The sequence below is a fragment of the Sphingomonas sp. BL-S-29 genome (genome assembly GCF_055521495.1).
On record NZ_CM145482.1, the window covers coordinates 2,446,115 to 2,501,523 of the forward strand.

Here is a 55,409-nt window from a genome sequence, read left to right on the forward strand (position 1 = left end):
GTCTGCGGAAAATCTCGAACTATTCGATGATTTTTGCCAGCCGACGTCGACCCCGAATTTTTTTTGTGTTTCTTCGGGCCTGCAAGAAAATCGGCGAGGATCGGAATCTGCCTTGGCACGGGGACTGTCTGGACGTGGCGAAAGGCGATTCAGCGTACTGAAGGGGTATTCGCCTTTTACTTCCAGAATTATGAGAATGGGTCGTAGTTTCTTCACGCTTTCTCGCCCGTTGAATCGAGTAGTTCGGTGCCCGAACGAGGTGGCGTGCGGGCGGTTCCGGGAGATTTGAGCACAGGGGCGCGGCGGGTTGAATCGGGGATGGTCGGGGGTGGATCCACTATCGGCGTCCGTCCGGGCTGGCCTGATTTGGTTCACGCGAAGACGCGGAGGCGCGAAGGGAGATTGGGCAGGGCGCGGACGGGATCGAGCGGTCGCTTTCGCGGAAGGCCGGCGGCAGGGCGATCGCTCTATGCTCTGCGTCTTCTGCTTCGCGTCTTCGCGGCTTCGCGTGAAACCTCTTCCGCGCCGCAAGGAGCGAAGCCCGACCGAGTGCCATCGAGCCTCTCGAAGACGCTTGCGACAGGCTAGGTCTCCAGTCGACTGGAACGGGTGCCAGGGGCGGCGGCGCGGGCCTCAGTCCCCGTTTACGCTTTCGGCAGGCAAGGGGCCTTTGCCTTGCTGAAGCGGATGCAGTCCCACTCCGTGTCGTCCCGGCCGATCGCATTGTGCGTGTAGCGTACCGCGAGGGTCGCGTTTTGCGGGTCGGTGAGGGGCTCAGCCCGCGCGGCGGCGGCGGGGTCCGTCCAGCCATAGATGGTGCAGGCCTGCCGGCCTTCGCACTGCTTGCGGAACGCGGCCTCGGTTTTGGCGAGGTCGGCATTCGGCGCGATCACGACGGTGAAGACGTCTCCGCCGATCGGGGTGAACGCCGTCTCCGCCGTGCCGCCGGCCTTGTCGCCATCACCGCCGCGACCGCAGCCCGTGAGGAGCAGCGGGGCGGCGAGCAGCAGGGCGGCGGCCAGCGTTGCGGCGCGCGGTGTCGCGGTCGGCAGTCGCACGGGCATCAGCGCGCGCCGAGATAGTCCAGCTTGCCGATCGGCACGCCCTTGTGGCGCAGCAGGGCGTAGGCGGTCGTGATGTGGAAATAGAAGTTCGGCAGGGCGAAATTGGTCACATAGGAACGGCCGGTGAAGTCGATCGAGCCGCCGGGCGTGGTGAGGGTGACGGTGGTCTCCTCCTTGCCGTCGATCGCCTCGCGCGGGACGGCCTGGAGGAAGGCGACCGTCTTCGCGATGCGCGCCTGCAGGTCGGCGAAGCTGGTTTCCTCATCGGCCATGGGAAGGTTCTCGACCCCGCCGAGGCGGACTGCGGCGAGCTTCGCCGTGTCGCTGGCGCGCTGAATCTGGCCGGTGAGCGGCGCCATATCCTCGATCAGCCGGGCGGTGAGCAGCGCCGTTGGATCCAGCCCCTTCTCGGCGGCGAAGGCCTCCCCCTTGGCGAGGAAGGTGGACATTGCGTGGAAGCCCCGGAGGAAGATCGGGACGGTGAGATCGTAGAGCTGAGTCGTCATGGCGCGCGGTGTAGCGAGGTGGGGGCGGGGCGTCGATGCCGCCAAGGACGGCAGGGCTCGAAAAGCGATAGGCCGAGGATAACGCGGAACGCACTCCGGCCGTTGTCCACGTCGCCTAGTCAGCCAAAATCTTGACGCAGTGCGCGCACAGCCCGGCAAGCTCGACGAAATATCGTGGGTCCTTAAGCCCAGCCGCCATCACGAGGTTTTCGAGTCCGTCGAATGCCTCGGCGCAATGAATTTCGTTGAATTCGCCGCATTCGGAACACCAAAGCACCGCTACCCGTTTTTCACCGACCAGCGCATAGCCCCCAGCGACGAAGATTTTGCGGGCCACCCCATGATCGATCAACCGCCTGATCTCCCGAAAGATCATGCTGAGAGGAACCACATTTCCTCGGTCGCCTAGCTGTTCGGCCAATTCCCGTCCGCTCAGTGGACGGCGCTGTTCCCGCAAGATTTGCATGACAGCTTCGTGCACGTAGCGCGACCGTCGCCTGGACTCAGCCATGCCGATGCCGGCGATGGCGCAGCCGCCAATTCGAGAGATGGGCGAAGATCAGGCAGGCGCTGCCAATGATGGTCGCGGGCGTCTCCCAGCGATTGCCGGACACGAACACTGCGCCGACCGCCAGGAGGGCGAGGCCTACACCCCCTATAATTGCGGGGGAGTATGCGCGATGTCCCCGATGTCCCAGGAGCAACGCCGCGCCCGAGGTTGGGAGCGCAAAACCCAGAACCCAGACATGAAAGCTCTCAGGCAATGCGATCAGCCTGGAGAGAGCAGGCAATGCCGCGAGGAGTAGCGGGAGCCCAATGCAGTGGATCAGGCACAGCATCGAGGCGCCGACCGCTGCCCGCTCGAACCAATCGGCAACCGGGGGGCAGGCGGCCCGTTGTCCGCAGGTCATGATGTTTCTCCAGATCCGTGCCGGCCGAAACCGTGCCGCCGCGGGAAGACCCGCAGCGGCGCGTGGGGCTTAGAAAGACGCTGCCCGGAGGACGAAACGGATGGTGCGGCCTGGCATCACGACATCTTCCTTGTTGAACGCGGAGGCGTTGCGGATGATGTCGTCGGTCAAATTCTGTCCGACCACCGCCAGTTCGATCCCCGGATGATTCCTGAACGGGCGCACGGCGAGATTCGCGCTGAGCGTGTTGTACCCGTCGGTTTCGGTGTCGAAATCGCCGAACTTGTCCTGCCTGCCGACATGCATCAGCAGGAAGCCTGCGTCGACGCGCGGGCTGGTCCAGTCCAGTCCGCCGCCGATCCGGTAGGGCGGGATGCGGGGCACGTTGCTGCCATCGTCAAGTTTCGCCCGGGTATAGTCGCCGAGTGCCTTGACCTCGAGGCCGCCGACCTCCGTCTTCAACAGTCGATAGTGCGCCGCGGCTTCCAGACCCGAGAAGCGTGCGCCTTGCTGGCCATAATCGAGTTCCTTCAACTCCCCGCCGTCGCCGACTGCGCACATGCCGTCATCGTCGCAGGTGCGGCCGGTCAACTGGCCGAAGATATAGTTATGGAACCAGGTGGCGTAGACGCTACCTTCGAAGCGGAACGGTCCCGAATTTACCCTGAGCGTGCCCTCGAGCGAATTGGCGCGCTCAATCCTGAGCATCGGGTCACCGGTTTCGAAGGTCTGCGGGCCGTCATGTCCGCCGCGGGCAAACAATTCGGTGATCGCGGGCGCACGACCAGTGCTCGCAAAGGTCGCGCCCAGCTTGACGGCCGGGCTCAGGTCGAGCAGCGCGCCAATAGCACCGCTCACTGGCGTGAAGTCGCGGCGCGTGAGGACGTCCGACGCGGGCGTGCCCTCGACATGGACGTCTTCGAGCCGCCCACTGGCCTGGAGGTGGAGCGCGGTGCCCACCGGCACCTCAGTGAACAGATAGGCCGCGGCGCTCCGCGAGGTGGCCGGCTGGAGATAGGCGCTGTCCTCACCGATCGCGGAGAAATCGCGGTGGCCGGCCTGGATGCCTAGCGCCGTCCTGGAGAAAAAGCCGATCGGACCGAGCAGCAATTCTGCATGGCTGTCGAACTCCTTGTTCTTGAAGGTCGTGTTGATCGAGCCGTCGGGGTTTTTCTCGTCATGGCTATAATCGCCATAGCTGCCGTCGATCGACAGCGACTGGAGCGTGCCGTCGCCGAGCGTAAACAGCGAACGCCCGATCACCTTGGTCTGCCGCATATCGATCCAGGCAGTGTCGGCCGGAATGCCGTACTGCGCGGCATAGTGGATCACCGTCGCGCCGACATGGCTGCCATTGTCGGGCCCGAAAAAATAGGAGCCACCGAGCGCGCCGCCCCATCCGCGCAGGAACGAATTCGACTGGGTGCCGAGCGGGGTGTCGTAATCACCGGCATGACGATAAAAGCCATCGGCGTGCAGCGCGAGGTTGCCGACCTTCGCATCGGCAAGCGCCGAACCCTGCCACGTATCGGCATTGGTCGCGTAGCTGCCGCTCGCCTCGCCCGAAAGGTCGCGCGTCGGCAGATCGGTCGGCACGCGATTGTTGATCACGTTGACCACGCCGCCGATCGCCTGGCTGCCATAGCGCAGCGTCGCTGCCCCGCGCACGACCTCGATTCGCTGAGCGGAGAGTGGATCGATCGGTACGCCATGGTCCGGGCCGATGTCCGACACGTCGGAGGCGCTACTGCCGTCTTCGAGCATGCGCACGCGCGTTGCGTCCATGCCACGGATGATCGGCCGGCTCGCACCCGAGGCGAAGCCCGTGCCGGCGATGCCGGGCACCTCGTTCAGCGCGTCGGCGATGTTGCCACCGCCCGCCTTCACGATCTGGTCGCGATCCACGGTGGCCACGATCGTCGCGGTTTCCGACCCTAGTGGCGATCCGGTGACGATAATGTCACCGTTGCGGGATTGATCAGTCGTATCCGGATCGATCTTGTCCGGGCCCGTCGAGGGCGCCTCGGTCGGGACGGTGGTTGGGTCTTCGGCGGCGGCGGCATGGGGCAGCAGCGCCGCGGTCGCAGCGCCCAGCAAGAGCAGATATCGCATAATGAAACTCCAGAACCTTGGCGGCGAATTCCTTCGAGGAATCCGTCGAGACGCGACGAGGCGATCGACTCGCCTTCGTTCGTATTGGTGATTTTCAGGCTTGGAGTTGGTACGGCGGCGCCCGGCTTTGCCAGGTATGCGAGCGCTGCCGAGGTGCAATCGTCTGAGCGGGAATGACGATGTGCCAGGAGACGATGTCGTTGGGCAGATGGAATGCGGGCGGGCTCGGCAGCAGATAACTGCCGGAATGGGCCATCTCCTGGCACATCGGACAAGGAGTCGGCACATCCGGTGCTGGATGCCCGGTCTCCGGCCGGGCCGGACTGGCGGCATTTCCGGTCAGACCCGTCACGCCACCATCCGGCCATGCGTGAACGTGCGTCTGGAGGGTGAGGCTCTGCCAAGTCAGTGCCAGCAGCGCAACGAACAGCGTTGAGATCCATAGCGAGCGCAAACGCTTGCCGGGCAAGCGCAGGCGAGCGTCAGCGCGCCGGGCGTCGGCCCGAGCTCCCATCGCTGCTCGCCTCTTGTTCACTCTATACGATTCCAACCAGCAACGGATTCACAACACAGGTGAGTGTGATATGGTGTATTATCACATTGGTCAATTCTCCTGCCGCCGAGACGCTAGAGTAGCTTGCATTAAATCAGAGCCACCACCACCCGTTCGTCCTGAGTAGCCATCGAGTAGCCGCGCAGCGGCGTATCGAGAGGGCGTATCGAAGGACAGGTTCCGCGCGACAACCTGTCCTTCGATACGGGCTCTCGATACGCCTTCGGCTACTCGATCCCTACTCAGGACGAACGGATCAGATTTAACGCTCGCCGCTCTAGATCGACAACGAAGGTCGGGGGAGGGGGCAGGCGCGGTTTCCGCCCGGTCGCTTGTTGTCCACGCTCCCGCCCATGCCCTGCACCGGATGGCTTCATGCTCTGCCACCGCCTTTCCGCTGGCGCCGCCGCGTCTTCGCCTGGGCCTGTAAAGAGTTCTTGACAATCCGACGCCTGTCTGTAAAGAGCTCTTTACAGGCTTGGAGGGTCGTCTTGAAAAACAACCTGAAGGCGATGCGTGAGGGGCGGGGATGGAGCCAGGGCGAGCTTGCCCGGCGGCTCGGGGTTTCGCGCCAGACGATCAACGCGGTCGAGACCGACAAATACGATCCCAGCCTGCCGCTGGCACTGCGCATGGCGAAGCTGTTCGGCGTCGCCGTGCCCGAGCTCTTCATCGATCATTGGGAACCGGAGGACGAATGATGGCCATCGCGAGCAACCAACCCGTGTCGGCATGGCGCGATTTTGTGGCGTGGAGCGCCGTGGCGGCGATTCCCTACATCCTCGCCATGGGCGCGGCGCTCTTGCTGATGCACCGGGACGGGCTCCGCGCGATAGTCCAGCCGGGCGTCGCTCCGGTGCTGGGCCTGAGCCTGGTCGCCGCGATGGCGGTGGTCGGTCTCAGCCGGCGGAAGCGGCCGGTCACGCCGCGGAATCTCCGCAACTTCCTGGTCGCCGATTCGGTGGCGGTTAGCCTGTTCCTGCTCGCCGCCTGGTCCTTCAGGTCGATCGGCGCGGCCCGCGCGATGGGCGTCTCGGAGGCGGTCGCCGCTTTTACGGGCCTGGTTCTCCTCATCTGCGCCATGACGGGCATGCTGTTCACGGCGAGCGCGCGGACGGGCGCCGATCTTATCGGCGACGAGGATGCGGCCGAGGAAATGCGCGATCGCAGCCTGCTTTATTTCTACAGCTTCATCTGGATGGGCATGTACGGCCTGTTGCTGATCGGGCTGAGCCTCGCCGGGCGCGGAGACCCGCTGCCGCCCGTCCCCGCGCTGGCGGGCGCCCTGGCGCTGGTCCTCGCCCTGGCCGCGCTGGGGATCGCGGTATGGCGGATGTCGGACGAGCTTGGGCGCACGCTGTCGCACGAGACCGGCAACATGGCCTTCTACCTGATCCTGGCGCTGGGCGGCGGCTGGGCGATACTGGCCCATCTCGGCTTCGTGGCGGCGCCCGCGCCGCTCGACTGGCTGACGCTGTTCACCGTGCTGCTGTTCGCGGCGAGTTTCATCGTCCTGGGGCGGCGGAAACTGCTGACGCGGTGAGCGCAAGCAAGGGACGACCTTGCCAAAAAGCGGCCGGGTGGCCAGAGGGGGAGGACCTCGGGCGAGTGGCGTCGGCCCCGGCGGGTCATCGTAACGGCCGTTCTCGAGGGACCAGGCAGCTGACCATGACTCCGCGCCTTCGCCACGGCATCGATCTCCTGCGCGCCGGCCTGCCCGTGCTGCCGATGGTCCTCATCGCCATGCTGCTGTTCCTCTGGGCCTATCATCCGGCGATGCTCGATCCCACTCAGCTTGGCTGGGTGCTGCGCGGCGGCGACAATGGCGAGAATGCGCTGGGCATGCATGCCTTTCTGCACCGGGCCGACGGGCCGTTGCACACGCCGTTGCTCAACGCGCCGGAAGGCGCCTCCCTGTTGTTCACGGACAGCAATCCGCTGCTGGGCATTGCGTTATGGGTGGTCGCGCCGCTGCTGCCGGCCGAGGCGCAGTTCGTCGGCCCGTGGATGTTGCTGTGCCTGTTCCTGCACCTCTTCTTCAGCTGGAAGCTGCTGCGGCCCTATGCGCCAGGTATGATCCCGCTCTGGGCCGGCGTCGTGCTGATGACCCTGCTGCCGACGCTGTTCAACCGCTACGTCCATGTGAATTTGATGGCGCACTGGCTGATCCTGTGGGCGCTGTGGCTGTTCGTCCATGCGCGGCGCGCGCGCAACCTGCTGGCCTGGGCGCCGGTGATGGTCGCGGCGGTGCTGGTCCATAGCTATCTGTTCGTGATGGTGGCGGCGATATGGGGCAGCGCGATGCTCGAGCGGTTCGCCGCAGCGCCGGACTGGCGGGAGCGCGGGCGGCTGGTGCTGGGCTCAGCGCTGATCCTCGCGGCAACCGGGTCGATCGCGATGATGCTCGGCGCCGGCGGGGAGTTCGTGCGGCCCTGGGGCTATGGCAAGTTCGCGATGTCGCTCGATGGCCTGTGGAACCCGAATTTTCCGGGCTTTTCGACGATCCTGCCGGCGACCCCGCCGAGCGGCCTGCGGCCCTATGAGAGCTTCCAGTATCTCGGCGTCGGCCTGCTGCTCCTGGCGGTCATCGGGCTGGCGGCCGGCTTGGCGGCGCCGCGCCGCCCGGTCGAGGACGGGCTTTATCGCCGGCTGCTCTGGCTGCTGCCCGCGCTGCTGGTGCTGACCCTGGTTGCGATCAGCAACGAGCTGGAATTCGGCGGGGTGGCGCTGGTCAGCCTGCCGCTGCCCGCGTTCGTCACCCCGGTCACCGATGCTCTGCGGGCCTCGGGCCGCCTGTTCTGGCCGTGCAGCTATAGCCTGGTGTTCGCCGCGATCGTCGCCGTCTACCGCCTCAGGCCCTGGCAGAGCGAGGCGGTGCTTGCCGCGCTGGTCGTCGTGCAGCTGGTCGACATCTCCGGGATGATGAGCATCATCCGCGCCTATCACTATACCGAGATGACGATGCCGTTCCAGAATTTCACGCGCAGCGCGCGCTGGGACGAACTGATCGCCTCGTCGCGCGACATCTCGTTCGACGCCCCCGACGTGACGCGCGATCTCGGCCGGTTCCAGGAGATTGCGTGGCGCGCGGTGAATCACGGCGTGCCGGTGCGCCAGGCCTATGTCGCGCGCTGGTCGACCGTCACGATGGAGCGCTATCGCCAGGAAAGCATTGCCTTCCAGGCCGGGGAGCGCGTGCCGGGCCGGCTCTATGTGGTGCTGGCGGGAACGACGCCGCCGGCCGGTGCGGATACCGAGATAATCGATGGGGTGACGGTGGTGCGACCGGCAAAGCCACTGGCCGGATCGGCGCGGTAAACGACGGCGCCGGATGAACCCGATAAGGGAAGGCCGGGCGCGGTATCCCGCGCCCGGCCTCCCATCACGCTACCTTGTCGCTCAGAGCCCGAACGAAATCCGCGCATAGCCGAACTGCCCCGGCACGTCGTAGGTGGTCGGATCGAAGTTCGCGCTGTCGCAGGTGAAGCAGGCCGGGGGATCCCGGTCGAACACATTGTTCACCCCGAGCGTCAGCCGCACACGGTGGTCCATCCAGGCGGGCGAGACATAGAGCTGTACGTCGCCATAGAGCACCCGGCCCATGGTGTGCACGCCGTCGCGTTCCGCGACCTTGCTGATGTAGCGGCCGGTGAAGGACGCGCCGAACATCGGGCCTGACCAGTCGATCGTCGCGTTGGCCTTGAAGCGGGGATAGGCCTGGTCGGGGCTGCCGCGTTCCGTGCCGGCGAATTCGAGCGTCGGGGCGCCGAGATCGGCGGGCGGCAGGACATTGTATTTCAGCAGCCAGGCGGCGTTGACCGACAGGCCCGCGGTGCCCCCCGCGATGTCGCGCGAGCGGAAGTTGAACGAGGCGTCGATCCCGTCGGTCTCGATCGCGTTGAGGTTGAGCAGCCGGGCATTGATGCTCGCCACCGCGCCGCTGCCGGTGCGGCGGACCGCCGCGCAGCTGATCGGATCCGCATTGAACGCGCAGCGCGTGAGCGTGAGCGTGGCGGGGACCGAGTCGATCGCGTTCTTCAGGCTGATCTTGTACCAGTTGACCTCCAGGCTGAGCGCGCTCGAGAAGCCGCGCGCCCAGCTCGGGCTGTACACGCCGCCCGCCGTCCAGGTCTTGGCCGTTTCCGGCTTCAGCGCGGTGTTGCCCTGGGAGAAGACCCCGAGCTGTCCGCCGACCGGTTCCGCATAGCTGCCATTGGCGGGGACGCCGTTGGCGATGCAGTTGGCGCGGACGGTCGCGTTGGTCTGGAAGAAGCCGCCGGCCGCGCTGGTGCAGGGATCGTCGATCGTCGCGTCGAAGCGCGAGGGACCGGCATAGAGCTCACCGATGCTCGGGGCGCGCAGGCTCTCGGCATAGCCGCCACGCAGCAGCAGGTCAGTCACCGGCTTCCACAGGCCGGACGCGGTGTAGGTCGTGTTGCTGCCGAACGACGAATAATTGGAATGGCGGACGGCACCGTCGAGTTCCAGCTTTTCGAAGAAGGGCGTGCCGCTGAGCAGGGGCACGCGGATTTCGCCGTAGAATTCGTCGACGTTGAAACCGCCGCGCGCCGGGCTGGTCGGCACGTCGGCGCCGAGGCCGGCGACGATCAGCGGATCGGGATCGTAGCTCGCCTGCTGATCGCGGTGCTCATAGCCGATCGCGACGCCGACCGGGCCGGCGGGCAGATCGAACAGGTCGCCCGACAGGTTGGCGGTGAAATCGGCGAGGCGCTGGTTGCTCTTGTCGCGTTCGTCGAAGGTCACATAGTTCAGCATCGGCTGCGTGATCGAGCCGACGCCGCCGAAGATGTTGAAGGGCACGCACTCGCCGGTGCAGGCCGAGACCGGGCCGAGCGCGCGGGCGAGCTTCGCCGCGTTGAGGTTGCCGGTGAACAGCTGATGCGCGTCGTTGTTGCCGTAGACGCCGTTCACGTCCCAGTACCAGCGGTGATCGCCGATGTGGAAGGAGCCGTCGAAGGTGACGGTGGCCGACATGGTGTCGACATTCTGGGTGAAGGTGCGCTGCCCGCCCTCGACGAAGCGGCGGCGGATGGTGGAGTAGTTGGCGGGGGTGCCGTCCGCGCCGGAGGAGAGGGTGACGCCGAACGGGTTGTAGGGGTTGGTGGCATCGACCGAGATGGTGTCGAGCAGATTGCCGTTGCCGGCGTCAGGCCCGAGGAACAGCGGGAGGAATGCCGCCTGGGTGGTCGAATGACGGTGGTTGTAGACCAGCTTCACCCGCATGTTGATGTTGTCGGTCAGCTCCTGCTTGAAGTTGAAGAAGGCGCCGTAGCGTTCCGACGGGGTGAGCAGATAGTTATAGGGTGCGAAGTTGAAGCTGTCGGTCGCCGAAACATAGTTGCGGAAATCGGCCGGGAAGCTCGGGCGGCCGACGACCGGCGCGCGCAGGGTGAGGCTCTGACCGAGCACGTCGAAGCGCCCATTGGGGATCGCGCTGGAGCAGCCGCCCGCGGCGCAGTTGGTGGCGCCGGGAGTGGGGAATTGCGAGATCGCGCGGTCGCGGGTGCTGACCGCTTCCTGCTTCGCATAGCTGCCGCCGAACACGACCGAGGTGCCGGTGTTCGGGGACTGGATGCCGTAGCTTGCCTCGAGATTCCAGGTGTGGCCGTCGCCCGCGCGGTAGGTGCCGAATTGCGCGGACGCCTTGAGCCCGACTTGCGCCTGTTTGGTGATGATGTTGACGACGCCGGCGACTGCGTCCGACCCGTAGAGCGGGGAAGCGCCGGATTGCAGCACCTCGACGCGCTCGATCATGTTGGTGGGCAGCTCGTTGAGGTCGACCGAGGCGGGGATACCGCCCGCCGCCGAGCCGTTGACGAAGCGCAGCCCGTCGACCAGCACCAGCGTCCGCTTGGCGGCGAGATAGCGCAGGTCGATCTCGGCCGAGCCCGAGCTGACGCCGGTGCCGTCCGGCGGGCCGCCGATATTGCCGGCATTGTTGACCTTGGTGTTAAGGCCGCCCGCGGCGCTGGGCAGGCGTTGCAGCACGTCGCCGATGGAGGTGAGGCCGGTGCGCGCGATGGCGTTCTCGTCGACGGTGACGACGGGCTTGTCCTGGTCGAGCGGGCTGCGCCGGATGCGCGAGCCGGTGACGACGATGTCGTCGCTGCCGGCGGCGGTGTCGGCCGGCGTCTCCTGGGCCTGGGCCGGTATGGCCGACAGCCCCGCGATGAGCGCCAGCGACGCTATACCGATGAGTTTCCCCGATTTAAATGTGCGCATGATATCATCTCCTGAACCACGCCCCCCGCGACATCCCCCCTTTTTTTCTGCCCTGTCACAAAGGTGAAACGGTGCGGGGGATGCTGGCAAGCGGAGATGCGCACACGTACGACTTCGTTGCTCGTTTGTTGCCGGAGCGTGCTTTGCGGGAGACACATCGAACGCGTTTCGGTTGATTTTTCAGGGCGGTCGTCCGGCGGCGGCGGGACCGCGTACCCATAGTGAGCGCATGGATGGTGCCAAAAGGTCCGAAATGGCATAAAGGCGCCGCCCGCGCGGTCTCACCGAGTCTGCGACGCGCCCGTGTCCGAGGAGCCTGCCCCCAATGCCGTCGACTGCGAGACGCAGTTCCCAGCTCGCCCGATGGGTGGTGGGCGTGGCGATCATCGGCATTCCGCTGATCCTGCTGATCCTGACGGTGACGATCGACCGGGGGTTCGGCGACGACGCCGAGCTCCGGCGCGAAGTCATCCGGTCGTACGAGACGCGGGCCGACCTGCAGCGTGTCCTGTTGCTCCATCAGGATATCGAGACGGGGCAGCGCGGCTTCGTGATCACCTCGAACCACCGCTTCCTAGGCCCCTATTTCAGCGCCATCACCCGGGTGGACGCGGACCTCGCGCGGCTCTCGGAGGATCTGCGGTCCGACCCCGAGGAGCAGGCCGACCTCGCGGCGCTGCGCACGGCCTCGGCCGGGGTGCGCGACTTCGCCGCCCGCACGATCGCGCTGACGCGCGCCGGCGCGCGCGACGATGCGCAGCGGCTGGTGGCGGGCGGCGAGGGCAAGCAGCGGATGGACCGGCTGCGCGAACTGGTCGCGAAGCTTTCCAGCGCCGAACGGATCGACCTGAATCGGCTGACCCAGGAAGCCGAGCTAGCACGGATCGACCTGCGGCGCCGGAGCACCGCGCTCGAGGTGCTGATGCTGCTGACGCTGGGCGCGGCGGCCTATCTGATCGCACGCGGCAGCGCCTCGCGGCAGCGCGCGCTGCTGCGGCACGCCGACCTCTCTGCCCGGCTCGAGGCGATCTTCCACTGCGCGAAGGACGGCATGATCGTGCTCAACCCGAGCGGCAGCATGGAAAGCGTCAACCCCGCCGCGGCGAAGATGTTCGGCTATACCGCCGAGGCATTGTTGCGCCGCGACGTGGCGGTGCTGTACGATGTGGCGCCCGACCGGGGGCAGGTCGAAACCTTCCTGCGTCGGCTGGAATCGCGGCACCGCGAGTCCTCGGGCGAAGTGCAGGAGTTCGTCGGGCGCCGCGTCGACGGCACGGCCTTTCCCATCGAAGTGTCGATCAGCCCAGTCCATCTCGCCTCCAAGACGCTGTTTCTCGCGGTGACGCGCGACATCACCGAGCGGCGCCAGATCGACCAGATGAAGAGCGAATTCGTCGCGACGGTGAGCCACGAGCTGCGCACGCCGCTCACCTCGATCGCGGGTTCGCTCGGCCTGATCACCGGCGGCGTGGCGGGCGAGATCCCGCCCAAGGCGCTGCGCCTGGTGCAGATCGCCCAGGCCAATTCGGCGCGACTGGTGCGGCTGATCAACGACATCCTCGACGTCGAGAAGATCGAGGCAGGGCGGATGGAGTTCGACATCCGGCCGGTCAGGCTCGACGCCGTGCTGGCGAGCGCAGTCCAGGGCAATGCCGGGTTCGCCGCGGAATATGGCGTGACAATCGAGCTGGCGCCGGTGCCGGCCGGGGCGGCAGTGCTCGCCGACGAGGACCGGCTGATGCAGATATTGACCAACCTGCTGTCCAACGCAGTCAAATTCTCGCCGCGCGGCGCCGTCGTGGGGGTGTCGGTGACGCCGCTCGACCGCCGTTTCCGGATCAGCGTGTCGGACAGGGGCGGCGGCATTCCGGAGGCGTTCCACGGGCGCATCTTCTCGAAATTCGCCCAGGCCGACAGTTCGGACACGCGGCAGAAGAGCGGCACCGGGCTGGGCCTGAGCATCGTGCGCGAGATCGCCACGCGGCTGGGCGGGTCGGTGAGCTTCGACAGCGTGACGGGGGAGGGCGCGGTCTTCCATGTCGACCTGCCGGCCGCGATGGAAGTCGAGACGCGGCAGAAGGCGGCGCCGGCGGCAGTGCCCAGGGGTCGGACCGGGCTGCCGCGCATCCTGCATGTCGACGACGATCCGGACATGCTGAGCGTGCTGTCGAGCGTGTTCGAGGATCGCGCGGTGATCCATTCAACACCGACGCTCAAGCAGGCGCGCGCAGCAGTGCGCGAGACCGCGTTCGACGCGGCGATCCTCGATATCGGGATGGAGGACGGGAGCGGGCTCGACCTGGTGCCCGAGCTGCGCCAGCGCCGTCCCAACATGCCGATCCTGGTGTTCACCGCGCAGGAAGTCGAACCGCATCAGTTGAACGGTGTCGACCTGGCGCTGGTCAAGTCGCGCGCGACGCTCGACCGACTGGTCGCCGAGGCGATGCGGATGGTCGAAGGGCGCCCCCAGGAGGAAGTCGAATGACGCGGATCCTCTATGTCGATGACGAAGCCGACATCCGCGAGGTCGCGCAAATGGCGATCGAGCTGGACCCCATGTTCGAGGTGCGATGCTGCGCGTCGGGGCCCGAGGCGATCGACCAGGCGACGGAATGGGTCCCGGACCTGATCCTGCTCGACGTGATGATGCCGGGCATGGACGGGCCGACCGTGTTCGCGCGACTGAAGGAGCAGGCCGGGACGGCGGCGATCCCCGTGGTGTTCATCACCGCGCGGACTCAGACCCGGGAAGTCTCGAGCTTCCTCAAGCTCGGCGCGCGCGGCGTGATCGCCAAGCCGTTCGATCCGATGACGCTGGCCGATCAGGTCAGCGCGTTCCTCGCTTGACCGAGTTCGACGCGCGCATGGCCGCGCTCCGCGCGCGCTTCCACGCCCGCGCGCTGGAAGAAGCCGATGACGTTACCGGCCAGCTTTCCGCCGGTGCATGGGGTCCCTTGCGCGATCTGAGCCACGGCCTGTCGGGACGCGCCGGCATGTTCGGTTTTCACGCGATCGGCGACGCCGCCCGGGCGGTCGAACAGGCGATCGACGCCGGCGCTGCGCCGGAGGCTGTACGGGCGTTGGGAGAAACGCTGGTCGCGCTTCTCCGGGAGCCGTCGCAGGCGTCCTGATTCACGGCCGCGTTGCATAGGCCTTGACGAGGTCGAACAGGAAATCCCGTCCGACATAGACGGCGCGCACTTCGCGCCGCTCGTTCAGGCCGTGCGTGCCGTTGCCCTCCACATCGCCCCAGCCGACCGGGACGCCATAGGTCGGGATACCGATCGGGGCGATATAGGTCGCGTCGGTCGCGCCCGTCATCATCACCGGGATGAGCGACACGCCCGGGAAATAGCGCGCGACGAGCTTTTCCGCGGGCATCATGATCTTCGGGTCGAGCGGCGGGGGGACGGCGACGGGGCGGAGGCGGCCGACCAGGGTGACCTTGGCCTTGGGATCGCCGATCGCCGCGATCAGCGCGGCGCGGGTGGAGTCGGCGTCCTCGCCGGGCACGATGCGGCAATTCACCGTCGCCCTGGCCCGTTGCGGCAGGGCGTTGGCGGCATGACCCGCGTCGAGCATCGTCGCCACGCAGGTGGTACGCAGCATCGAATTGTAGCTGCGGTCGGCCGACACCAGCGCCTCGGCCGCGCGATCGGCGGGATTCGTCGCGAGCGCCACCATGGCGCGGCCGACATCGTCGTTCCGCGCGACGCCCTCCTTCGCAAAATAGGCGCGGGTCGTGTCGTTGAAGCGGATCGGGAATTTCCAGGCGCGAACCTTCGCGATCGCATCGGCGAGTTCGTAGATGGCGTTGTCGTCGACCGGGGTCGAACTGTGGCCGCCGGGGTTGGTCGTTTCCACTTCGAAATTCCGGTTGGACTTCTCGCCGATCTGGATCGATTGCGAGACGACCTTGCCGTGCCCGTCAGCGCGGCCGCCGCCGCCTTCGTTGAGCGCGAATTCGGCGGCGATGAGATCGGGGCGGTTCTCCGCGAGCCATTGCGCACCGTTCATGCGGGCGCCGGATTCCTCGCCGCAGGTCAGCGCGAGCTTGATCGTGCGCTTCGGCCTGTAGCCCTGTTGCTTGAGGCGGATCAGCGTATCGACCCAGATGGCGACCATCGCCTTCATGTCCGAGGTGCCGCGGCCGTAGAAATAGCCGTCCTCCTCGATCAGGCTATAGGGATCGCGCGTCCAGTCCTCGCGGCGGGCATTGACCACGTCGAGATGGCCGAGCAGCAGCATCGGTTTGGCGCCGGCGGAGGTGCCGGGAAGCTGCGCGACGAGGCCGCCATCGAGCGGGAAACCGTCGACTTTGAACAAGGTGACCTGATCGTCCGCATAGCCGGCGGCCTTCAGGCGTGTCGCCATCTTCTCCGCGGCGGCGGTGCAGCTGCCGGTGGAGACGGAGGTGTCGGTCTCGACGAGCTCCTTGTAGAGGGCGCGGAAGGCAAGCTGGTCCGGCCGCGGGGCGATCGCCTGGGCTGAGGCTGCCTGGGAGAGGAGCAGTACGAGGGCCGTTGCGGCTGCTGTGGCGAGCGGTTTCATATGGTGTCCCCCGGTGCGTCAAGGCGAGGCTAGGGGGCCGGTTCGGGCAGTGTCAAACGCTTCTGCGAGGCGGGCGCCTCTATCCCGATGCTCCGCCTACCAGCAGGATATGCGCCGCGCGATCGATGAAAATGGGATCGCCGGCGCAGAAATGTTCGAGACGGGCAAGGCTTGCCTCGAGCGCGGGATCCTCGGTTTCCGGGTTCCAGGCGCTCTCGGGACGGAAACGGCTGTGGAAGACGTCGATCCCGGCCAGCTCGCGGATCGCGCAATGCGGCGCGAACAGGGTGCGGAACTCGCGGGCGCTGAACAGATGAAGGCCGAATTCGAGATGACGGCCATCGATCAGGTCGATCTCCAGCCGGTCGTGCGCATGGTCCTGGTGGAAATGCCGCACCTTCTCCATGCCCGAGATGAAGATCGACGGCAGGCTGCCGGTCGAGCGCACCGTGGCGATCAGGACACCATCGGTCACCTGGGCCAGCGCGCGGGCGACTGCAGGGAGTTGAGCGGGGACGACATGGTTGAGCACGCCGTAGAGGCAGAGCGCGAGGTCGCAGGCGTGGCGCCCTTCCCGTTCGAGCGTCTCGAGGATGTCGCCGACGGCAAAGGTCAGGCCGATGCGGGGATCGGTGACCGCGGTGGCGGCCTGGCGGGCGAGAGCGATCATCGCGGGCGAGAGGTCGATGCCATGCCCCTCGATCGCGGTGAAGCCGAGCGCGCGGGCGCGGGCGACGGTGCGCAACAGCCAGGTGCCGGGCCCGCAACCGAGATCGAGGATGCGGATGGCATGGCGGCCCTGGGCACGCAGCTCGATCAGCGCCTTGTCGATGCGCTGCCATAATTCGCGGTCGGCAAAGCCGTAGCGGCCGGAGAAATCGGCGGCGGTGTCGCCATCGGCATAGTTGCGATAGTCGATGCCGGCGGCGTCGTAGGCGAGGGCGATTTCTGCGCTTCCTGGTAATGGGTCCAGGCTTGGGAACATGATGGAGCGGGTGGCCATGGGTAGTCCTGTGAGAAGTTGTGTCCCCGCGAAGGCGGGGACCCAGTCTGGGCTCCCGCCTTCGCGGGAGCACAAGTGACGGTCAGCCGGGAACGCGACGGAGTGATCCCAGCGATAAGGATCCCGAAATCCGAGCGTGATGTCGGGTCGGCGCGACTGCTTGGGTTGCGCTAATCGGCATCGTATCGCGAGACCGATCAGCGGGATGCAGATCAGCCCGATCACCAGCAGGCCGGTGATGTCCGGAGTCATCATCTTCCTCCACATCAGGCCGCAAGGGTGGAGATGAGCGGGGCGCTCACCAGCTCAACCGTCGCGCCGGGGAAGGCGTGGCGTTCGAGGCGGGCGAAATGGAGGGCGGCGTCGCGTGAGATGAACACGCCCTCGATCAGGCCGTGATTCTCCTGGACCATCCAGCGGCCGCGGCGATCCTGTCCGACCTGAAGGATATGGGGTGTCGCACGGGCTTCGGCGGGACTGGTGTGCATCGAGATGCTCCTGCGCCGGCAAAGGGGCCGCCGTCACGGCACGGCGCGCTGTCGCGTCGTGGCGTTCAAATAGGCGCAGGGAGCATTAAGCTTCGATGGCGCGCTGAAGGCTTCGCATAAGGAATGCGTAAAGAGCGGCCGGGGGTTGGACATTTCCCCGGCCGCTCCCTGCTGTGGTGATCGCGTCGCTTTCCGGACCTCCCTAGCCGATCCAGTTGCGGCGCGATTCCACAGGCACTTGCCCCGCCTCGGCGAGTTCAGTGAGCTTGACGAATTCCTGGCGCCAATATCCGTCCGGGTTGCCGGCGAGGCGGCGGATATCGGCATAGGCGATGTCGCCGAGCCGCGTGTCGCCGCGCAGCTTCTGCCCGAACGCGGCGACCGCGGTGGCGAAGGCCATATCGCCTTGCGGCAAGCTATGCGTGGCAAGCTGGCGAGCGTCGACCGGGCGTTCGATCAGGCGCGAGGTGTCGCCGCTCGGCAATTTGTAGCGCAGGCGGACAAAAGCCATTTCGCCGTCCTGCTTGCCGGTCGCCGTCGCGCGGCGGTTGTCGGTGTAGCGTCGGTCGGAGAGCCAGCCTTTGGTGCCGGCGGGCACGACCTCGTAGATCGCGGTGACCTGATGGCCGGCGCCGATGTCGCCCGCATCGACCTTGTCGTTGTCGAAATCCTGCTCGGCCAGCGCGCGATTCTCATAGCCGATCAGGCGGTACTGGCTGACATAGGCCGGGTTGAACTCTACCTGGACCTTCACGTCCTTGGCGATGGTGAAGAGGGTGGAGGACAGCTCCTCGGACAGGACCTTCTTCGCCTCCATCGCGCTGTCGATATAGGCATAGTTGCCGTTGCCGAGGTCAGCGATGGATTCCATCAGCGAATCGTTGAAATTGCCCTGGCCGAAGCCGAGCGTGGTAAGGGTAATGCCGTCGTCGCGCTCCTGCTCGATCAGCTTTTCCAGCTCGGTCTCGTCCGTGATGCCGACGTTGAAATCGCCGTCGGTCGCGATAAGGATGCGGTTGACGCCGTCCTTGATGAAATTGTCGCGGGCGATGGCATAGGCGAGCTGCAGGCCTTCTCCGCCGGCGGTGGAGCCGCCCGCGCTGAGATCGTCGAGCGCTGCCTTGATCTCGGACGGATTACTGGTGGAATCGAGCACCACGCCGGCCGCACCGGCATAGACGACGATGGCGACCTTGTCCTCGCGGCCGAGATTGTCGGCGAGAGTGGAGAGGGCGGATTTGACCAAAGGCAGCTTGTCGGGCTCGTCCATCGACCCCGAGACATCGACCAGGAAGACGAGGTTCGCGGCGGGGCGGCGGGCATAGGACAGGTCGTAGCCGCGCAGGCCGATGCGCAGGATTTTGGTGTCCCGGTTCCAGGGCGATTGCGCGACGTCGGTGGTGACGCTGAACGGCGCTTCGCGGTCGGAGGGCAGGGGATAGTCGTAGCGGAAATAATTGATCATCTCCTCGGTACGGACGGCATCGACCGGGGGCTTCTGGCCCTGGGTGAGAAAGCGGCGGACATTGGCATAGGCGCCGGTGTCGACATCGACCGCGAAGGTCGAGACGGGCGTGTCGGCGACCATATGGACGGGCGAAATGGCGTTAGGCTTGTATTTCTCGCCGGCGGCGTCGGTGGAGGTCAGCTCGTCCGCCACGGCACTGTCTGCCTCGTAACTGGGGGTCGAATAGCTGTTGCCACCTGGCTTCGAACAGCCTGCCAGCATCGCCGCCAACGCCACGCCGCACAGAATCGCTTTGGACTTCATGACATGCTCCCTAGCTCGGCTCGCCTTATTTGAGCCACATTATGGCCATGTTTGTGTCACGCCTTTTTCGGGCTGGCAAGTGTTTTCCTATCTCATAGGAGGGGATTGGATTTTCGCGGTTTTGTGCGGCGCGGTGGCGGCGAGCGGGACGAACTTGTGCTGTTCAGGCGCCATGGTAGAATCCGCAGTTATGGCGAAACAGATCACCAGCTATGCCGCATTCTGGCCTTATTATCTGCGCGAGCATGCGAGGCCGGAGACGCGGCGACTGCATTATGCCGGGACGGCGCTGACCTTCGTCTTCCTTGCGGTCGCGCTGATGAAGGGCGGCTGGTGGTGGGCGCTGGTGCCGATCGCCGGTTACGGCTTCGCCTGGGCGGCGCATTTCGGCGTGGAGAAGAACCGGCCGGCGACCTTCAGCTATCCGCTTTGGTCGCTGTTCAGCGATTACCGGATGTTCTTCCTGTGGCTGACGGGGCGGCTGGGCCCACACCTGCGCGCGGCGGGCGTGGCCTAATCAGAGGGCGGGCACGATATCGGTCCGGGCGAAATCATCGCCCTTGAAGAGGAGCGGTTCGCCCGTCGCCTTGGCAAGGGCATAGGCAAAGCAGTCGCCGAAATTGAGGTCGGCCGCATGTCGTGTGCCTCGACCATATTGCCGATAGCCGTCATTCGCGATTGCCGCGATTTCCCGCGTGACACCCTCGATCTGGATGTCGAAGCGAGACAGCAAGACATCGGCCGCCTCGCCGATCCGCGCATCGCCGCCGCGCGTCGTGACCACCGTCAACTCCAGCCAGGAGCCGGCGGACATCCGCAGGCTCGTCGCCGCGGCCATCGCTTCCAGAAAGGATCTCGCCTCGGGTTCGTCTCGCAGGATGGCAATGATCGCCGAGGTATCGACGATCACTTGTACGAGCCATCCTCGTTATACAGCAGGTCGCCATGCGTGAGCGACAATTCCTGATTGCGAAATTCCGGTTTCCAATGCTCCCGCAAGCCGCGAACGACCGCCATCATTTCCTCGACGGTTGCGCGGCGTCGCGGCGGCACCGCGCGGGCGCGCCGTTCCTGAAGGGCGATGCGGACCGCCTGGGTAACGCTCTCGCCCATCTCGGCGGCGAGTTCGCGGGCCAGCCTGACGGTCTCTTCGTCTTTGATGTTGAGCTGAACGCCCATGTTTCTACCTCCACGCAGGAAAATTCTACCATGGGCGCGGTGAAGCAACAACGGCGAACTTGGCGGGCCGATGATTCAGCTTGCTTGCCCGCCGCGCGATCGCGCGCCATCTAGGCGCCATGCACACCGCTCCCAACACGCTCGCCCTGATCGGCAATACCCCGCTCGTCCGCCTTACCGGGCCGAGCGAGGCCACTGGCTGCGACATCTTCGGCAAATGCGAGTTTGCCAATCCCGGCGCCTCGGTGAAGGATCGCGCCGCCCTGTTCATCGTCGAGGATGCCGAGGCGAAGGGGCTGATCCAGCCGGGCGGGACGATCGTCGAGGGTACCGCGGGCAATACCGGCATCGGCCTTGCGCTGGTCGCCAATGCCAAGGGCTACCGGACGATCATCGTGATGCCCGAGACTCAGAGCCGGGAGAAGATGGATACGCTCCGCGCGCTCGGCGCAGAGCTCGTGCTGGTGCCGGCCGCGCCTTATTCGAACCCCGGTCACTTCGTGCACACCTCGCGGCGGATCGCCGAGGAGACGCCCAATGCGATCTGGGCCAATCAGTTCGACAACATCGCCAATCGCCGCGCGCATATCGTGGGCACGGCGGAAGAGATCTGGGCCCAGATGGAGGGTCGGGTCGATGGCTTCACCTGCTCGGTCGGCACCGGCGGCACGCTGGCAGGCGTCGGACTGGGGCTGAAGGCGAAGGATGAGAATGTCTGCATCGCACTGAGCGATCCGTACGGTGCGGCGCTCTACGAATATTATGCTTGTGGCGAACTGAAGTCCGAAGGGAGTTCAGTCGCGGAAGGGATCGGGCAGGGGCGGATCACCGCCAATCTGGACGGCGCGCCGATCGATACGCAATTCCGCATCTCCGACGAGGAGGGCATGGAGTGGGTGACCCGGCTGCTCGACGAGGAAGGGCTTTGCCTGGGGTTGTCGTCGGGCATCAACGTCGCAGGCGCGGTGCGGCTGGCGCGGGAACTGGGCCCGGGCAAAAGGATCGCGACGATCCTGTGCGACACCGGATTCCGCTATCTCTCGACGCTCTATAATCGTGCCTGGCTCGAGTCGAAGGGCCTGGCGGTTCCGGAGCGGCTGAAACGCGAATAGTCGAGCCCATCGACAAGACTCTCTTCATGCGTTACATTTATGCCACACGTATGAAAATCATTGCTCAAGATCCTGCGCAGACGTCGCAACGGGTGAAGGTCGGGATGATCGGCCTTGCCGCCGTCCTGCTTCTGATCGGGCTGGCGGCCGCGATCTTTTCCACCGCCAGCAAGGAACGGCCACTGATCGTGGTCGGCGGCGCGCGTCCCGACGTCGTCGCCAACATGGCGGCGGGCAGTCAGGCGCCGCCGGTCGAGGGTGCAACCAGCGAACCGCTCGCCGAACTCGGTGTGGCGCCCAGCACCGCGACCGATGTGAATGTCGCGCAGCTTTCCAACAACGCGAAGCCGAGATGAGCGCCCGCCCCGGAACCGAGTGCGTCGGCCGGGAAAGTCGGGGAGATCATGGCAAAGCCCCGGGGCATTCCGGGGAAAACACTCCCCAAACGCAGCGATCAGCGGAACACACCGGGAACATATTGAAATGACAGTAATTAATTCCCCGGAGAATCGAAGATATTAGGGCCTTCGCCCCGGTTTTCCCCTGATTTCCCCTTGAATCCCCGGAAGCTCCGAGTTAACCCTGTGCCGACAGGGGTAAACTCATCTCGCCTGCGCGGCGTCGCGCTGGAGGGCGGCGAAGGCCGTCTTTCGAAGACGGGAGAGTCATGCCTGCTGGAGTTCGGGGTACGGCGTGGCGCAAAGGGCAGAATATCAGGGAGACGGACTTGGCCTTGTCGACGACAAGGGCCGTGTCGCCATCCCTGCCTCGCTCAGGGCCATTCTCGCCCAGAACAGCCCGCGTCCCGACGGCAAGGACGGCGGCACCGTCATCATCGGCGTCCATCAGAAGCACCCCTGCCTGATCGCCTATGACCCGGCCTATGTCTCGATCCTGAAGGCCAAGCTCGACGCGCGCGAGGAGAATTACACCTCGGACGACGGCGAGTATGACTACAACATCAAGCGCCGCGCGGCGCAGGGCGAGGCGACGCCGTTCGACGGCAGCGGGCGTTTCATCATGCCCGGCTTCCCGCGCTTTCACGCCAAGATCGGCACCAACGCCTTTTTCTACGGCGTGTTCGATTATTTCGAGATCTGGGATCCCAAGACCCTGATCGAGGCCGAGGGCGTGGCCGAGATGGTCAAGTCATGTGCCCGCTATCACTGCCAGCTCAAGGGAATCGCGCTGTGAGCGCCCCGGAGCTCCCTGTCGCCCCGCTGCCTGTCCCCGCGCCGTCTGTCCCTGCGCCGCACGTCCCCGTGCTGCTCGACCAGGTCATCGCCGCGCTCGCCGTTACCCCGGGCGAGCGTCATGTCGATGCGACCTTCGGCGCCGGCGGCTATACCCGTGCGCTGCTGTCCAGCGGCGCGATCGTGTTCGCGTTCGATCGCGACCCCGATGCGATCGCGGGCGGACGGGCGATGGAAGCGGCGTCGGACGGCGCCCTCACGCTGATCCCGGCGACCTTTTCGGCGCTCGACGCCGAGCTGGAGGCGCGCGACGCGGTGCCGGTGGACGGCGTGACGATGGATATCGGCGTGTCCTCGATGCAGCTCGACCAGGCCGAGCGCGGTTTTTCCTTCCAGTCGGACGGGCCGCTCGACATGCGGATGAGCCAGGAAGGCGAGACCGCCGCCGATTTCGTCAACCATGCCGACGAAGCGGTAATCGCCGATGTCCTGTACAATTATGGAGAAGAGCCGCGGGCCCGCCGGGTGGCGCGCGCGATCGTCGCCGCGCGCCCGATCGCGCGGACGGGCGAGCTCGCGCACGTCGTTCGCCGGGCGCTCGGCTACAAGCCGCACGACAAGAAGGATCCGGCCACCCGGACCTTCCAGGCGATCCGGATTCACCTGAACAGGGAACTCGACGAGCTCGCCGACGGCCTTGCCGCGGCGGAGCGCGTGCTGAAGCCGGGCGGCCGGCTGGCCGTGGTGACGTTCCACTCGCTCGAGGACCGGATGGTGAAGCGATTCCTGCGCGAGCGCAGTGGATCGCTGCCTGGCCGGTCCCGCCATCTTCCCGAACTGACGGCCAATGCGAAGCCGAGTTTCGAGAATGTCGGTCGCGCGGTGCGTGCCGACGACGCCGAGATCGCGCGTAACCCCCGCGCGCGATCGGCGACCTTGCGGACAGCGCTGCGGACCGATGCCGCAGCCTGGACTTCTGAAGGAGCGTTGTGATGCTTGCGTATGCTTGGAAGAGTCTCGGTTGGTTCCTGGCCGGCGTTGCCGTCGCGCTGGGCTTTCTGCTCGTGCCGTTGCAGGTCGCGGCTGAGCGCAAGAAGCTGGACAAGACGGTGGCGCTGATTGCCCAGGCGCACCGCGACATCCGCGCGCTCGAGACCGAGTTCGATACGCGCGCCAACCTTGCCCAGCTCGAAAGGTGGAACGGCGACACGCTGCGCCTGACCGCGCCGGCGGCGGCCCAGTTCGTGGCCGATGAGGGCGCGCTCGCGTCGCTCGATCTGAGCCAGGGCCAGGCCGCGACGGTGCAGACCGCATCGCTGGTCGTGCCCGCTTTGCCCGACGGTTCGACCATGCGCCCGGCGGCTACGCCGGCGGTGGCGACGCGGATCGTCGAGACCACGCCCGCCGTGGCGCAAGCTCCGGCTCCCGTCACGGTCGCCGCGGCGACCCGCGTGGCGGCCAAGCCGATCCGGACGGCGGCTGCGGCGCCGACGACGACGCCCGGGCGCACCGTCCGGAGCGTCAAGCCGCAGGCGGTGGCGCTCCTCGACCGCAAGCTGCTCAGCGATTCGACGATCGGCGACCTGTTCAGCGGTGCCCGCACGGAATCGGGGCGCATGCGTTGACCGCGCTCGTCGCACGCCCGCTGCCACAGCGCCGCCCGACCGGCCAGCGCCATGCGCTAGTCGCGACGGCGCATGTGCGGCTGATGATGCTGATGCTACTGATCGCCGCCGGCTTCACGCTGGTGATCGGGCGCATCGCGATGCTCGGCTTCGTCTCGGAGCCGACCAGCACCCAGGGACCGGTATCCGGCATCATGCAGCGCGGCGACATCCTCGACCGCAATGGCGAGCCGCTGGCGCGGACGATCGAGGCGTGGACCATCGGCGTGCATCCCGGCAAGCTGCTCGGCGACAAGCGCGACCTGGCGGCGAAGCTCGCCGCCGTGCTGCCGGGGCATGACGAATCCTGGTATTATGCCAAACTGACCTTGCCGGTGAGCTTCACCTATCTCGATCGCCATGCCTCGCCCGCCTTGGTCAACGCCGTGCACGCGATCGGTGAGCCGGGGCTTGCCTTCGCGCGCGAGCCGGAGCGTCTCTATCCGCAGACGACCATGGCGGCGCATGTGCTCGGCTATATCGGCCCGACGGGCGACGACAGGCGGATCATGGGGCGTGCGGGAATCGAGCGGGCGTTCGAAGACCAGCTGACCAGCCCCTCGACGCGCGGCACGCCGGTGACCCTGTCGATCGACAGCCGCGTCCAGGCGGCGATGGAGAGCGAACTGGGTCGGGCGATGCTCTCGTTCAAGGCGCGATCGGCCACGGGCATCGTGCTCGACGTCCACACCGGCGAAGTGATGGCGATGGTGTCGCTGCCGGTCTACAATCCCAACAAGCTTGCCGGCACGAGCAGCGATGCGCTGCGCAACAACGTGACGCAGAGCGTGTACGAGCTGGGATCGACCTTCAAGCCGATCACGATGGCGACCGCGATCGAAAGTGGCGTCGTCACGTCGATGGCGCGGCGCTTCGACGCGACTGCGCCGCTGCATGTCGGCGGCTTCACCATCCATGACGACCATGCGCAGAAGCGTTTCCTCGACATGCCCGAGGCGCTGATCCATTCGTCGAACATCGTGACCGCCCGCATCGCCGACGAGATCGGCAAGGATCGCATGGCGGCGATGTTCAAGGCGATGGGCTTCGACACGCGCCCCGAGATCGAGCTGCGCGAGAAGCAGAAGCCGATCTGGCCGGTCTTCTGGGCGCGTACCACGGTGATGACCACGGCCTATGGCCACGGCATCGCGGTCACGCCGCTTCACCTCGCCAACGCCTATGCGACCCTCGTGAACGGCGGCATCTGGCGGCCGACGACTCTGCTCAAGGTCGCGCCGGGCAAGGCGCCCGAAGGTCGCCGCGTGCTTTCCGAGGCGACCAGCGCGCGCATGCGGCAGCTGCTGCGGCTGGTCGTGACTCAGGGCACCGGCCGCAAGGGCGAAGCGCCGGGATACCGCGTCGGCGGCAAGACCGGCACGGCCGAAGTCGCTGGTGCAGGCGGTTATTCGAAGAAAGCGAACGTCTCGACCTTCGCGGCGGCTTTCCCGATGGACGCACCGCGCTATGTGGTGATCGCCATGCTCGATTCGCCCATCGGCAATGCCGAATCCTTTGGTCTTACCACCGCCGCCTGGACCGCGGCCCCGGTCGTCAGCCGCGTCATCTCGCGCACTGGCGCGATGCTGGGCGTGACGCCTGACGACCATCGCGACGTCGATGTCTCGGAGCTGCTGCCGCTGCTCTGGCATGCTCCGGGCGAGAACCCGGCGGACGCCGAATGAAGCTTGGCGCGCTGACCGGTGGAGCGGAGGACGCGACGGTCACCGGCTTCGCGATCGATCATCGCAAGGTGGCGCCCGGCACCGTGTTCGGTGCGTTCGAGGGCGCGCAGGTGAATGGCGAGGATTTCATTCCGGCGGCGATTGCCGGTGGGGCGATCGCCGTGGTCGCCCGGCCGGAGGCGCGCGTCGAGGGCGTGACGCACATCGCCGACGCCAATCCGCGCAAACGCTTCGCCGGACTGGCGGCGCGCTATTTCGCGCCTTTCCCGGGGACCGCGGTCGCGGTGACGGGCACCAACGGCAAGACCTCGACGGTCGAGATGACCCGGCAATTGTGGCGGATGACCGGGTTCCATGCCGCGTCGATCGGAACGCTGGGCGTGACCACGGCGGACGACCAGGTCTCGACCGGCCTGACCACGCCGGACATCGTCACCTTCCTGTCGAATGTCGCGGGGCTGGCGCGCGAAGGCGTGAGCCATGTCGCGTTCGAGGCGTCGAGCCATGGGCTGTCGCAATATCGCACCGAGGGGCTGCCAGTGCAGGCGGCCGCCTTCACCAATCTCAGCCGCGACCATCTCGATTATCACGGGACGATGGAGGCCTATTTCGAGGCCAAGCTGCGGCTGTTTTCCGACGTGGTGGTCGATGGCGGCGCGGTGGTGGTGTGGGCCGATGATGCCCATGCGGCGCGGGTGATCGATATCGCGCGGGAGCGGGGGCTTCGCGTGCTGACGGTCGGCACCCAAGGCGAAACGCTGAAGCTGGTGTCACGCGATCCGACCCTGCTGGGACAGGGGCTGGTGATCGAGGCCGAGGGCAAGGCGCACAAGGTGATGCTGCCGCTCATCGGCGCCTATCAGGCAGCGAATGCGCTCACAGCTGCAGGGCTGGTGATCGCTACCGGCGGCGATGTGGCGCAGACCCTGGCGGCGCTCGGCCGGCTGCAGCCGGTGCGCGGGCGGCTCGAGCGCGCGGTGATCGCGCGGAGCGGGGCGCCGGTCTATGTCGATTATGCGCATACGCCCGACGCGCTGGAGGCAGCGATCGCGGCATTGAAGCCGCATGTCGCCGGCCGGCTGATCACGGTGTTCGGCGCGGGCGGAGACCGCGACCAGGGCAAGCGGGCGCCGATGGGCGCGGTCGCGGCGGCATTGTCCGACAAGGTCTATGTGACCGACGACAATCCGCGTTCCGAGGATCCGGCGGCGATCCGCTCGATGGTGATGGAGGGCGCCCCCGGCGCGACCGAGATCGGATCGCGGCGCGACGCAATCGGCGCGGCGATCGCCGAGGCGGGGCCGCGGGACATCGTGCTGGTCGCCGGCAAGGGACATGAGCAGGGGCAGATCGTCGGCGATCTGGTGCTGCCGTTCGACGATGTGAGCGTCGCGCGGGAGATGGCGGCATGATCCATTTTCCGTTCGCTTCGAGCGCAGTCGAGAAGCAGGCGCGCAACAAGTGTTTCTCAACTGCGCTCGAAACGAACGGCGGAGGGGTGGTGCTGTGACCGCTCCCCTCTGGACCTCCGCCGAGATCGCGGCCGCCACCGGCGGGACCGCATCGGCCGACTTCGCCGCCAGCGGCGTCACCTTCGACTCCCGTGAGGTCGGCCCGGGCGATCTGTTCGTCGCGCTGAAGGGCGAGGCGAGCGACGGGCACAAATTTCTCGATCAAAGCTCCGAGCGGGGAGCGTCGGGTGCGGTTGTCAGCGTATCGACACCGCACCCGCATGTTTTGGTCGCCGATACGATGGCGGCACTGGAAGATCTGGCGCGCGGCGCGCGGGCGCGCACGGACGCGAAGATCATCGGCGTGACCGGATCGGTCGGCAAGACCAGCACCAAGGAGGCGCTGTTCGCGGCGCTCGATCGTGGTGCGCCCGGCACCGCGCATCGGTCGGTGAAGAGCTACAACAATCATACCGGCGTGCCGCTGAGCCTCGCGCGCATGCCGGCGGCGAGCCGGTTCGGTGTGTTCGAGATGGGCATGAACCATGCCGGCGAACTGGCGCATCTGACCACATTGGTGCGCCCGCATGTCGCGATGGTGACCGCCATCGCCCCCGCACACACTGCCTTTTTCCCCGACGAATCCGCCATTGCCGACGCCAAGGGCGAGATCTTTGCCGGGCTCGAGCCGGGTGGGGTGGCAATCATCCCGTATGACAGCCCGCATCGCGACCGGCTGATCGGCCATGCCAGGCCCCATGCGGCCAGGATCGTGACCTTCGGTCTCGACCAGGGCGCGGACGTCCGCGCGATCGAGACGATGCGCACCGCGAGCGGCGGAACCTTCATCACGGCATCGCTGGGCGAGAAGGAGCTGAGCTTCACCGTCGGCCAGCCCGGCATGCACTGGGTGTCGAACGCGCTGGCGGTGCTGGTGGCGGTCGACGCGGTCGGCGGCGATCTTGCGATGGCGGGGCTCGCCCTGGCGGAACTGAGCGGGCTTGCCGGGCGCGGCGCCCGGTTGACGGTGCCGGTCGCGGGCGGCGAGGCGCTGGTCATCGACGAGAGCTACAACGCCAATCCAAGCTCGATGCGCGCGACCCTGGCGGTGCTCGGTGCCGAGAAGGCGATACGCAGGATCGCGGTACTGGGCGAGATGCGCGAGCTCGGCGAGAAGAGCGACGCCTATCACGCGGCGCTGGCCGAACCGATCATCGCGGCAGGCGTCGAATGGGTCATTCTGGTCGGTGAAGCGATGGCGGCACTGGCGAACGCGCTTGAGGGCAAGGTCGATTTCGTTCATGTGGCCGATGCCGCCGCCGCGCGGACGAGCCTGTCGGCATTGCTGGCGCCGGGCGACGCGGTTCTCATCAAGGGTTCGAACGGAGTCGGGTTGGCGAGCGTGGTCGCCGGTTTGGCGAACGGGACAGCATAATGCTCTATTTGATCGCCAATTATCTCGGTTTTCCGGGTCTTCTCAATCTCTTCCGCTATCAGAGCTTTCGGTCGGGCGGCGCGGTCGCGACGGCTTTGTTCATCGGCCTGATCATCGGTCCCCGTTTCATCGGCTGGCTGCGCGTGCGCCAGGGCAAGGGGCAGCCGATCCGCACCGATGGACCGCAGAGCCATCTGGCCAAGCGCGGCACGCCGACCATGGGCGGGTTGATGATCCTGACCTCGCTCACCCTCTCGCTCCTGCTGTGGATGCGATTCGACAACCCGTTCGTCTGGGCCTGTGTGTTCGTGACATTGGGGTTCGGCGCGATCGGTTTCCTCGACGATTATGACAAGGTGAGCAAGGCCAGCACCAAGGGCGTTTCGGGCAGGATGCGCCTGCTGGGCGAGTTCGCGATCGCGGCGATCGCGAGTGCCCTGATCGTCCACGAGAACGGGACGCATCTCTATCTGCCCTTCACCACCGGCGTCTCGATTGACCTGGGCTATTTCTACATCGTCTTCGCGGCGTTCACGATCGTGTCGTTCGGCAATGCGGTCAATCTGACCGACGGGCTCGATGGCCTGGCCACCATGCCGGTGATCATCGCCTCGGTGACGTTCATGATCATCGTTTACCTGGCGGGCAATGCGAAGTTCGCGGCCTATCTCGGCATCCCGCACGTGCCGGGCGCCGGCGAACTGGCCATCTTCTGCGGCGCGATCGTCGGCGGCGGACTGGCCTTTCTGTGGTTCAACGCGCCGCCGGCCGCCGTCTTCATGGGCGACACGGGCAGCCTGGCACTGGGCGGCGCGCTGGGTGCCATCGCCGTCGTCGCGCACCACGAGATCGTGCTGGGCATCATCGGCGGCCTGTTCGTGATCGAGGCGCTGTCGGTCATCATCCAGGTGTTCTTCTACAAGCGCACCGGCAAGCGCGTATTCAGGATGGCGCCGATCCATCATCATTTCGAGCAGCTCGGCTGGAGCGAACCGACGGTCGTGATCCGTTTCTGGATCATCGCGCTGGTGCTCGCGCTCGCAGGCCTGTCGACCTTGAAGCTTCGGTGATCACCAGCCCCACCTGGCGCGGCAAACGCTACGCAGTGCTGGGGCTTGCACGCTCGGGCGCGGCGACGGTGCGCGCGCTGGTGGCGAGCGGGGCCGCGGTGACGGCGTGGGATTCGAACGAGGCGGCGCGGGCAGCGGTTGGCGGAGCGACCATCGCCAACCCGGAAGAGATCGATCTTACCGGCTTCGACGGGCTCGTCGTATCGCCGGGGGTGCCGATCAATCGCCACCCGGTGGCTGCCAGGGCGCGCGCGGCGAACGTCCCGATCATCGGCGATATCGAGCTGTTCGCGCAGGCGCGGGCCAGCTTGCCGGCACACAAGGTGGTCGGGATCACCGGCACCAACGGCAAATCGACCACGACCGCGCTGATCCACCATATCCTGGAGACTGCAGGCGTCCCGGCGCGGCTTGGCGGGAATATCGGCAAGCCGATCCTGGGCGAGGAGCCCTTGTCGGAAGGTGGCGTCTATGTGCTCGAGCTGTCGAGCTATCAGATCGACCTGACGACCAGCCTGGATTGCGATGTCGCGATCCTGCTCAACATCACACCCGACCATCTCGATCGCTATGACGGGTTCGAGGGTTATGCCGCCTCCAAGGCGCGGCTGTTCGCGATGCAGTCGCCCGATCACGCCGCGATCGTCGGGATCGGCGATGCCGCCTCGGCCGGGATCGCGCGGTCGCTGTCGGCGCGGGGCGAGCATCTGACCAGGATCGCGCCGGGCATCTGCATGGACCAGTCGCGTTGGCCGTCGCTGCAAGGGCCGCACAATGCCCAGAACGCGCTCGCCGCGATCGACGCGTGCACGGCGCTCGGCGTCGATGACACAGCGATCGAACGCGGTCTGGCGAGCTTCAAGGGTCTGCCGCACCGGATGGAGCGGGTCGCCGCGCATCGCGGCGTGGCGTTTGTCAACGACAGCAAGGCGACCAACCCGGAATCCACCGCGCCGGCGCTTGCCGCCTTCTCGCACATCCACTGGATTCTGGGCGGGCAGGCCAAGACCGATGACCTGGATGCCTGCGCTCCCTGGTTCGGGCACGTCGCACGCGCTTATACGATCGGCGAGGCCGGACCGCGTTTCGCCGCGATCCTGAAACCGCTCATGCCGGTCGAGCAAAGCGGCACGCTCGAAGCGGCGGTGAAGGACGCCGCGGCGAACGCCGCGGCCGGAGACACGGTGCTGCTGTCGCCGGCCTGTGCGTCGTTCGACCAGTTCCGCGATTTCGAGGATCGCGGCGATCAGTTCCGCGCGCTGGTCGAGGCGTTGCCATGACCAGGACCGGCTCCGGCACGCTGACGCTGTGGAAGCGCATGAAGGGCGAAGGCGGTCGCGGCGACCGTTCGGCGCTCGGCATGTGGTTCTGGGATATCGACCGCGTGCTCCTGCTGCTCACGCTGTTGCTGATCGCGGTCGGGCTGATCGCGGTAGGCGCTGCCTCGCCAGCGGCGGCGACGCGCTATTCGGACGACAAGCATCATATCCCGCCGCTCTTCTATCTCTGGTGGCAGCTGGCCTGGGTGTGCGTGTCGCTGCCGATCCTGTTCACCGTGTCGATGCTGCCGGTCGCCATCGCGCGGCGCATGGCGCTGCTCGGCACCGTCGCCTGCCTCGTGCTGCTGATCGCGGTGCCGTTCTTCGGGGTGGAGAAGAATGGCTCGACGCGCTGGCTCAATTTCGGCGTGTCGCTGATCCAGCCGTCGGAATTCCTGAAACCCTTTTTCATCGTCACCTGCGCCTGGCTGTTGTCGATGCGCGCCAAGGACGAGTCGCTGCCGGTGGTGATCATCACCGGGGCGATGACCGTGCTTGTCGCGGTGCTGCTGATGCTTCAGCCCGATTTCGGCCAGACCATGGTGTTCGTCGCGGTGTGGCTGGCGTTGCTGATGATCGCGGGGACATCGCCCAAGGTGATGGCGGCGCTGATCGGCTGCGTGCCGGCCGGCGTGATCGCCGCCTATCTCTTCTACGGCACGGCGCGGACTCGCATCGACGCCTATCTCTTCCCGAACGCCGAGGGGGCGGGGGGATCGGACCATTTCCAGACCAACGCGGCGCACGATACGATCACCGGGGGCGGCTGGCGCGGTACCGGGCCGGGCGGCGGATCGATGAAATTCCGCCTGCCCGAGGGGCATACCGACTATATCTTCTCGGTGATCGGCGAGGAATTCGGACTGATCGCCTGCATGATCATCGCGCTGCTGTTCCTCGCGATCGTCGTCAGGGTGTTCGTGAAGCTGCTCGATGAACAGGACGAGTTCCGGCTGTTCGCGGCCGCCGGCCTCGCGACTCAGTTCGGCACCCAGGCGCTGATTTCGATGGCGGTGAACACCGGACTCGCCCCGTCCAAGGGTATGACCTTGCCCTTTATCAGCTATGGCGGATCGTCGATGATCGCGCTGTCGATCGGTATGGGCATGTTACTGGCTTTCACCCGGCGCAATCCCTTCGTATCGCGGTCGCCTTATATCGCACGATGGAGCGGGGAATGACTCAGGCACGGCATTTCGTCCTCGCCGCAGGCGGCACCGGCGGCCATATGGTCCCGGCAGCGGCGCTCGCGGCCGAACTGATGAAGCGCGGCCATCATGTCGCGCTGATCAGCGACGATCGCGGCGTCCGTTTTCCCGGGCTGTTCGAGGACGTGCAGACTCATGTGCTGCCGGCCGGGCGTCTCGCCGGCGGGCCGCTCGGCTGGGCGCGCGCGGCGTCGGCGATGCTCAAGGGCCGCGCGATGGCGATCGAGCTGTACCGCACCTTCCGCCCCGCGGCGGTGATCGGGTTCGGCGGCTATCCCGCGCTGCCGGCGCTGCTCGCCGCGTTCCACCAGAAGATCCCGACCGCGGTGCATGAGCAGAATGCGGTGCTGGGGCGCGTCAACCGGCTGGTCGCCGGCAAGGTCAGCGCCATCGCGACCTCCTATCCCGATGTCGCGCGGCTCGCGCCGAAATATCGCGGCAAGACTCACCTGGTCGGCAATCCGGTGCGCGATTCGGTGCTGGCGCTGCGTTCCAGGCCCTATCCGCTGCTTGAAGAGGACGGCATCTTCCGTGTGCTGGTGACCGGCGGCAGCCAGGGCGCCAACATCTTGAGCCAGGTCGTGCCGGAGGGGCTATCGCTGTTGCCAGTGAGCTTCCGCCGGCGGTTGCAGGTGACGCATCAGGCGCGGATCGAGGATATCGATGCGGCCCGGGCGAAATATGCCGAACTGTCGATCGCGGCCGACCTTGCGACCTATCTGCCCGACCTGCCCGAACAGCTTGCCTGGGCGCATCTCGTGATCGCCCGGGCCGGCGCGTCGACTCTGGCCGAGCTGACCGTGGCGGGCCGGCCCGCGATCCTCGTGCCGCTGCCGAGCGCGACGGACGACCACCAGACCGCCAATGCGCGCGAAATGACCGAGGCCGGCGGCGCGCGCACGATCGACCAGCGCAGCTTCACCCCGGTCGAGCTGGCCAGGCAGATGCAGAAGCTCGGGCTGGACCCCGTGGCGCTGCAGAACGCGGCGGGCCGTGCGCGCAGCTGCGGCCGTCCCAACGCCGCGCGCGACCTCGCCGACCTGGTCGAGAATTTGAACGACACGCCCGGGGACATGCCGATCGGCGTGCCGATCCCGATGGGCAGCAATGGAAAGCCGCTTTACGCATGAAGGGTGTCGCAACCGATATCGGCACGATCCATTTCGTCGGAATCGGCGGGATCGGCATGTCCGGCATCGCCGAGGTGATGCACAATCTCGGCTACAAGGTGCAGGGCTCCGACATGGCGGAGGGCTATGTCGTGCAGGGCCTGCGCGACAAGGGCATCACCGTCCATATCGGCCAGAAGGCCGAAAATCTCGCCGACGCGGTGGTGATCGTCACCTCGACGGCGATCAAGCGCGGCAACCCCGAACTCGAGGCCGCGCTCGAGCGCCGCATCCCGGTGGTGCGGCGCGCGGAGATGCTGGCCGAGCTGATGCGGCTGAAATCCACCGTCGCGGTCGCCGGCACGCACGGCAAGACCACGACGACGTCGATGATCGCGGCGCTGCTCGACGCGGGCGGCGTCGATCCGACCGTGATCAACGGCGGGATCATCAACAGCTACGGGTCCAACGCGCGGCTCGGCGCGAGCGACTGGATGGTGGTCGAGGCCGATGAAAGCGACGGCAGCTTCCTGCGGCTCGACGGGACGATCGCGGTCGTCACCAACATCGATCCCGAACATCTCGACCATTATGGCTCGTTCGACGCCGTGAAGGACGCGTTCGTCGAGTTCGTCGAGAATGTGCCCTTCTACGGCGCGGCGCTGCTCTGCCTCGATCATCCGGAGGTCCAGGGCATCATCCCGCGCCTGCGCGACCGCCGCGTGGTAACCTACGGCTTCTCCGCCCAGGCCGATGTGCGCGGCGTCAACGTCACGCCCATCCCCGGCGGCAATCGTTTCGAGACCATCGTGCGCAACCGTGACGGGACAAGCCGCTCGATCGAGGGGATCGAGCTGCCGATGCCGGGCCGCCACAATGTCCAGAACGCGCTCGCCGCGATCGGCGTGGCGCTCGAGCTCGGCATCGACGATGCCACGATCCAGCAGGGGTTCAGCAAGTTCGGCGGGGTGAAAAGGCGCTTCACCAAGGTCGGCGAGGTGCCGCTCGACGGCGGCGTCGTGACGATCATCGACGATTACGGTCATCACCCGGTCGAGATTCGCGCGGTGCTGTCGGCGGCGCGCGAGGGCGTCGAAAGCCGGGTGATCGCGGTGGTGCAGCCGCATCGCTATTCGCGGCTCGGCGACTTGATGGAGGAGTTCCAGCAGGCGTTCAACGATGCCGACATGGTCTATGTGACGCCGGTCTATGCCGCGGGCGAGGCGCCGGTCGAGGGGGTCGACGCGGAAGCTTTGGTCGAGGGCATCAAGCGGCGCGGCCACCGATCGGCGGCAACGATTGCCGATGCCGATGCGCTTGCGACGACGCTGGCCGGGGTGGCCCGGCCGGGCGACATGGTCGTATGCCTCGGGGCGGGGGACATCACCAAATGGGCTGCGGGCCTCGCCGATGCGATCGAGGCAGCGCGATGAGCAATGTCTGTCATGCCTTGCCGCCGCTGCAGGGCACGGCCGTGCATGACGGCAGCCTGGCCGACTTCATCTGGTTCCGCACCGGCGGGCCGGCCGAATGGCTGGTGCGGCCGAAGGACGTGCACGACCTGTCGGTGTTCCTGGCCGGGCTCGATCCCGAGACGCCGGTGCTGCCGGTGGGGGTCGGATCGAACCTGATCGTGCGCGATGGCGGCGTGCCCGGGGTCGTGGTGCGCCTGCCCAAGGCGATGGCGAAGACAGTCATTGAACCGGGCAACCGGGTGCGCGCCGGTGGCGCGGCGATGGGGATTTCCGTCGCGAGCGCCGCACGGGACGCTGGCATCGCCGGGCTGGAGTTCCTGCGCGGCATTCCCGGCACGGTCGGCGGCGCGGTCAAGATGAATGCGGGCGCTTATGGCCGCGACACGTCGGATATCCTGATCGAGGCGACCGTCGTGACACGCTCGGGCGATGTCGAGATCTGGCCGGCGGCGAAGTTCGGTTATGTCTATCGCCATTCCGATCTACCGCCGGGTGCCGTGGTGGTCGAGGCAGTGTTCGGAGGTACGCCAGGCGATCCGGCGGTGATCGGCGCCGAGATGGACCGGATCGCGGCCGAGCGCGAGGCGTCGCAGCCGCTGCGGTCACGCACGGGCGGATCGACCTTCAAGAATCCCGACGGCCACAAGGCCTGGGCGCTGATCGACCAGGCGGGCTGTCGCGGGCTGACCCGCGGCGACGCGCAGGTCAGCGAGAAGCATTGCAACTTCCTGCTCAACCTCGGCCGCGCGACCAGCGCGGAGATCGAGGCGCTGGGCGAGGAAGTGCGCGAGAAGGTGAGGGCGACGTCCGGGGTCGAGCTCGAATGGGAGATTCAGCGCGTGGGCGTAAAGAAGTGAGCTTGCACGTCGCAGTCCTGATGGGCGGCTGGTCGGCCGAGCGCGAAGTGTCGCTGATGTCGGGTGCCGGGGTCGCTGATGCGTTGGAAAGCCTCGGCCATCGGGTCACCCGGATCGACATGGGTCGTGACGTCGCGGCCAGGCTGGCCGAGGCGGCGCCGGATGTCGTGTTCAACGCGCTGCACGGGACACCCGGCGAGGACGGGTCGGTGCAGGGCATGCTCGACCTGATGGGCCTCAAATACACGCATTCGGGCCTCGTCACCTCAGTGATCGCGATCGACAAGCTGCTGACCAAGCAGACTCTGGTGCCACACGGCATCCCGATGCCGGGCGGGCGGATCGTGAAGAGCGAGACCCTGTTCGATGGCGATCCATTGCCGCGCCCCTATGTGCTGAAGCCGGTCAATGAAGGCTCCTCGGTAGGCGTGGCGATCGTCACCGACGAAGGCAATTACGGCAACCCGATCGCACGCGGCGTAAGCGGGCCCTGGGGCGAGTTCGAGGAGCTGCTGGCGGAGCCCTATATCCGGGGGCGCGAGCTGACCACCGCGGTGCTGGCCGGCGAGGCGCTCGCCGTGACCGAGCTCAAGCCCAAGAGCGGCTGGTACGACTATGATGCGAAATATACCGATGGCCTGACGGTGCATGTCTGCCCGGCGGAGATCCCCGACGAGATCGCCGACGCCTGCAAGCGCATCGCGCTCGATGCGCACCGGCTGCTCGGCTGCGAGGGCGTGTCGCGCGCCGATTTCCGCTGGGACGACAGCCAGGGCGTGGACGGCCTGTTCCTGCTCGAGGTCAATACCCAGCCCGGCATGACCGCGCTGAGTCTCGTGCCCGAGCAGGGGCGCTATATCGGTCTCAGCTATGCCGAGCTGGTCCAGAAGATCGTCGAGGAGGCCCTGGGTCCGGAGAAAAAGACGTGAGCCGAACGATCAAGCGCGGATCGCCGCCCCGCCGGCAGATCCAGTCGAAACGCCGCCAGCAGCCCAAACAGTCGATCATCGACCGGATGATCGAGGCGCTGCCGATCAGCCACGAGACCCTGGGCCGGATTGCCACCTGGTCGATCGTCGGCGCGGTCGGTGCGGTCGCGATCGCGGCGGCGACCTGGTTCGGCGTACCGGGCGCGATCGGCGTGGCCATTGCCGAGGGTGTCGGTCGTGCCGGCTTTCGTGTCGAGCAGGTCGAGGTCACGGGTCTCAAGCGAATGGATCGGATGACGGTCTATGCCGTCGCGCTCGATCAGAAATCCCGCGCGATGCCGCTGGTCGATCTGGAGGATGTTCGCCAGAAGCTGCTGTCCTATGGCTGGATCGCCGATGCCCATGTCTCGCGCCGGCTGCCCGACACACTGCTCGTCCATATCGTCGAACGCACACCCACGGCGGTGTGGCAGGATCGCGGGCGCTTGTCGCTGATCGCGGAGAACGGGGTGTGGCTGGAGCCGGTAAAGGCTGACGCCATGCCCGATCTGCCGCTGGTCATCGGGCCCGGCGCGAACCAGCAGGAAGCGAATTATCAGAAGCTGCTCGAGGCCGCGCCCGCGCTCCGCCCGCTCGTCAAGGCGGCGACCTGGATCGGCAACCGGCGCTGGAACCTGTTGTTCGAATCCGGCGAGACGCTGGCGCTGCCCGAAGGTGATGCCGACGCCGCCAGGGCGCTGCTGAAATTCGCCCAAATCGACGGAGTGACGCCATTATTGGGCAAGGGCTATCTCCGTTTCGACATGCGCGATCCGAAGAAGTTTGTCGCACGCAAGCCCGGTCAGGTGGTCGAGCGTGCGATTTCCGACCCGGACAGCGAAAATAGGCCGCAGGGACCGGCACTTATCGAAGCTAAGCATAGCGCGTTCAAATTGGTACAGGGGTAAGGCGTATGGCGAAGACAGCACCTGAAGGACTGATCACCGCGCTCGATATCGGATCGTCCAAGGTCTCGGCGCTGATCGCGCAGAAGGGCGATGGCGGCGAACTGATCGTGCTCGGCACCGGCCAGCGCGAGAGCAGGGGGGTCAAGCGCGGCTATATCGCCGATGCGGCGGCGACCGAAGTCGCCGTGCGCGAGGCGGTCGAGCAGGCCGAGCGGATCGCCGGTACCAATATCGAGAATGTCTGGGTCAGCTTCTCGGCCGGCGGGCTGGTGTCCGATGTCGCCTCGATCGAGTTCGAACTGGGCGGCCACCGCGTCGAACAGTCGGATATCGACGCGCTGCTCCAGGCGGGGCGTGAATCGATCGATCCGGCCGGCCGCATGGTGCTGCATGCGCAGCCGGCATTGTACACGCTCGATGGCCTGACGGGGGTGAAACGCCCGCTCGGCCTGCATGCCGACCGGCTTGGCGTGCATATCCATGTCGTCGCCGCCGACGGATCACCGGTGCGCAATCTCGGCCTGTGCGTCGCCAATGCGCATCTCGAAGTGAAGGCGATCATCGCGTCGCCGGTCGCGACCGGCATGGCCTGCCTGTCGGAGGAAGAGCGCGAGCTGGGCGTCGCGATGGTCGAAATGGGCGCCGGCATCACCAATGTCTCGCTGTTCGCGGGCGGCATGCTGGTCGGCCTGACCTCGATCCCGATCGGGGCGGCGGACATCACCGACGACATCGCCTCGGCATTCGGCACGCGCCGGGCCCAGGCCGAGCGGATGAAGTGCTTCTACGGGTCGGCCAATGCGTCACCGCGCGACAATCACGACATGATCGAGGTCGCGCCGATCTCCGCCGAGGACGGCGCGGGCGAGGGCGCCCGCATCACGCGCGCGCAGCTGATCTCGGTGATCCGCCAGCGCCTCGATCATCTGATGAGCGAAGTGCAAAAGGCGCTGGTCGACCTGAAGTTCGAAGGTCCGGTCGGGCGCCAGGTCGTGCTGACCGGCGGCGGCGCCGAGCTGAAGGGGATCGCCGATTATGCGCAGCAGGCCCTGGGCCGTTCGGTCCGCATCGGCCGGCCGCGCGGGCTGACCGCCTTGCCGGAAGCGCATGGCGGACCGGCATTCGCGACCCTGGCGGGCCTCGCTTTCTATGCCGCGGCGGATCCGGTCGATTTGCGGTCCTTGTCACCGACTAACCAATTGGTGCACCGGCCCAAGGGACTTGCGATCTTCAAGAGGCTGATCGCAACCGCCAAGGCGAATTATTAAAGAAATACGACAAGATTTAGCTGTTCGTGCTGGAGTCACCGCAAGGGATGGTGCAGAACGAACGGTATCATCATTTAAGCGCCCCGATGTTTGGGGTGTTGCGGAGACCAGGCGATGAGCATCGAATTCCTTCCCCCTGAAGTCGACGAACTGACGCCGCGCATCGCGGTGATCGGGGTCGGCGGTGCCGGAGGCAACGCGATTGCGAACATGATGCGCGCTGAAGTCCAGGGCGTCGATTTTCTTGTCGCCAACACCGATTCGCAGGCGCTCAAGCAGTCGAGCGCGTCGCACAAGATTCAGCTCGGCGCGAAGATCACGCAGGGCCTGGGTGCCGGTTCGCGTCCCGAGATCGGCCGCGCCGCGGCGGAGGAGACGATCGAGCAGGTCAGCAAGATGCTCGAGGGCGCGCACATGTGCTTCATCGCCGCCGGCATGGGCGGCGGCACCGGCACGGGCGCCGCGCCGGTCATCGCCAAGGCAGCACGCGACATGGGCATCCTGACCGTCGGTGTCGTGACCAAGCCGTTCGCCTTCGAGGGCAAGCGCCGCGCCGCGAGCGCAGAGGCAGGCATCGAAGAGCTGCAGAAATATGTCGATACGCTGATCGTCATCCCGAACCAGAATCTGTTCCTGGTCGCCAATGCGAACACCACCTTCAAGGAGGCGTTCCAGATGGCGGACGAAGTGCTGCAGCAGGGCGTGCGCGGCATCACGGATCTGATGGTCATGCCGGGCCTCATCAACCTCGATTTCGCCGACGTCCGCTCGGTGATGCAGGAGATGGGCAAGGCGATGATGGGCACCGGCGAGGCGTCGGGCGACAATCGCGCGATCGAGGCGGCGTCCAAGGCGATCGCCAATCCTCTGCTCGACGGTGTGAGCATGAAGGGCGCCAAGGGCGTGATCGTCTCGATTACCGGCGGCGACGATATGCGCCTGCTCGAAGTCGACGAAGCGGCGAACCACATTCGCGAACTGGTCGACGAGGACGCGAACATCATCTGGGGTTCGGCATTCAACCCCGAGCTCGAGGGCAAGATCCGCGTTTCGGTCGTTGCGACCGGCATCGAAGCTGACTCGCGTCCGACCGCCGCGGCGGCCCCGGTGTCGCGCGCCTTCACCTTCTCCGCGCCGAAAAAGGCCGAGGAAGCGCCGGCACCCGTGATAGAGGCCCCCGAGCCCGTGGCGATCGATGCCGAGCGACCAGCGGACATCGTCCTTGAGGCGCCCGAGGCGGCCGGCGACAGCGATGAACTCGTACTCGGCAGCGAGACACGGGTTTCCGACATCCCGGTGTTCGGCGACGAGGAAGAGGTCGCGGCGGCGCCTGAAGCCGCACCCAATCCCGATTTCCCGGCGCGCCGCCGCTGGCTGTCGCCCGGCGCCCCCGCCGCGGAGGAAGCGCCGGTCGAAGCAGAGCCCGTCCCCGCCGCGCCGCGCGTGAAGCTGGGCGGTACCCTGTTCGAGCGCATGTCGAGCGTCTCGCGCGGTGCCGCGCGCGACGAGGAGCCGGCCGACAAGGATGGGCTCGACATTCCACGCTTCCTGCATCGCCAGAACAATCAATGAGATGATGCCAGGGTGCGCGCCCGGTTTGTCGCCGGTGCGCGTCGCTCTGGCGCGCGGTGCCCCGACGGGACATTGCCCGTTCAGCCGGGCTCGGCTCTAGGCTGCCTTCTCATGCGCGTCTCCCGCCTCTTCGGATATGCCTTCACGCTTGCCTTGCCCCTTTCGGCGATGCCGGCGGTGGCACAGGTGCAGACGGTGCAGCCGCTCAATCCGCTGGGCGACGAGCTGGCGGCGGAAATGCGCCTGCTCGCGGCCAACCCGCTCGACATCAACGCGTTGGTACGCGCCGGCGAACTCGCGCTGAAGCTGGGCGACCAGACGGCGGCGGCGACGTTTTTCGCGCGCGCCGAGCGGCTCGATCCGCGTAATGCCCGAATCAAGGCCGGCACGGGCAGCCTGCTGGTCCAGGCCGAACGGCCCGGCGAGGCACTGCGCCGGTTCGGCGAGGCCGAGGCACTGGGGCTCGATCCGCGCTATTATGCCGCTGATCGTGGCCTGGCCTATGATCTGGTCGGCCAGCAGGAACGCGCCCAGCGCGACTATCGCCTGGCCCTGAAGGATGGCGCCGCCGATGAGACGATCCGCCGCTATGCCCTGTCGCTGGGTATATCGGGCAAGCGCGATCTGGCGCTGCAGCAGCTCGATCCTTTGCTCCGCCGAAGCGATCGCGGCGCATGGCGCGCGCGCGCCTTTATCCTGGCGATGAATGGCGACGAGCAGGGCGCGGCGCGTATCGCCACCAACATGATGCCCCCGGGACTCGCCGAGGGGCTGCAGCCCTTTTTCGAGCGGCTTCCGGGCCTCGGCGCGACCGATCGGGCCTTTGCAGTGCATTTCGGCGAGCTGCGCGCGACACCCGAGCGGATCGCGGATAGCCGGATGATCCCGACGCTCGCGCCGCTGCCGCCCGAGCCCGGCACCGTCGCGCCAGCAGTCTTAGCGGCGGCGCAGGTCCAGTCCAAACCCCAGCAGGACGATCGTCGCAGCCGCCGCAGGAAGCGCGGCAGGCTGGATATCGTGCCGGCGGCAACGGCGCCGCCGCCGCAGGTCCAGCCGCAGGCGCCGCCGTTGCCGCAACCGCCGGCCTATGTCGCAAGCACTGAACCGGCCTATCAGCCACCCTACAGCCAGCCGGGCATCGTACAGCCGCTCCCCGGCGTACCGACGCGGACATCAGAGGTCGGTCGGCAAAACATGACGCTGGCCCCGGCGACCGGATCGCGGCCCGCGACCATCGCCCCGACGCCGCCGGCCGCGCCGGAACGGCGTACAGTACAGGCGGAAGCCGATACGCGCGTGGCTGCTGTTTCGACCCCGTCGCCGGCCGCTCGGCCGGTATCGCCGCCGCCCTCGGCATCCGGATCAACAGCGCGTGCCTCGTCGACGTTGCCGGATCGTCCGGCAATCGTGACGAGGTCGCCGCTGCCGTCCGCGATGGAAACCAGCACCGGGGCCGCGGAAAACTCTCCCCGGCCGCTCGTCGGTGCACCGGCATCGGTTGCGTCGTCCACCGCGGTGCCCACACCTGCCGTGACGACCCCGCCGGTGCGCGGCGTCGCTGCGGCGCCGACCCCGGTACGGAGCGAGGATTCGATCCTCGCCAGCATTATCGCGAATATCGCCGTGCCCGGATCGGAACTGGTGGCTGGCGCGCCGGTCGACACCGTCCGGGCCGATCCGACGCCAGCGCCAGTTCGGGCGGCGCAACCGCCGGCCGACACGGGTGCAGCGGCGCGCGAGCTCGCGGAAAAAAAGGCGGCGGCCGACAAGCAGGCGCTTGCCGACAAGAAAGCGGCTGAAACGAAGAAGTTGGCCGAGGCCAGGAAGCTTGCGGACGCGAAAAAGGCCGCCGAGCTGAAAAAGAAGAACGATCCCAAAATCCTGGAACCCTCGCGCATCTGGGTTCAGGTCGCGGGCGGGGCGAATGAAGCGACCCTGCCCAAGGAGTGGGAGAAGGTCCGCGCCAGGGCGCCTGTGGCGTTCAAGGGCAAGTCCGGCTGGACCACGCCGCTGCGCGCCACCAACCGCGTGCTGGCGGGGCCGTTCAAGACCAATGACGAGGCCCGCGCCTTCGTCAATGCGCTGGCCAGGGAGGGGCTGTCGGCCTTCACCTTCACCAGCGACGCTGGCCAGAAGGTCACGAAGCTGGCGGCGAAGTGAGCGCCGCCCCGCGTCATGCGCCCTGGGCCGCGGACCCGGCGAAGAGTCGCGGCCGCCTGAACGACGAGCAGCGCGAAACCGTGCGTGGGCCGCGCGACGCGTTCCAGCGCGACCGCGACCGCATCATCCATTCGATCAGCTTTCGCCGTCTGCGCCACAAGACCCAGGTGTTCATGGCACCGGATGGCGACCATTTTCGCGTTCGCCTGACTCATAGCCTGGAGGTTGCGCAGATCGGGCGAACCGTGGCGCGCACGCTTGGCCTGAATGAGGACCTGACCGAGGCACTATGCCTGGCGCACGACATCGGCCATCCGCCCTTTGGCCATGCCGGCGAGGATGCGCTGAAAGAGGCGCTGACCGGGCTGGGCGGGTTCGACCATAATGGCAACACGCTGCGGGCGCTGATGGTGATCGACAGCCCCTATCCGCGCTGGAACGGCCTGAACCTGACCTGGGAGACGCTTGAGGGGCTGGCCAAGCACAATGGCCCGATCGCCCGACCGCAATGGGCGCTGGCGGAGGCCGATGCGGCGTTTCCGCTCGACCTGACGCGCTGGCCTTCGCTCGAGGCGCAGGTCGCGGCGATCGCCGACGACATCGCCTATGACAATCACGATATCGACGACGGATTGCGTGCCGGGCTGCTGACGCTGGATCAGATCCTGGCGGTGCCGGTCGTGGCGGCGGGCTGGGACGCGACCCGCAAGCGCTTTCCCGACATCGCGCCCGACCGGCTGGTCGGCGAGCTGGTGCGCTCGCAGATCGGCACGATGGTCAACGATCTGATCGCGGAGACCCGGCGCCGCGTGACCGATGTGGGAATCGAGACGGCCGAGGATGTACGGGCCGCAGAGACCTGCCTCGCAGGCTTTTCGGACGAGATGCGTGAGGCCGAGCGGTCGCTCAAGCGCTTCATGTACGCCAATCTCTATCATCATCCGCGCCAGCTCGAGGCAGCGCGGATCGCCGGGGAACTGGTGGCGGGGCTGTTCGACGCCTATCACGCCGACCCGAGCCGCATGCCCCCCGACTGGCATGGGCGGCTACCCGCGGAAGAACCCGCGCGCAGCCGCCACATTGCCGATTTCATTGCCGGGATGACCGACCGATATGCCATCACCCGCTATCGCGAAGTGGTCGGTCCGATCGATCTGCCCGAAGGGTTTTAGCGCAAGAGTTTGTTGGCTTGAATCATCTCTCTCCGTTCGCCCTGAGCTTGTCGAAGGGCTGTTCTTTCTTCGGAGGAAGAGAAGAGCAGGGCTTCGACAGGCTCAGCCCGAACGGTGGGGATCAACCCAGCCCGAGAACGTCTTAGCGCGAGGCGAGCACGACCGGGGTCAGCTTGGCCTGGGCGTCCTTGACGGTGAACGAGACGGGCTCGCCGCCCGACACACCGCTGACCTGGTCGCCGCGCACGACGAAATCGAACGCGCTGCCGGAGGGATAGCGGCGGCCGCTGATGACCACGCGGTTGGCCTTGATCGCCATGGTGTAGACATAGGTCTGGCCGTCGCGGGTGAACTTGCGCTGGGGGGCCGCGTCGCTGGCGAGAGCGGGAGCGGAGAGGGTCGCCAGCGTCGCGGCGGCGGCAAGGAGAGTCTTGGGGAGGATAGTCATGGATCTTTCCTTTCGTTGCTCGAAAGCCAGATCAGCATCCTCACCGCTCGTCTTGTGGGCTCATGATATTGCAGTGCAGCAAAATCCCAACCGCAAAGATTGCGCGGCCAGTTGCAAGAAATGGAGGTGCACCGCTGCGGCCATGGATCCGAGGGCCCGCCTGCGAACAGGACTGGGTTGGTCGCGCGATTTGAGTGTGGGCGCGCCATCCGCTAAGGGCCGCGCTCGCTCTTTTGACCGGACCAGCAATGACCCTTTACACCCGTTTCGCCGCGCATCTCGATGCGGCGCTTGATGCCCTTGCCGCGGCGGGCGATCTGCCCGCCGGGCTGGATCGCGCCAACGTCACCGTCGAGCCGCCGCGCGACCCGAGCCATGGCGATCTCGCGACCAACGCCGCGATGGTGCTGGCCAAGCCCGCCGCGACCAATCCGCGCATGCTGGCGGAGAAGATCGCGGCCGAACTGGGCAAGCTCGACGAGGTCCAGGCCGTCTCGGTCGCCGGCCCCGGTTTCATCAATCTCGCGCTGACCGACGACACGTGGCGGTCGGAACTGTCGACGATCCGTGACGAGGGCGGCGATTATGGGCGCTCGACCAAGGGCGCGGGCACCACGGTGAACATCGAATATGTCTCGGCCAACCCGACCGGGCCGATGCATATGGGCCATTGCCGCGGCGCGGTGGTGGGCGATGCGCTCGCCAGCCTGCTCGAATTCGCCGGCGCCACCGTGATCCGCGAATATTATGTCAACGATGCCGGCGGCCAGGTCGATACGCTCGCCCGCTCGGTACACCTGCGGTATCGCGAGGCGCTGGGCGCCGATATCGGCGAAATTCCCGAAGGCCTGTATCCGGGCGATTATCTCGTACCGGTGGGTCAGGCGCTGGCCGCCGAATTCGGCGACAAATATGTCGACGCGCCGGAGAGCGAGTGGCTGGTGCTGTTCCGCAAGCGGGCGGTCGCGGCGATGATGGAACTGATCAAGGCCGATCTCGCCTTGCTCGGCATTCATCACAACCTCTTCTCCTCCGAGGCGGAACTTCAGGCAGCGGGCAAGCCCGAGGCGGCCGAGGCGGATTTGCGCGCGCGCGGCCTGGTCTATGACGGCATGCTCGAAGCGCCCAAGGGCGAGACGCCCGAGGATTGGGAGCCGGTGGTGCTGCCGCTGTTCCGCTCGACTCAGTTCGGCGACGACCAGGACCGGCCGATCAAGAAGTCGAACGGGCAATGGACTTATTTCGGCGCTGACCTGGCCTATCATTACCAGAAAGCGCAGACCGCCGACGCGCTGATCGACATCTGGGGCGCCGACCATGCCGGCACGGTGAAGCGGATCGTCGCGGCGGTGCAGGCGCTGACCGGCGGCAAGACGCGCTTCGACGTGAAGCTGGTGCAGATGGTGCGCCTGCTGCGCGCCGGCGAGCCAGTGAAGATGTCGAAGCGTTCGGGCAACTTCGTCACCCTGGCCGATGTCGTGCGCGAAGTCGGCAAGGACGTGGTGCGGTTCACCATGCTGACCCGCAAGTCGGACGCGCAGATGGACTTTGATTTCGCCAAGGTGGTCGAGGCGTCGAAGGACAATCCGGTCTTCTATGTCCAATATGCGCATGCCCGGGTTGCGTCGCTGCATCGCCGGGCCGCCGAGGCGGGTATCGTTTGCGGGGCGGTCGATCTGTCCCGACTGGAAACGGAGGATCTCGCGCTGGTGAAGCGCGCCGCGCAGTTCCCGCGAGTCGTGGAAACGGCGGCGGCGGCGCGCGAGCCACACAGGATCGCCTTTTATCTCTACGATCTGGCCGCTGAATTCCATGCGCTGTGGAATGTCGGCAACGATCGGCCCGACCGCCGCTTCCTGATCGCGGACAATGCAGCGGTTACCTGCGCGCGTCTTTTCCTGGCGGAAGCAATCGGGCAGATCATCCGCAATGGCCTCGGCATCATGGGGGTGCAGGCGGTCCAGGAGATGAACTGATGACGACGTCGAGAGACTATGAGGTCCGCGACGAGGATCGGCTGCCCTGGCTTCAAACCGTGGAAGAGGATTACGATCAGGGTCCTTCGGTCCTTCGCGTGATCCTGATGATCGTCCTTGGCCTCGCGATCATCGCGGCGGCGATCTTCGGCTATTATTGGTACCAGCAGCGTCGGGGCGCCGACGGAAACGGCGCGCTCATCGTCGCGCAGGAAGGCGATTACAAGGTCAGGCCCGACGATCCCGGCGGCCTGAAGGTCGAGGGCGAAGGCGAGGTGGCCGTCGCGACGAGCGATGGCGAGAGCGGTGGAAACGCCGCGATCGATCTCGGCGCGACGCCTGAGGCGCCCGTTGTCGGGACCAGGGCCGCCCCGGTGGCGCCTGCTTCGAGCGGATCGAAGACGGCCGTGGTGGCCGTCCCGGCATCGGGCGGCAAGCTGGCCGCGACGACGCGGTCGTCCGCGCCCACCGCCGGACCCATGTCGCGCGGTTCGCTGGTGCAGCTCGGGTCCTTCCCCGACGAGGCGTCGGCCAACACGGCCTGGGCCCGAGCGTCGAAACGCTTCACCTACCTCGCCCCGCTCGGCAAGTCGGTGCAAAAGGCCGAGGTGAACGGGCGCACCGTTTTCCGTCTCCGCGTCAATGCGGGCAGCGCGGGCGCGGCGACCGAGCTGTGCGGCCGTCTGAAGGTCGCGGGCGAAGACTGTTTCGTGGCGAACGACTGACCCGTCTCCGGACATGTGGCGTGTTCAGTTAAATATCTGATATTTATAGATATTATGGAAAATATTAGGCGCGCGAGCGAGCGGGAGATATGGGACATCATGGTGTCCCATATCTCCCGCTCGCCCTCGAACCGTTTCCTGAAGGACGGGGCTTTTTGAGGGAGGGGCTTCCTGTTAGTCCCCTTTTATGAAGCCCGTCATCTACGGCCTGTCCGGCCTGAACCTCACGTCCCAGGAACGTTCCTTTTTCGCCGCGGCCGACCCCGCCGGCTATATCCTGTTCAAGCGGAACATCGCTGATCGGGCGCAGGTCCGCGCGCTGACTGACGATCTGCGGGCCCTGTCGGGACGCGACGACCTGCCGATCCTGATCGATCAGGAGGGCGGTCGCGTCGCGCGGATGGGGCCGCCCGAATGGCCCGCTTTCCCGGCCGGCCCGGCCTTCGACGCGCTGTACGAGACCGCGCCGATCTCGGCGATCGAGGCGGCGCGGGCCAATGCCCAGGCGATCGCGCTGATGCTGGCCGAGGTGGGCGTCACGGTCGATTGCCTGCCGTTGCTCGACGTGTCGCAGCCGGACACCACCGAGGCGATCTCGACCCGCGCGCTTGGCTCCGAGCCGATGCGCGTCGCGGCGATGGGCCGCGCGATCATCGAGGGGTTGCGCGAGGGCGGGGTGGTCGGCGTGGTCAAGCATATGCCGGGGCACGGCCGGGCGAAGGTCGACACCCATTATCACCTGCCGACCGTCACGGCCTCGGACGCCGAGCTCGAGATCGACCTGGCGCCGTTCAGGGCGCTGGCCGGCGCGCCGATGGGAATGACCTCGCACATCGTGTTCGAGGCCTGGGATGCGGAACGGCCGGCAACGCTCTCTCCGGTCGTGATCGAGCAAGTGATCCGCGGGCGGATCGGCTTCGACGGCCTGCTGATGACCGACGATATCGACATGAAGGCGCTCAGCGGCAGCGCGGGCGACAAGGCGGCCGGAGCGATCGCCGCCGGATGCGACCTGGTGCTCGATTGCTGGGGCCGGATGGACGAGATGGAGGATATCGCCGCGCGGCTTGGCGAAATGCCCGCGCGGTCGCTCGAGCGGCTCGACCGGGCGATGGCGACGATTGCCGGCAAGGCGCCGCAAGGCGAGATCGCGGCGCTGATCGCCAGGCGGGACGCGCTGCTGGCGCACACCTAGTGCCTCCCTCTCCCCCTGCGGGGGAGGACCTGTTAGCGTGATGCAATGGACGCTGAAGCCGAGACGCTGACCCTTGATATCGATGGCTGGGAAGGCCCGCTCGACCTGCTGCTGGCACTCGCGCGCAACCAGAAGGTCGATCTGCGCGAGATCTCGATCCTGGCGCTGGTCGACCAGTATCTGCGTTTCATCGAGGAAGCCAAGGCGATCAAGCTGGAGGTGGCGGCCGATTATCTCGTGATGGCCGCGTGGCTCGCCTATCTCAAATCGGCGCTGCTACTGCCGCGCGATCCGGAGGAACAGCCGAGTCCAGAAGAACTGGCGCTTCGCCTCCAGCTTCGCCTCGAACGGCTCAATGCGATGCGTGAGGCCGGCGCCCGGCTGATGGCGCGCGACCGGCTCGACCGCGACGTCTTCCTGCGCGGCGCGCCCGAAGGGCTGCGTACGGTGCGCAAGGCATTGTGGCAGGCCGAGATCTACGACCTGATCTCCGCTTATGGCCGGATCAGCGCGCGTACCCGGCCGGTGATGCATATCGTCGCCAACCGGCCCGTGATGACGCTCGACGCCGCGCTGGAGAGGGTATCGCGTCTTGTCGGCGAACGGATAGACTGGGCCATGATCGAGACCTTCCTGCCTGAGTCAGCTTCGGGCATTTTCCGCAAATCGGCACTCGCCTCCAGCTTCGTCGCAGCGCTCGAGCTGGCGCGGCAGGGCAGGGTCGAGCTTCGCCAGAAATCGCCCTTTGCCCCGCTCTACCTGAAGGCGCCGTCGGTGGAGGCCGGGGCATGAAGCGCGCCGACGATCTGACGCGGGCGGTGGAAGCCGTGCTGTTCGCCGCGACCGAGCCGATGACGGTGGACGCGATCCGCGCGCATCTCGGCAATGCGGACAATGTCCGTAGCGTGCTGGAGGAGATCCAGGCCGATTTCGCCGGGCGCGGCATCGAACTGGTCCGGCGCGGCGACCGATGGCATTTCCAGACCGCGGGCGACATGGCGCACCTGCTCCGCCGCGACCGGGAGGAGCCGCGCAAGCTCAGCCGGGCGGGCATCGAGACGCTGGCGATCATCGCCTATCACGAGCCGGCGACTCGCGCCGAGATCGAGGCGATTCGCGGCGTGCAGATCTCCAAGGGTACGCTCGACGTGCTGATGGAAGCAGGCTGGATTCGCCCCGCCGGGCGCCGTGAGGTGCCCGGAAGGCCGCTCCTCTACGCGACGACGCCCGAATTCCTCGGTCATTTCGGCCTTGCCAGCAGGCGTGACCTGCCGGGAATCGACGATCTCAAGGCGGCGGGGCTGCTCGATCCGGTCGATCTCGCGCTGGAACATGCCGGCGAGCATGAAGATGAGAACAGCGAGGTAGAAAAGGCGGACGATGAGGACTAGATAGGCCTGCGTCCTAGGAGATTTGTGATGGGTAGTTTCAGCCTGATGCACTGGCTGGTGTTCGGTGTAATCGCGATCCTCGTGCTCGGGGGCGGTCGTTTCTCGAACATGATGGGTGACGTCGCCAAGGGCATCAAGCAGTTCAAGAAGGGCATGGCCGAAGAGGAAGAGACGCCTCGCGAGACGAGCCGGATCGACCGCAAGGTCGGCGAGCCCGTGATCGAGGTCGAGGGCGAGAAACTGCGCGAGGAGCGCTGAGCGTTGCAGGCGTGCGTCGCGTCGGGCCCGCTTGAGGCGGACCGGCGCGTGCGCGCTTCCATGACCTTCATCGTCGCACCGAAAATGGCCCTGGCGCGCGTTCGGGGCACGGCATTTCATAGAGTTTCCGCATGTTCGATATCGCGCCCACCGAATTGATGCTTGTCGGGATCGTGGCGCTGCTCGTCATCGGTCCCAAGGACCTGCCCAAGGCGATGCGTTTCGTCGGCTATTGGGTGTCGCGCGCGCGCGGCGTCGCGCGGCAGTTCCGCTCCGGTTTCGATTCGATGATGCGCGAGGCCGAGTTGCAGGAAATGGAGAAGAAATGGGCGGAGGAGAATGCGCGGATCATGCGTGAGCATCCGCCCACGCCCCAGCAGATGCTCCCGATGGCCACGATCGATCATGAGGATGCCGAGCCGGTGCTGGTCGAGCAGCCCATGATCTCCGCCGCGCCGGAAGCGGAAGCGCTGCCGGCGCCCGAGGCGAAGCCGGCCCGCAAGTCCGCCGCAAAACCCAAGGGTGCGGCCGACCCAGACGCGGCGCCCGCGAAGCGCGTGCGCAAGCCCGCCGCCAAGGCCGAATCGTGAACGCGCCCGTGGACGATCTTGACGCCAGCCGCGCTCCCCTGCTCGATCATCTGATCGAACTAAGGCGGCGGCTGCTCTATTGCGTCGCCGCCCTCGTGGTGAGCTTCTTCGTCGCCTTCTATTTCGCCGAACAGATATTCGCCTTTCTTGTCCATCCGCTGGCGGCAGCCGGACAAACCAAGGTTATATACACCCAGATCTTCGAGGCCTTCTTCGTCCAGGTGAAGGTCGCCTTCTTCGCGGCGATGATGCTGTCCTTCCCGGTGATCGCCAACCAGCTCTGGCAGTTCGTGGCGCCGGGCCTGTACCGCCAGGAGAAGAAGGCGCTGCTGCCCTTCCTGCTGGCGACGCCGGTGCTATTCATCGGCGGGGCGGCGATGGCTTATTACATTGCCGTTCCGATGGCGCTGCACTTCCTGCTATCCTATCAGGGCGACCTTGGGGGAGGCGTAACGCAGGAGGCACTGCCTTCGGTCGCCAATTACCTGTCGTTCGTGATGCAGTTCCTGTTCGCCTTCGGCGTCTCGTTCCTACTGCCGGTGGTACTGATGCTGCTCGAACGTGCGGGCATCGTGACGCGCAAGCAGCTGATCGGCGCAAGGCGCTATGCGATCGTCGGCTCGTTCGCGGTCGCCGCAGTGCTGACGCCGCCCGATATCGGATCGCAGCTGCTGCTCGCGATCCCGCTATGCCTGCTCTACGAGCTGGCGCTGATCGGTATCTGGTTCACCGAGCGGAAGCGCGCGAAGCAGTCCGCCGAGGCCGAGAGCACCGAAATCGAGAAGGTCTGAACTGGCCCCGTCATGGTGACGGCGACCTGGCGCGGATAAAGAAAAGGCCTCCTCCCGTTCGGGAGAAGGCCTCAGGCTGCCTAGAGGTGCGACCCTTATTTGGCGTCGTCAGCCGTCTTTGCGACGGTGCTGCCGGCCGAGGACACGTCCTTGCCGACGCCTTCGACGGTGTTGCATGCGCTGACCATCAGCGCTCCGGCGACGAGGGCCAGTCCAACAAGCTTGCGCATCGAATATCTCCTGAGATTGGCTTTGTGCCGAGGTTTCAATGATCGGCGAACGCGTTCGTTCCGTGAAAGAAACGGGGTGATGTGATTGAAGCTGAAAAGAATTTGGGCCCGAAAGCGCCACCGGGGGGGGAGGGTTGACGCTTTCGGGCCCATGTCTTGGATAGCGAGAGCGGGGGGGCATAAATTCACTATCCGAAGCTAAGAACGTGACTCTCGCGAAGCGGTTCCAGGGATTCGAGATTTTTTTTGATTCTTTTGAATCGCTTGAATCAGTCGCGCCCGGTGATGGCGATGGCGATTTCATAGGCGCCGACCAGCGGATCGTGATGGAGGCGCGAGCGCAGCTGACGGGACAGGCCCTCCATCACCCGGCCATAGCGTTCCTCCACCACCCGGCGCAGCTCGTCCCCGTCCACCAGCGCCGGTGAATTGACGCGCAACAGCGCCCGGTCAGCATTTTCGTCCGGCTTCACCGAGATCCGGATCTGCGCGATCGGATTGAAGGTCATCGCCAGCTCGACGATCTCGGTGATCAGGAACGCGACGGCGATGGCTACGTCCTGATTGACCAGGAACGGATCGATATCGATCGCAATGCCCAGCTGCGAAGAACCTTCGGGCGCCGTCGCCCGGATATTCGACGCGAGTTCGCCGATCACCGAGCGCAGGGAGAGGCCACGATGCTCTTCCAGCTCGGCGAAATGGTGACGATGGACCACCGCGAGCGCGTCGACCCGGCGCTGGATCGAGGAATAAGCGGCGGTCGCTTCCTTGCTTCGCGCGCCGCGTGCGTGGAAATTGATCAGGCTGGAGATGACCTGGAGATTGTTCTTCACGCGGTGATGCACCTCGCGCGTCAGCCTGGTCTGGCGCACCAGACCCTCCGCGAGGCCGGCCTCATGCGCGGCGACGGTGCGGCTGATCATGCGGAAGGTATAGCCCAGCTCGCGAATCTCCTGCGCCGGCAAGGCGCGGACCTCGTCCGGGTCGATTTCCTCGCCGGGCACATAAGCGGCGACGCTGGTACGCAGCCGGCGCAGCGGACGGATCAGCAGCCGGTCGACCACGAACCAGCCGATGCCGGCCGCCGCCGCCCACATCAGGATCGGCAGCAGCATGGCGATGAGCAGAGGCGAGGTAATCGGCGCGCTGCGCACGCTGGTTTCGAGCGACAGGCCGCCGATGCCGAGCGGGGTCCGCATCGTTTCCCGCCTTTCCAGCGCACCGCGCGGGGGAAGCAGAGTCACCGGCAGCGATTCGCTTCCTTTCACGAGCAGCGCTTCATAAGGCGGCGCGAAATCGCTGGGCCGGCCGGTTTCGGCGAGGAAGCGCGTAGGGAAGAAGGCAGTCGCCGTGGTGCCGCTTGCCCCCGTGATCGCCAGCAGGAGGCCACGCTCGGGCACGATGCGGATAGCAACCGGATCGGTGCCGGCGGCGACGGGCGTCAGATCGGACGGAAAATCCGCGCCACATAAGGGACGTGCGCGACGGTCGCGAATAACGAAGCGGGTGCCGCTGACGGCCTGCTGGGCGAACACGCCCTGCGCGCGCGCGCAGCTGGGCGCGTCGCCCTGATCCGCGTCGAGCGCGTTCAGCGCCACCCGAAGCGCGGTCATGTCGCCGACGAGCTCGATCGCCAGCTTGCGGGCACTTTCGGCGGAGGCGAGGCGGAGCTGAGCGCGAGCGCTCTCGTCGGCGGTCTGGGTGGTCTTGAGCGAGGCGAAAAAGGCGATGATCGCGAGCGGCAATAAAGCCGCGCTCAAAATCAGGAAGATCTTGGCGCCGGTCGGAATCTGTGCGGCAAGCTTCGTGTTGCGAGCCGGAGCCTGAGGCTCGGCGGAATCCGCCATGGCCTGCTCAGTCGAGCTTGCTCAGGAGGTCGAGCATCTCGGGCGGAACCGACTCGTCCACCGTCTTCTGATACACGGTGCGCAAGGCCGCCCCCATATCACGGTCCTTGCTCTGGACCCTGGCCTTCGCGGCCCGCGGTTTTTTCGAAGACTCGTCGCCCGAACGCAAAATCGTCCCCCTTAAGCATCCGGTGTGTAAGCCGGGCATATCGAGAAACCCGGCCGAGGAAATCGGCAAGGCGCATCGCGCATACAATCCGCGACGAATGCATGAAACCAAATATCGCGTCGATTGTTCCATGTCCGATGCGAAAAAGCCCGGCACTCACGCTCGGGTCGCGAAACGCGTTGCAAAGCCGGGGGGCCGCTTCCACAAGGACCCTCGTCAGATCTTGGCGTTTTTCTGGAGGAGACCTCGACAGCCATGTCGCTTGGACAGCAGCTTGCCCCCCACCTTCCTTTCCTGCGCCGCTATGGCCGCGCGCTGACCGGCAGCCAGCAGCATGGCGACCGCTATGTGCGCGCGACGCTCGAAGCGATCGTTGCGGCCCCGGCGGAATTCCCGCGTGACGTGGACCCGCGGCTCGGTCTCTATCGGACCTTTCAGGCGATCTGGAACTCCACCAATTATGACGAAACGCCCGAGAACGCGGGCGCGGACGCCGGCAGCAGCCAGGAATCGATTGCACGGGCTCGCCTCGCCAAGATGACGCCGCTGTCGCGCCAGGCGCTGCTGCTCACCGCTATGGAAGGCTTCACGCCCGAGGATGCGGCCTATCTGATCGAGGTCCAGACGAGCGAGGTCGACGCACTGGTGAACGAAGCGCTGGCCGAGATCGAGAAGCAGACCCGCGCACGCGTCCTGATCATCGAGGACGAGCCGATCATCGCGATGGATATCGAGACGATCGTGCGCGACCTTGGCCATGACGTTACCGGTGTCGCGGTGACTCGCGACGAGGCCGTTGCGCTGGCGATGGAGGACCGTCCTGGCCTGGTGCTCGCCGACATCCAGCTTGCCGATGACAGTTCGGGCATCGATGCGGTCAAGGACATCCTTGCCGAGTTCACCGTTCCGGTCATTTTCATCACTGCTTTCCCGGAGCGTCTGCTCACCGGCGAGCGCCCCGAGCCCACCTTCCTGATCACCAAACCCTTCCAGCGCTCGACCGTGAAGGCCGCGATCAGCCAAGCGCTGTTCTTCGATTCGGCGACGGTTCCCGCACTCTGACGGGAACTTTTCCATAACCCCCGGCATTGGAGTTCCATCTGGTACGGACCCAAAACAATGCTCGGGGGTTATAGGCATATGGCAAATCCGGAAGAACAAACTCACCTCAGCGGCGATGAGGCCAGGGCAGGCGCGACGCCGCATATGACGCGGTACATATTGGGTATCTCGCTGGTGCTGGTGATCGCGATCTTCGCGTTCCTGCTGCTCCGCTAATTCATTCAAATGAACGAAACCGCATGGCGTGGTGGACTTGATCATGGTCCGCCCCCATGTTCGCATTTCGGACCACGAAACGGATGTTCATGACCGACGCGTACGAGAATGACGACGAAGACGATGTGGCGCCAGAGCCGGTCGAGCACGTTGCTCTCTCCGATTCCGAATTCAAGGCGCAGCTCGCCCAGGTAATCCCGCATCTGCGCGCCTTTGGGCGCTCCTTGTCGGGCAATCGCGATCTCGCCGACGATCTGGTCCAGGAAACGCTGATGAAGGCCTGGGCGGCGCGGCTGCGCTTCCAGGCCGGCACCAACATGCGTGCCTGGACCTTCATCATCCTGCGCAACCTTTATCTCTCCCAGATGCGTCGAGCCCGGTTCAAGGGTGATTGGGACGATCTGGTGGCTGATCGCATATTGGCCGCGCCGGCCAGCCAGGACCGGCATGTCGAGCTGGGCGACATGCAGCGCGCCTTGCTGCATTTGCCGCAGCCGCAGC

The 55,409-nt window shown here is 66.3% G+C and carries 55 protein-coding genes (1 of these 55 cut by a window edge); 38 read left to right on the forward strand and 17 right to left on the reverse strand.

All coding sequences use genetic code 11. The features are described from left to right. Positions 1–644: 644 nt before the first annotated feature. The 6 genes from ACZ1I2_RS11615 to ACZ1I2_RS11640 all read right to left on the reverse strand — a co-directional run bounded on the left by ACZ1I2_RS11615 (position 645) and on the right by ACZ1I2_RS11640 (position 5,107). Entirely contained in the window at positions 645–1,064 is a 420-nt protein-coding gene (locus ACZ1I2_RS11615; protein ID WP_465174083.1) for a hypothetical protein, read from the reverse strand. Then, positions 1,064–1,570 carry a DUF1993 domain-containing protein gene (locus tag ACZ1I2_RS11620; protein WP_465174082.1) on the reverse strand — a complete coding sequence of 169 codons (507 nt, stop codon included), beginning with the start codon at positions 1,568–1,570 and terminating at the stop codon, positions 1,064–1,066. Before ACZ1I2_RS11620 ends, ACZ1I2_RS11615 begins: the two co-directional genes overlap by 1 nt. A gap of 115 nt (positions 1,571–1,685) precedes the next feature. Next, positions 1,686–2,081 carry a hypothetical protein gene (locus tag ACZ1I2_RS11625; RefSeq protein ID WP_465174081.1) on the reverse strand — a complete coding sequence of 132 codons (396 nt, stop codon included), beginning with the start codon at positions 2,079–2,081 and terminating at the stop codon, positions 1,686–1,688. Continuing rightward, on the reverse strand, positions 2,074–2,481 hold the full coding sequence (locus ACZ1I2_RS11630) for a MerC domain-containing protein (RefSeq protein ID WP_465174080.1): 408 nt from the start codon (positions 2,479–2,481) through the stop codon (positions 2,074–2,076). The genes ACZ1I2_RS11625 and ACZ1I2_RS11630 overlap by 8 nt, the downstream gene beginning before the upstream one ends. Before the next feature lie 69 nt (positions 2,482–2,550). Beyond that, positions 2,551–4,593 (reverse strand): TonB-dependent receptor, encoded by a 2,043-nt coding sequence (locus ACZ1I2_RS11635; protein ID WP_465174079.1) that lies wholly within the window; start codon positions 4,591–4,593, stop codon positions 2,551–2,553. Between the two features lie 94 nt (positions 4,594–4,687). Further along, complete coding sequence (locus ACZ1I2_RS11640; protein WP_465174078.1) at positions 4,688–5,107, reverse strand: hypothetical protein; 420 nt, start codon at positions 5,105–5,107, stop codon at positions 4,688–4,690. Positions 5,108–5,637: 530 nt separating this feature from the next. Between ACZ1I2_RS11640 and ACZ1I2_RS11645 the strand changes: the two genes are divergently transcribed. The 3 genes from ACZ1I2_RS11645 (at position 5,638) to ACZ1I2_RS11655 (ending at position 8,464) form a co-directional block, all read left to right on the forward strand. Continuing rightward, on the forward strand, positions 5,638–5,847 hold the full coding sequence (locus ACZ1I2_RS11645; protein WP_465174077.1) for a helix-turn-helix transcriptional regulator: 210 nt from the start codon (positions 5,638–5,640) through the stop codon (positions 5,845–5,847). Further along, on the forward strand, positions 5,844–6,689 hold the full coding sequence (locus ACZ1I2_RS11650) for a hypothetical protein (protein WP_465181644.1): 846 nt from the start codon (positions 5,844–5,846) through the stop codon (positions 6,687–6,689). The genes ACZ1I2_RS11645 and ACZ1I2_RS11650 overlap by 4 nt, the downstream gene beginning before the upstream one ends. A gap of 125 nt (positions 6,690–6,814) precedes the next feature. Further along, entirely contained in the window at positions 6,815–8,464 is a 1,650-nt protein-coding gene (locus ACZ1I2_RS11655) for a DUF6311 domain-containing protein (RefSeq protein ID WP_465174075.1), read from the forward strand. Positions 8,465–8,545: 81 nt separating this feature from the next. Here the strand turns inward: ACZ1I2_RS11655 and ACZ1I2_RS11660 are convergent, their stop codons facing one another. Next, a complete protein-coding gene (locus ACZ1I2_RS11660; RefSeq protein WP_465174074.1) occupies positions 8,546–11,389 on the reverse strand; it encodes a TonB-dependent receptor domain-containing protein in 2,844 nt (947 codons plus the stop codon). Between the two features lie 325 nt (positions 11,390–11,714). Between ACZ1I2_RS11660 and ACZ1I2_RS11665 the strand changes: the two genes are divergently transcribed. The 3 genes from ACZ1I2_RS11665 to ACZ1I2_RS11675 are packed head-to-tail and all read left to right on the forward strand — an operon-like array spanning position 11,715 to position 14,520. Beyond that, positions 11,715–13,874, forward strand: a complete 2,160-nt coding sequence (locus ACZ1I2_RS11665) for a CHASE3 domain-containing protein (protein ID WP_465174073.1) — start codon at positions 11,715–11,717, stop codon at positions 13,872–13,874. Beyond that, positions 13,871–14,236, forward strand: a complete 366-nt coding sequence (locus ACZ1I2_RS11670; RefSeq protein WP_465169532.1) for a response regulator — start codon at positions 13,871–13,873, stop codon at positions 14,234–14,236. The genes ACZ1I2_RS11665 and ACZ1I2_RS11670 overlap by 4 nt, the downstream gene beginning before the upstream one ends. After that, on the forward strand, positions 14,233–14,520 hold the full coding sequence (locus ACZ1I2_RS11675) for an Hpt domain-containing protein (RefSeq protein ID WP_465169531.1): 288 nt from the start codon (positions 14,233–14,235) through the stop codon (positions 14,518–14,520). Before ACZ1I2_RS11670 ends, ACZ1I2_RS11675 begins: the two co-directional genes overlap by 4 nt. Before the next feature lies 1 nt (position 14,521). On the opposite strand, the gene ACZ1I2_RS11680 is transcribed toward ACZ1I2_RS11675, so the two are convergent. The 4 genes from ACZ1I2_RS11680 to ACZ1I2_RS11695 all read right to left on the reverse strand — a co-directional run bounded on the left by ACZ1I2_RS11680 (position 14,522) and on the right by ACZ1I2_RS11695 (position 19,202). Further along, positions 14,522–15,940, reverse strand: coding sequence for a M20/M25/M40 family metallo-hydrolase (locus ACZ1I2_RS11680; protein WP_465174072.1), 1,419 nt, complete (start codon positions 15,938–15,940; stop codon positions 14,522–14,524). Positions 15,941–16,019: 79 nt separating this feature from the next. Then, on the reverse strand, positions 16,020–17,195 hold the full coding sequence (locus ACZ1I2_RS11685) for a class I SAM-dependent methyltransferase (RefSeq protein ID WP_465174071.1): 1,176 nt from the start codon (positions 17,193–17,195) through the stop codon (positions 16,020–16,022). A gap of 14 nt (positions 17,196–17,209) precedes the next feature. Continuing rightward, the gene (locus ACZ1I2_RS11690) at positions 17,210–17,431 is read right to left on the reverse strand and encodes a hypothetical protein (protein ID WP_465169527.1); all 222 of its coding nucleotides are present in this window, start codon (positions 17,429–17,431) and stop codon (positions 17,210–17,212) included. Positions 17,432–17,633: 202 nt separating this feature from the next. Beyond that, the gene (locus tag ACZ1I2_RS11695; RefSeq protein ID WP_465169526.1) at positions 17,634–19,202 is read right to left on the reverse strand and encodes a vWA domain-containing protein; all 1,569 of its coding nucleotides are present in this window, start codon (positions 19,200–19,202) and stop codon (positions 17,634–17,636) included. Positions 19,203–19,392: 190 nt separating this feature from the next. On the opposite strand from ACZ1I2_RS11695, the gene ACZ1I2_RS11700 reads away from it, so the two are divergent. After that, positions 19,393–19,719: an Mpo1-like protein gene (locus ACZ1I2_RS11700; protein ID WP_465169525.1), complete on the forward strand. Its 327-nt coding sequence runs from the start codon at positions 19,393–19,395 to the stop codon at positions 19,717–19,719. On the opposite strand, the gene ACZ1I2_RS11705 is transcribed toward ACZ1I2_RS11700, so the two are convergent. After that, the gene (locus ACZ1I2_RS11705) at positions 19,720–20,112 is read right to left on the reverse strand and encodes a type II toxin-antitoxin system VapC family toxin (protein ID WP_465169524.1); all 393 of its coding nucleotides are present in this window, start codon (positions 20,110–20,112) and stop codon (positions 19,720–19,722) included. It lies immediately after the preceding gene. Continuing rightward, a complete protein-coding gene (locus ACZ1I2_RS11710) occupies positions 20,109–20,381 on the reverse strand; it encodes a type II toxin-antitoxin system VapB family antitoxin (protein WP_465174070.1) in 273 nt (90 codons plus the stop codon). Before ACZ1I2_RS11710 ends, ACZ1I2_RS11705 begins: the two co-directional genes overlap by 4 nt. Before the next feature lie 119 nt (positions 20,382–20,500). Here ACZ1I2_RS11710 and ACZ1I2_RS11715 point away from each other — a divergent pair, with 119 nt between their 5' ends. From ACZ1I2_RS11715 to ACZ1I2_RS11810, 20 genes are all read left to right on the forward strand, one after another. After that, positions 20,501–21,493: a cysteine synthase A gene (locus tag ACZ1I2_RS11715; RefSeq protein WP_465174069.1), complete on the forward strand. Its 993-nt coding sequence runs from the start codon at positions 20,501–20,503 to the stop codon at positions 21,491–21,493. A 50-nt stretch (positions 21,494–21,543) separates the two neighbouring features. Continuing rightward, positions 21,544–21,849: a hypothetical protein gene (locus tag ACZ1I2_RS11720; protein WP_465174068.1), complete on the forward strand. Its 306-nt coding sequence runs from the start codon at positions 21,544–21,546 to the stop codon at positions 21,847–21,849. A gap of 337 nt (positions 21,850–22,186) precedes the next feature. Continuing rightward, the gene (locus tag ACZ1I2_RS11725) at positions 22,187–22,687 is read left to right on the forward strand and encodes a division/cell wall cluster transcriptional repressor MraZ (protein ID WP_465169520.1); all 501 of its coding nucleotides are present in this window, start codon (positions 22,187–22,189) and stop codon (positions 22,685–22,687) included. A gap of 68 nt (positions 22,688–22,755) precedes the next feature. After that, positions 22,756–23,679: a 16S rRNA (cytosine(1402)-N(4))-methyltransferase RsmH gene (gene rsmH, locus ACZ1I2_RS11730; protein WP_465174067.1), complete on the forward strand. Its 924-nt coding sequence runs from the start codon at positions 22,756–22,758 to the stop codon at positions 23,677–23,679. Continuing rightward, complete coding sequence (locus ACZ1I2_RS11735; protein WP_465174066.1) at positions 23,679–24,311, forward strand: hypothetical protein; 633 nt, start codon at positions 23,679–23,681, stop codon at positions 24,309–24,311. The genes rsmH and ACZ1I2_RS11735 overlap by 1 nt, the downstream gene beginning before the upstream one ends. Then, positions 24,308–26,035, forward strand: a complete 1,728-nt coding sequence (locus tag ACZ1I2_RS11740; protein ID WP_465169517.1) for a peptidoglycan D,D-transpeptidase FtsI family protein — start codon at positions 24,308–24,310, stop codon at positions 26,033–26,035. The genes ACZ1I2_RS11735 and ACZ1I2_RS11740 overlap by 4 nt, the downstream gene beginning before the upstream one ends. After that, the gene (locus ACZ1I2_RS11745; RefSeq protein ID WP_465174065.1) at positions 26,032–27,447 is read left to right on the forward strand and encodes a UDP-N-acetylmuramoyl-L-alanyl-D-glutamate--2,6-diaminopimelate ligase; all 1,416 of its coding nucleotides are present in this window, start codon (positions 26,032–26,034) and stop codon (positions 27,445–27,447) included. The genes ACZ1I2_RS11740 and ACZ1I2_RS11745 overlap by 4 nt, the downstream gene beginning before the upstream one ends. 94 nt (positions 27,448–27,541) lie before the next feature. Beyond that, positions 27,542–28,921 (forward strand): UDP-N-acetylmuramoyl-tripeptide--D-alanyl-D-alanine ligase, encoded by a 1,380-nt coding sequence (locus ACZ1I2_RS11750; protein ID WP_465169515.1) that lies wholly within the window; start codon positions 27,542–27,544, stop codon positions 28,919–28,921. Further along, complete coding sequence (mraY, locus tag ACZ1I2_RS11755; RefSeq protein WP_465169514.1) at positions 28,921–29,991, forward strand: phospho-N-acetylmuramoyl-pentapeptide-transferase; 1,071 nt, start codon at positions 28,921–28,923, stop codon at positions 29,989–29,991. The genes ACZ1I2_RS11750 and mraY overlap by 1 nt, the downstream gene beginning before the upstream one ends. Beyond that, a complete protein-coding gene (gene murD / locus ACZ1I2_RS11760) occupies positions 29,988–31,271 on the forward strand; it encodes a UDP-N-acetylmuramoyl-L-alanine--D-glutamate ligase (RefSeq protein WP_465169513.1) in 1,284 nt (427 codons plus the stop codon). The genes mraY and murD overlap by 4 nt, the downstream gene beginning before the upstream one ends. Next, positions 31,268–32,491: an FtsW/RodA/SpoVE family cell cycle protein gene (locus ACZ1I2_RS11765; protein ID WP_465169512.1), complete on the forward strand. Its 1,224-nt coding sequence runs from the start codon at positions 31,268–31,270 to the stop codon at positions 32,489–32,491. Before murD ends, ACZ1I2_RS11765 begins: the two co-directional genes overlap by 4 nt. Beyond that, positions 32,488–33,648: an undecaprenyldiphospho-muramoylpentapeptide beta-N-acetylglucosaminyltransferase gene (murG, locus tag ACZ1I2_RS11770; protein WP_465169511.1), complete on the forward strand. Its 1,161-nt coding sequence runs from the start codon at positions 32,488–32,490 to the stop codon at positions 33,646–33,648. The genes ACZ1I2_RS11765 and murG overlap by 4 nt, the downstream gene beginning before the upstream one ends. Continuing rightward, complete coding sequence (gene murC / locus ACZ1I2_RS11775) at positions 33,645–35,060, forward strand: UDP-N-acetylmuramate--L-alanine ligase (RefSeq protein ID WP_465169510.1); 1,416 nt, start codon at positions 33,645–33,647, stop codon at positions 35,058–35,060. The genes murG and murC overlap by 4 nt, the downstream gene beginning before the upstream one ends. Next, entirely contained in the window at positions 35,057–35,959 is a 903-nt protein-coding gene (gene murB, locus ACZ1I2_RS11780) for a UDP-N-acetylmuramate dehydrogenase (protein ID WP_465169509.1), read from the forward strand. The genes murC and murB overlap by 4 nt, the downstream gene beginning before the upstream one ends. Before the next feature lie 20 nt (positions 35,960–35,979). After that, the gene (locus ACZ1I2_RS11785) at positions 35,980–36,888 is read left to right on the forward strand and encodes a D-alanine--D-alanine ligase (RefSeq protein ID WP_465177149.1); all 909 of its coding nucleotides are present in this window, start codon (positions 35,980–35,982) and stop codon (positions 36,886–36,888) included. Further along, a complete protein-coding gene (locus ACZ1I2_RS11790; RefSeq protein WP_465174064.1) occupies positions 36,885–37,835 on the forward strand; it encodes a cell division protein FtsQ/DivIB in 951 nt (316 codons plus the stop codon). Before ACZ1I2_RS11785 ends, ACZ1I2_RS11790 begins: the two co-directional genes overlap by 4 nt. A 5-nt stretch (positions 37,836–37,840) precedes the next feature. After that, positions 37,841–39,103, forward strand: coding sequence for a cell division protein FtsA (gene ftsA, locus ACZ1I2_RS11795; RefSeq protein ID WP_465169507.1), 1,263 nt, complete (start codon positions 37,841–37,843; stop codon positions 39,101–39,103). Positions 39,104–39,217: 114 nt separating this feature from the next. After that, positions 39,218–40,675 carry a cell division protein FtsZ gene (gene ftsZ, locus ACZ1I2_RS11800; RefSeq protein WP_465174063.1) on the forward strand — a complete coding sequence of 486 codons (1,458 nt, stop codon included), beginning with the start codon at positions 39,218–39,220 and terminating at the stop codon, positions 40,673–40,675. 111 nt (positions 40,676–40,786) lie between these two features. Further along, the gene (locus tag ACZ1I2_RS11805) at positions 40,787–42,835 is read left to right on the forward strand and encodes an SPOR domain-containing protein (RefSeq protein ID WP_465174062.1); all 2,049 of its coding nucleotides are present in this window, start codon (positions 40,787–40,789) and stop codon (positions 42,833–42,835) included. Further along, positions 42,832–44,007, forward strand: coding sequence for a deoxyguanosinetriphosphate triphosphohydrolase (locus tag ACZ1I2_RS11810; protein ID WP_465169504.1), 1,176 nt, complete (start codon positions 42,832–42,834; stop codon positions 44,005–44,007). Before ACZ1I2_RS11805 ends, ACZ1I2_RS11810 begins: the two co-directional genes overlap by 4 nt. Before the next feature lie 142 nt (positions 44,008–44,149). Here the strand turns inward: ACZ1I2_RS11810 and ACZ1I2_RS11815 are convergent, their stop codons facing one another. Further along, positions 44,150–44,455: a hypothetical protein gene (locus tag ACZ1I2_RS11815; RefSeq protein WP_465169503.1), complete on the reverse strand. Its 306-nt coding sequence runs from the start codon at positions 44,453–44,455 to the stop codon at positions 44,150–44,152. 248 nt (positions 44,456–44,703) lie between these two features. On the opposite strand from ACZ1I2_RS11815, the gene argS reads away from it, so the two are divergent. The 8 genes from argS (at position 44,704) to tatC (ending at position 51,381) form a co-directional block, all read left to right on the forward strand. After that, complete coding sequence (gene argS / locus ACZ1I2_RS11820; protein ID WP_465169502.1) at positions 44,704–46,431, forward strand: arginine--tRNA ligase; 1,728 nt, start codon at positions 44,704–44,706, stop codon at positions 46,429–46,431. Further along, positions 46,431–47,156 (forward strand): SPOR domain-containing protein, encoded by a 726-nt coding sequence (locus tag ACZ1I2_RS11825; protein WP_465174061.1) that lies wholly within the window; start codon positions 46,431–46,433, stop codon positions 47,154–47,156. Before argS ends, ACZ1I2_RS11825 begins: the two co-directional genes overlap by 1 nt. 187 nt (positions 47,157–47,343) lie before the next feature. Then, the gene (locus ACZ1I2_RS11830; RefSeq protein WP_465174060.1) at positions 47,344–48,351 is read left to right on the forward strand and encodes a glycoside hydrolase family 3 N-terminal domain-containing protein; all 1,008 of its coding nucleotides are present in this window, start codon (positions 47,344–47,346) and stop codon (positions 48,349–48,351) included. Between the two features lie 45 nt (positions 48,352–48,396). Further along, positions 48,397–49,143, forward strand: coding sequence for a segregation and condensation protein A (locus ACZ1I2_RS11835; RefSeq protein ID WP_465169499.1), 747 nt, complete (start codon positions 48,397–48,399; stop codon positions 49,141–49,143). Then, positions 49,140–49,742, forward strand: coding sequence for an SMC-Scp complex subunit ScpB (gene scpB / locus ACZ1I2_RS11840; protein ID WP_465169498.1), 603 nt, complete (start codon positions 49,140–49,142; stop codon positions 49,740–49,742). The genes ACZ1I2_RS11835 and scpB overlap by 4 nt, the downstream gene beginning before the upstream one ends. A 27-nt stretch (positions 49,743–49,769) precedes the next feature. Then, positions 49,770–50,000 carry a twin-arginine translocase TatA/TatE family subunit gene (locus ACZ1I2_RS11845; protein WP_465174059.1) on the forward strand — a complete coding sequence of 77 codons (231 nt, stop codon included), beginning with the start codon at positions 49,770–49,772 and terminating at the stop codon, positions 49,998–50,000. Positions 50,001–50,131: 131 nt separating this feature from the next. Continuing rightward, positions 50,132–50,590, forward strand: coding sequence for a Sec-independent protein translocase protein TatB (tatB, locus tag ACZ1I2_RS11850; RefSeq protein ID WP_465174058.1), 459 nt, complete (start codon positions 50,132–50,134; stop codon positions 50,588–50,590). After that, the gene (tatC, locus tag ACZ1I2_RS11855) at positions 50,587–51,381 is read left to right on the forward strand and encodes a twin-arginine translocase subunit TatC (RefSeq protein ID WP_465174057.1); all 795 of its coding nucleotides are present in this window, start codon (positions 50,587–50,589) and stop codon (positions 51,379–51,381) included. Before tatB ends, tatC begins: the two co-directional genes overlap by 4 nt. Before the next feature lie 95 nt (positions 51,382–51,476). Here the strand turns inward: tatC and ACZ1I2_RS11860 are convergent, their stop codons facing one another. From ACZ1I2_RS11860 to ACZ1I2_RS11870, 3 genes are all read right to left on the reverse strand, one after another. Continuing rightward, positions 51,477–51,611, reverse strand: a complete 135-nt coding sequence (locus ACZ1I2_RS11860; protein WP_372848382.1) for an entericidin A/B family lipoprotein — start codon at positions 51,609–51,611, stop codon at positions 51,477–51,479. Between the two features lie 269 nt (positions 51,612–51,880). Beyond that, positions 51,881–53,461, reverse strand: coding sequence for a sensor histidine kinase (locus tag ACZ1I2_RS11865; RefSeq protein ID WP_465174056.1), 1,581 nt, complete (start codon positions 53,459–53,461; stop codon positions 51,881–51,883). A 7-nt stretch (positions 53,462–53,468) separates the two neighbouring features. Beyond that, positions 53,469–53,762 carry a hypothetical protein gene (locus tag ACZ1I2_RS11870; protein ID WP_465174055.1) on the reverse strand — a complete coding sequence of 98 codons (294 nt, stop codon included), beginning with the start codon at positions 53,760–53,762 and terminating at the stop codon, positions 53,469–53,471. Positions 53,763–53,885: 123 nt separating this feature from the next. Between ACZ1I2_RS11870 and ACZ1I2_RS11875 the strand changes: the two genes are divergently transcribed. The 3 genes from ACZ1I2_RS11875 to ACZ1I2_RS11885 all read left to right on the forward strand — a co-directional run. After that, positions 53,886–54,692: a response regulator gene (locus ACZ1I2_RS11875; RefSeq protein ID WP_465174054.1), complete on the forward strand. Its 807-nt coding sequence runs from the start codon at positions 53,886–53,888 to the stop codon at positions 54,690–54,692. A 78-nt stretch (positions 54,693–54,770) separates the two neighbouring features. Then, positions 54,771–54,908, forward strand: coding sequence for a hypothetical protein (locus tag ACZ1I2_RS11880; protein WP_465169493.1), 138 nt, complete (start codon positions 54,771–54,773; stop codon positions 54,906–54,908). Positions 54,909–54,997: 89 nt separating this feature from the next. Further along, positions 54,998–55,409, forward strand: the 5' portion of a protein-coding gene (locus ACZ1I2_RS11885; RefSeq protein WP_465174053.1) for a sigma-70 family RNA polymerase sigma factor. The gene runs 236 nt beyond the window's last position; 412 of the gene's 648 nt are visible here — the first part of the coding sequence; the start codon lies at positions 54,998–55,000; its stop codon lies beyond the right edge, outside the window.

Excerpts from the sequence above, each read along its gene's own strand:
- ACZ1I2_RS11765 (WP_465169512.1), top strand. The coding sequence starts at position 31,268 with ATGACCAGGACCGGCTCCGGCACGCTGACGCTGTGGAAGCGCATGAAG.
- ACZ1I2_RS11830 (WP_465174060.1), top strand. The coding sequence starts at position 47,344 with ATGAAGCCCGTCATCTACGGCCTGTCCGGCCTGAACCTCACGTCCCAG.
- murC (WP_465169510.1), top strand. The coding sequence starts at position 33,645 with ATGAAGGGTGTCGCAACCGATATCGGCACGATCCATTTCGTCGGAATC.
- ACZ1I2_RS11685 (WP_465174071.1), bottom strand. The coding sequence starts at position 17,195 with ATGACTCCGGACATCACCGGCCTGCTGGTGATCGGGCTGATCTGCATC.
- ACZ1I2_RS11655 (WP_465174075.1), top strand. The coding sequence starts at position 6,815 with ATGACTCCGCGCCTTCGCCACGGCATCGATCTCCTGCGCGCCGGCCTG.
- ACZ1I2_RS11710 (WP_465174070.1), bottom strand. The coding sequence starts at position 20,381 with ATGGGCGTTCAGCTCAACATCAAAGACGAAGAGACCGTCAGGCTGGCC.
- ACZ1I2_RS11835 (WP_465169499.1), top strand. The coding sequence starts at position 48,397 with ATGGACGCTGAAGCCGAGACGCTGACCCTTGATATCGATGGCTGGGAA.
- ACZ1I2_RS11735 (WP_465174066.1), top strand. The coding sequence starts at position 23,679 with ATGCTTGCGTATGCTTGGAAGAGTCTCGGTTGGTTCCTGGCCGGCGTT.
- ACZ1I2_RS11745 (WP_465174065.1), top strand. The coding sequence starts at position 26,032 with ATGAAGCTTGGCGCGCTGACCGGTGGAGCGGAGGACGCGACGGTCACC.
- ACZ1I2_RS11815 (WP_465169503.1), bottom strand. The coding sequence starts at position 44,455 with ATGACTATCCTCCCCAAGACTCTCCTTGCCGCCGCCGCGACGCTGGCG.
- ACZ1I2_RS11690 (WP_465169527.1), bottom strand. The coding sequence starts at position 17,431 with ATGCACACCAGTCCCGCCGAAGCCCGTGCGACACCCCATATCCTTCAG.
- ACZ1I2_RS11825 (WP_465174061.1), top strand. The coding sequence starts at position 46,431 with ATGACGACGTCGAGAGACTATGAGGTCCGCGACGAGGATCGGCTGCCC.
- ACZ1I2_RS11875 (WP_465174054.1), top strand. The coding sequence starts at position 53,886 with ATGTCGCTTGGACAGCAGCTTGCCCCCCACCTTCCTTTCCTGCGCCGC.
- ACZ1I2_RS11625 (WP_465174081.1), bottom strand. The coding sequence starts at position 2,081 with ATGGCTGAGTCCAGGCGACGGTCGCGCTACGTGCACGAAGCTGTCATG.
- ACZ1I2_RS11635 (WP_465174079.1), bottom strand. The coding sequence starts at position 4,593 with ATGCGATATCTGCTCTTGCTGGGCGCTGCGACCGCGGCGCTGCTGCCC.
- ACZ1I2_RS11870 (WP_465174055.1), bottom strand. The coding sequence starts at position 53,762 with ATGGAACAATCGACGCGATATTTGGTTTCATGCATTCGTCGCGGATTG.
- ACZ1I2_RS11650 (WP_465181644.1), top strand. The coding sequence starts at position 5,844 with ATGATGGCCATCGCGAGCAACCAACCCGTGTCGGCATGGCGCGATTTT.
- ACZ1I2_RS11785 (WP_465177149.1), top strand. The coding sequence starts at position 35,980 with ATGGGCGGCTGGTCGGCCGAGCGCGAAGTGTCGCTGATGTCGGGTGCC.
- ACZ1I2_RS11620 (WP_465174082.1), bottom strand. The coding sequence starts at position 1,570 with ATGACGACTCAGCTCTACGATCTCACCGTCCCGATCTTCCTCCGGGGC.
- ACZ1I2_RS11680 (WP_465174072.1), bottom strand. The coding sequence starts at position 15,940 with ATGAAACCGCTCGCCACAGCAGCCGCAACGGCCCTCGTACTGCTCCTC.
- ACZ1I2_RS11615 (WP_465174083.1), bottom strand. The coding sequence starts at position 1,064 with ATGCCCGTGCGACTGCCGACCGCGACACCGCGCGCCGCAACGCTGGCC.
- ACZ1I2_RS11715 (WP_465174069.1), top strand. The coding sequence starts at position 20,501 with ATGCACACCGCTCCCAACACGCTCGCCCTGATCGGCAATACCCCGCTC.
- ACZ1I2_RS11845 (WP_465174059.1), top strand. The coding sequence starts at position 49,770 with ATGGGTAGTTTCAGCCTGATGCACTGGCTGGTGTTCGGTGTAATCGCG.
- ftsZ (WP_465174063.1), top strand. The coding sequence starts at position 39,218 with ATGAGCATCGAATTCCTTCCCCCTGAAGTCGACGAACTGACGCCGCGC.
- ACZ1I2_RS11660 (WP_465174074.1), bottom strand. The coding sequence starts at position 11,389 with ATGCGCACATTTAAATCGGGGAAACTCATCGGTATAGCGTCGCTGGCG.
- mraY (WP_465169514.1), top strand. The coding sequence starts at position 28,921 with ATGCTCTATTTGATCGCCAATTATCTCGGTTTTCCGGGTCTTCTCAAT.
- ACZ1I2_RS11860 (WP_372848382.1), bottom strand. The coding sequence starts at position 51,611 with ATGCGCAAGCTTGTTGGACTGGCCCTCGTCGCCGGAGCGCTGATGGTC.
- murG (WP_465169511.1), top strand. The coding sequence starts at position 32,488 with ATGACTCAGGCACGGCATTTCGTCCTCGCCGCAGGCGGCACCGGCGGC.
- ACZ1I2_RS11670 (WP_465169532.1), top strand. The coding sequence starts at position 13,871 with ATGACGCGGATCCTCTATGTCGATGACGAAGCCGACATCCGCGAGGTC.
- ftsA (WP_465169507.1), top strand. The coding sequence starts at position 37,841 with ATGGCGAAGACAGCACCTGAAGGACTGATCACCGCGCTCGATATCGGA.
- murB (WP_465169509.1), top strand. The coding sequence starts at position 35,057 with ATGAGCAATGTCTGTCATGCCTTGCCGCCGCTGCAGGGCACGGCCGTG.
- ACZ1I2_RS11700 (WP_465169525.1), top strand. The coding sequence starts at position 19,393 with ATGGCGAAACAGATCACCAGCTATGCCGCATTCTGGCCTTATTATCTG.
- ACZ1I2_RS11640 (WP_465174078.1), bottom strand. The coding sequence starts at position 5,107 with ATGGGAGCTCGGGCCGACGCCCGGCGCGCTGACGCTCGCCTGCGCTTG.
- ACZ1I2_RS11865 (WP_465174056.1), bottom strand. The coding sequence starts at position 53,461 with ATGGCGGATTCCGCCGAGCCTCAGGCTCCGGCTCGCAACACGAAGCTT.
- ACZ1I2_RS11880 (WP_465169493.1), top strand. The coding sequence starts at position 54,771 with ATGGCAAATCCGGAAGAACAAACTCACCTCAGCGGCGATGAGGCCAGG.
- ACZ1I2_RS11805 (WP_465174062.1), top strand. The coding sequence starts at position 40,787 with ATGCGCGTCTCCCGCCTCTTCGGATATGCCTTCACGCTTGCCTTGCCC.
- argS (WP_465169502.1), top strand. The coding sequence starts at position 44,704 with ATGACCCTTTACACCCGTTTCGCCGCGCATCTCGATGCGGCGCTTGAT.
- ACZ1I2_RS11630 (WP_465174080.1), bottom strand. The coding sequence starts at position 2,481 with ATGACCTGCGGACAACGGGCCGCCTGCCCCCCGGTTGCCGATTGGTTC.
- tatB (WP_465174058.1), top strand. The coding sequence starts at position 50,132 with ATGTTCGATATCGCGCCCACCGAATTGATGCTTGTCGGGATCGTGGCG.
- scpB (WP_465169498.1), top strand. The coding sequence starts at position 49,140 with ATGAAGCGCGCCGACGATCTGACGCGGGCGGTGGAAGCCGTGCTGTTC.
- ACZ1I2_RS11720 (WP_465174068.1), top strand. The coding sequence starts at position 21,544 with ATGAAAATCATTGCTCAAGATCCTGCGCAGACGTCGCAACGGGTGAAG.
- ACZ1I2_RS11695 (WP_465169526.1), bottom strand. The coding sequence starts at position 19,202 with ATGAAGTCCAAAGCGATTCTGTGCGGCGTGGCGTTGGCGGCGATGCTG.
- ACZ1I2_RS11665 (WP_465174073.1), top strand. The coding sequence starts at position 11,715 with ATGCCGTCGACTGCGAGACGCAGTTCCCAGCTCGCCCGATGGGTGGTG.